The organism is Streptomyces sp. NPDC056169 (genome assembly GCF_042268445.1).
In the GTDB taxonomy this organism is placed as follows: Bacteria; Actinomycetota; Actinomycetes; order Streptomycetales; family Streptomycetaceae; genus Streptomyces.
In genome coordinates this window covers 112,413-166,683 of sequence record NZ_JBHJUO010000014.1, presented here as the reverse complement: position 1 = coordinate 166,683, position 54,271 = coordinate 112,413, and the positions used below count along the sequence as shown (strand labels likewise).

At 73.7% G+C, this 54,271-nt stretch carries 55 protein-coding genes and 1 riboswitch (2 of these 56 only partly in view); of the genes, 30 read left to right on the top strand and 25 right to left on the bottom strand.

From position 1 onward, the window contains the following. Both ACFC0G_RS24190 and ACFC0G_RS24185 read right to left on the bottom strand, forming a co-directional pair. On the bottom strand, positions 1-126 hold the 5' portion of the coding sequence (locus tag ACFC0G_RS24190; protein WP_376406556.1) for a peroxiredoxin. Its footprint begins 324 nt before the window's first position; 126 of the gene's 450 nt are visible here — the first part of the coding sequence; it begins with the start codon at positions 124-126; the stop codon falls past the left edge of the window. Positions 127-231: 105 nt separating this feature from the next. After that, complete coding sequence (locus ACFC0G_RS24185; protein WP_376406554.1) at positions 232-816, bottom strand: PadR family transcriptional regulator; 585 nt, start codon at positions 814-816, stop codon at positions 232-234. A gap of 150 nt (positions 817-966) precedes the next feature. Here ACFC0G_RS24185 and ACFC0G_RS24180 point away from each other — a divergent pair, with 150 nt between their 5' ends. The 3 genes from ACFC0G_RS24180 (at position 967) to ACFC0G_RS24170 (ending at position 3,412) form a co-directional block, all read left to right on the top strand. Further along, positions 967-1,452, top strand: coding sequence for an SRPBCC family protein (locus ACFC0G_RS24180; protein WP_376406552.1), 486 nt, complete (start codon positions 967-969; stop codon positions 1,450-1,452). Positions 1,453-1,611: 159 nt separating this feature from the next. Beyond that, positions 1,612-2,964, top strand: a complete 1,353-nt coding sequence (locus tag ACFC0G_RS24175) for an Ig-like domain-containing protein (protein WP_376406550.1) — start codon at positions 1,612-1,614, stop codon at positions 2,962-2,964. Positions 2,965-3,103: 139 nt separating this feature from the next. Continuing rightward, positions 3,104-3,412: a CU044_2847 family protein gene (locus tag ACFC0G_RS24170; RefSeq protein ID WP_376406548.1), complete on the top strand. Its 309-nt coding sequence runs from the start codon at positions 3,104-3,106 to the stop codon at positions 3,410-3,412. A gap of 38 nt (positions 3,413-3,450) precedes the next feature. Here the strand turns inward: ACFC0G_RS24170 and ACFC0G_RS24165 are convergent, their stop codons facing one another. Beyond that, positions 3,451-4,863 carry a threonine/serine exporter ThrE family protein gene (locus ACFC0G_RS24165; RefSeq protein ID WP_376406546.1) on the bottom strand — a complete coding sequence of 471 codons (1,413 nt, stop codon included), beginning with the start codon at positions 4,861-4,863 and terminating at the stop codon, positions 3,451-3,453. A gap of 150 nt (positions 4,864-5,013) precedes the next feature. Between ACFC0G_RS24165 and ACFC0G_RS24160 the strand changes: the two genes are divergently transcribed. Continuing rightward, positions 5,014-5,568, top strand: coding sequence for a tetratricopeptide repeat protein (locus ACFC0G_RS24160; protein ID WP_376406544.1), 555 nt, complete (start codon positions 5,014-5,016; stop codon positions 5,566-5,568). Between the two features lie 32 nt (positions 5,569-5,600). Here ACFC0G_RS24160 and ACFC0G_RS24155 read toward each other — a convergent pair whose 3' ends face one another. Continuing rightward, positions 5,601-5,921 (bottom strand): cupin, encoded by a 321-nt coding sequence (locus tag ACFC0G_RS24155; RefSeq protein ID WP_376406542.1) that lies wholly within the window; start codon positions 5,919-5,921, stop codon positions 5,601-5,603. Further along, positions 5,918-7,297 (bottom strand): MFS transporter, encoded by a 1,380-nt coding sequence (locus ACFC0G_RS24150; protein WP_376406540.1) that lies wholly within the window; start codon positions 7,295-7,297, stop codon positions 5,918-5,920. Before ACFC0G_RS24150 ends, ACFC0G_RS24155 begins: the two co-directional genes overlap by 4 nt. A gap of 118 nt (positions 7,298-7,415) precedes the next feature. On the opposite strand from ACFC0G_RS24150, the gene ACFC0G_RS24145 reads away from it, so the two are divergent. Continuing rightward, on the top strand, positions 7,416-8,303 hold the full coding sequence (locus tag ACFC0G_RS24145) for a LysR family transcriptional regulator (protein ID WP_376406538.1): 888 nt from the start codon (positions 7,416-7,418) through the stop codon (positions 8,301-8,303). Here the strand turns inward: ACFC0G_RS24145 and ACFC0G_RS24140 are convergent. The 3 genes from ACFC0G_RS24140 to ACFC0G_RS24130 form a co-directional block, all read right to left on the bottom strand. Further along, positions 8,292-9,620: a M20 family metallopeptidase gene (locus tag ACFC0G_RS24140; protein WP_376406536.1), complete on the bottom strand. Its 1,329-nt coding sequence runs from the start codon at positions 9,618-9,620 to the stop codon at positions 8,292-8,294. The genes ACFC0G_RS24145 and ACFC0G_RS24140 overlap by 12 nt on opposite strands. Positions 9,621-9,694: 74 nt before the next feature. Continuing rightward, on the bottom strand, positions 9,695-10,219 hold the full coding sequence (locus ACFC0G_RS24135; RefSeq protein WP_376406534.1) for a hemerythrin domain-containing protein: 525 nt from the start codon (positions 10,217-10,219) through the stop codon (positions 9,695-9,697). 87 nt (positions 10,220-10,306) lie between these two features. Then, a complete protein-coding gene (locus ACFC0G_RS24130; RefSeq protein WP_376406532.1) occupies positions 10,307-10,891 on the bottom strand; it encodes a TMEM165/GDT1 family protein in 585 nt (194 codons plus the stop codon). Positions 10,892-11,183: 292 nt separating this feature from the next. Between ACFC0G_RS24130 and ACFC0G_RS24125 the strand changes: the two genes are divergently transcribed. From ACFC0G_RS24125 to ACFC0G_RS24110, 4 genes are all read left to right on the top strand, one after another. Further along, positions 11,184-11,852, top strand: a complete 669-nt coding sequence (locus ACFC0G_RS24125; RefSeq protein ID WP_376406530.1) for a TetR/AcrR family transcriptional regulator — start codon at positions 11,184-11,186, stop codon at positions 11,850-11,852. Then, positions 11,849-13,309: an MFS transporter gene (locus ACFC0G_RS24120; RefSeq protein WP_376406528.1), complete on the top strand. Its 1,461-nt coding sequence runs from the start codon at positions 11,849-11,851 to the stop codon at positions 13,307-13,309. The genes ACFC0G_RS24125 and ACFC0G_RS24120 overlap by 4 nt, the downstream gene beginning before the upstream one ends. Before the next feature lie 25 nt (positions 13,310-13,334). Continuing rightward, positions 13,335-14,495: a PP2C family protein-serine/threonine phosphatase gene (locus ACFC0G_RS24115; protein WP_376406526.1), complete on the top strand. Its 1,161-nt coding sequence runs from the start codon at positions 13,335-13,337 to the stop codon at positions 14,493-14,495. Positions 14,496-14,686: 191 nt separating this feature from the next. Continuing rightward, positions 14,687-16,621, top strand: a complete 1,935-nt coding sequence (locus ACFC0G_RS24110) for an alpha/beta fold hydrolase (protein WP_376406524.1) — start codon at positions 14,687-14,689, stop codon at positions 16,619-16,621. A gap of 64 nt (positions 16,622-16,685) precedes the next feature. Here ACFC0G_RS24110 and ACFC0G_RS24105 read toward each other — a convergent pair whose 3' ends face one another. From ACFC0G_RS24105 to ACFC0G_RS24095, 3 genes are all read right to left on the bottom strand, one after another. Next, entirely contained in the window at positions 16,686-18,050 is a 1,365-nt protein-coding gene (locus ACFC0G_RS24105) for an NtaA/DmoA family FMN-dependent monooxygenase (RefSeq protein ID WP_376406522.1), read from the bottom strand. Then, positions 18,047-19,195 (bottom strand): LLM class flavin-dependent oxidoreductase, encoded by a 1,149-nt coding sequence (locus tag ACFC0G_RS24100; protein ID WP_376406520.1) that lies wholly within the window; start codon positions 19,193-19,195, stop codon positions 18,047-18,049. Before ACFC0G_RS24100 ends, ACFC0G_RS24105 begins: the two co-directional genes overlap by 4 nt. A gap of 156 nt (positions 19,196-19,351) precedes the next feature. Then, positions 19,352-19,471 carry a putative leader peptide gene (locus ACFC0G_RS24095; RefSeq protein ID WP_376406518.1) on the bottom strand — a complete coding sequence of 40 codons (120 nt, stop codon included), beginning with the start codon at positions 19,469-19,471 and terminating at the stop codon, positions 19,352-19,354. Positions 19,472-19,685: 214 nt separating this feature from the next. Between ACFC0G_RS24095 and ACFC0G_RS24090 the strand changes: the two genes are divergently transcribed. Next, positions 19,686-20,960 (top strand): alpha/beta hydrolase family protein, encoded by a 1,275-nt coding sequence (locus ACFC0G_RS24090; protein ID WP_376406516.1) that lies wholly within the window; start codon positions 19,686-19,688, stop codon positions 20,958-20,960. 89 nt (positions 20,961-21,049) lie between these two features. Here the strand turns inward: ACFC0G_RS24090 and ACFC0G_RS24085 are convergent, their stop codons facing one another. The 4 genes from ACFC0G_RS24085 to ACFC0G_RS24070 all read right to left on the bottom strand — a co-directional run bounded on the left by ACFC0G_RS24085 (position 21,050) and on the right by ACFC0G_RS24070 (position 24,271). Beyond that, positions 21,050-21,634 (bottom strand): nucleosidase, encoded by a 585-nt coding sequence (locus ACFC0G_RS24085; protein WP_376406514.1) that lies wholly within the window; start codon positions 21,632-21,634, stop codon positions 21,050-21,052. Positions 21,635-21,724: 90 nt separating this feature from the next. After that, positions 21,725-21,934 (bottom strand): DNA-binding protein, encoded by a 210-nt coding sequence (locus ACFC0G_RS24080; protein ID WP_376406512.1) that lies wholly within the window; start codon positions 21,932-21,934, stop codon positions 21,725-21,727. A 61-nt stretch (positions 21,935-21,995) separates the two neighbouring features. After that, positions 21,996-23,405 (bottom strand): VWA domain-containing protein, encoded by a 1,410-nt coding sequence (locus ACFC0G_RS24075; RefSeq protein WP_376406510.1) that lies wholly within the window; start codon positions 23,403-23,405, stop codon positions 21,996-21,998. Then, positions 23,402-24,271 carry an AAA family ATPase gene (locus ACFC0G_RS24070; RefSeq protein ID WP_376406508.1) on the bottom strand — a complete coding sequence of 290 codons (870 nt, stop codon included), beginning with the start codon at positions 24,269-24,271 and terminating at the stop codon, positions 23,402-23,404. Before ACFC0G_RS24070 ends, ACFC0G_RS24075 begins: the two co-directional genes overlap by 4 nt. A gap of 179 nt (positions 24,272-24,450) precedes the next feature. On the opposite strand from ACFC0G_RS24070, the gene ACFC0G_RS24065 reads away from it, so the two are divergent. Beyond that, positions 24,451-25,650, top strand: coding sequence for a PP2C family protein-serine/threonine phosphatase (locus tag ACFC0G_RS24065; RefSeq protein WP_376406506.1), 1,200 nt, complete (start codon positions 24,451-24,453; stop codon positions 25,648-25,650). Between the two features lie 135 nt (positions 25,651-25,785). Next, positions 25,786-26,151, top strand: a complete 366-nt coding sequence (locus ACFC0G_RS24060; RefSeq protein WP_376406504.1) for a luciferase family protein — start codon at positions 25,786-25,788, stop codon at positions 26,149-26,151. A 78-nt stretch (positions 26,152-26,229) separates the two neighbouring features. Here ACFC0G_RS24060 and ACFC0G_RS24055 read toward each other — a convergent pair whose 3' ends face one another. Beyond that, a complete protein-coding gene (locus ACFC0G_RS24055) occupies positions 26,230-26,724 on the bottom strand; it encodes a PaaI family thioesterase (protein ID WP_376406502.1) in 495 nt (164 codons plus the stop codon). A gap of 114 nt (positions 26,725-26,838) precedes the next feature. Here ACFC0G_RS24055 and ACFC0G_RS24050 point away from each other — a divergent pair, with 114 nt between their 5' ends. Both ACFC0G_RS24050 and ACFC0G_RS24045 read left to right on the top strand, forming a co-directional pair. Continuing rightward, positions 26,839-27,312 (top strand): winged helix-turn-helix transcriptional regulator, encoded by a 474-nt coding sequence (locus ACFC0G_RS24050; protein WP_376406500.1) that lies wholly within the window; start codon positions 26,839-26,841, stop codon positions 27,310-27,312. 95 nt (positions 27,313-27,407) lie between these two features. Next, positions 27,408-28,277 carry a YhjD/YihY/BrkB family envelope integrity protein gene (locus ACFC0G_RS24045; protein ID WP_376406498.1) on the top strand — a complete coding sequence of 290 codons (870 nt, stop codon included), beginning with the start codon at positions 27,408-27,410 and terminating at the stop codon, positions 28,275-28,277. Between the two features lie 15 nt (positions 28,278-28,292). Here the strand turns inward: ACFC0G_RS24045 and ACFC0G_RS24040 are convergent, their stop codons facing one another. Together ACFC0G_RS24040 and ACFC0G_RS24035 are read right to left on the bottom strand one after the other, a co-directional pair. Beyond that, entirely contained in the window at positions 28,293-29,132 is an 840-nt protein-coding gene (locus tag ACFC0G_RS24040) for an ABC transporter permease (RefSeq protein ID WP_376406496.1), read from the bottom strand. Beyond that, positions 29,129-30,037: an ATP-binding cassette domain-containing protein gene (locus tag ACFC0G_RS24035; RefSeq protein WP_376406494.1), complete on the bottom strand. Its 909-nt coding sequence runs from the start codon at positions 30,035-30,037 to the stop codon at positions 29,129-29,131. The genes ACFC0G_RS24040 and ACFC0G_RS24035 overlap by 4 nt, the downstream gene beginning before the upstream one ends. Before the next feature lie 134 nt (positions 30,038-30,171). Between ACFC0G_RS24035 and ACFC0G_RS24030 the strand changes: the two genes are divergently transcribed. The 3 genes from ACFC0G_RS24030 (at position 30,172) to ACFC0G_RS24020 (ending at position 33,014) form a co-directional block, all read left to right on the top strand. Beyond that, positions 30,172-31,608 (top strand): sensor histidine kinase, encoded by a 1,437-nt coding sequence (locus ACFC0G_RS24030; RefSeq protein ID WP_376406492.1) that lies wholly within the window; start codon positions 30,172-30,174, stop codon positions 31,606-31,608. Next, positions 31,605-32,363 (top strand): response regulator, encoded by a 759-nt coding sequence (locus ACFC0G_RS24025; protein ID WP_376406490.1) that lies wholly within the window; start codon positions 31,605-31,607, stop codon positions 32,361-32,363. Before ACFC0G_RS24030 ends, ACFC0G_RS24025 begins: the two co-directional genes overlap by 4 nt. A gap of 147 nt (positions 32,364-32,510) precedes the next feature. Beyond that, positions 32,511-33,014, top strand: a complete 504-nt coding sequence (locus ACFC0G_RS24020; protein ID WP_376406488.1) for an NUDIX domain-containing protein — start codon at positions 32,511-32,513, stop codon at positions 33,012-33,014. Positions 33,015-33,076: 62 nt separating this feature from the next. On the opposite strand, the gene ACFC0G_RS24015 is transcribed toward ACFC0G_RS24020, so the two are convergent. Beyond that, a complete protein-coding gene (locus ACFC0G_RS24015; protein WP_376406486.1) occupies positions 33,077-33,598 on the bottom strand; it encodes a hypothetical protein in 522 nt (173 codons plus the stop codon). 101 nt (positions 33,599-33,699) lie between these two features. On the opposite strand from ACFC0G_RS24015, the gene ACFC0G_RS24010 reads away from it, so the two are divergent. The 3 genes from ACFC0G_RS24010 (at position 33,700) to ACFC0G_RS24000 (ending at position 35,185) form a co-directional block, all read left to right on the top strand. Next, the gene (locus ACFC0G_RS24010; protein WP_376406484.1) at positions 33,700-34,308 is read left to right on the top strand and encodes a DUF6629 family protein; all 609 of its coding nucleotides are present in this window, start codon (positions 33,700-33,702) and stop codon (positions 34,306-34,308) included. A gap of 30 nt (positions 34,309-34,338) precedes the next feature. Next, entirely contained in the window at positions 34,339-34,560 is a 222-nt protein-coding gene (locus tag ACFC0G_RS24005) for a hypothetical protein (RefSeq protein WP_376406482.1), read from the top strand. Positions 34,561-34,687: 127 nt separating this feature from the next. Beyond that, the gene (locus tag ACFC0G_RS24000; RefSeq protein WP_376406480.1) at positions 34,688-35,185 is read left to right on the top strand and encodes a peptidylprolyl isomerase; all 498 of its coding nucleotides are present in this window, start codon (positions 34,688-34,690) and stop codon (positions 35,183-35,185) included. Positions 35,186-35,644: 459 nt separating this feature from the next. On the opposite strand, the gene ACFC0G_RS23995 is transcribed toward ACFC0G_RS24000, so the two are convergent. Then, on the bottom strand, positions 35,645-35,902 hold the full coding sequence (locus tag ACFC0G_RS23995; protein ID WP_376406478.1) for a type B 50S ribosomal protein L31: 258 nt from the start codon (positions 35,900-35,902) through the stop codon (positions 35,645-35,647). A gap of 239 nt (positions 35,903-36,141) precedes the next feature. Continuing rightward, positions 36,142-38,829, bottom strand: a complete 2,688-nt coding sequence (locus ACFC0G_RS23990; RefSeq protein WP_376406476.1) for a SpoIIE family protein phosphatase — start codon at positions 38,827-38,829, stop codon at positions 36,142-36,144. A 178-nt stretch (positions 38,830-39,007) separates the two neighbouring features. On the opposite strand from ACFC0G_RS23990, the gene ACFC0G_RS23985 reads away from it, so the two are divergent. The 4 genes from ACFC0G_RS23985 (at position 39,008) to ACFC0G_RS23970 (ending at position 42,997) form a co-directional block, all read left to right on the top strand. Next, positions 39,008-39,772, top strand: coding sequence for an alpha/beta fold hydrolase (locus ACFC0G_RS23985; RefSeq protein WP_376406474.1), 765 nt, complete (start codon positions 39,008-39,010; stop codon positions 39,770-39,772). Positions 39,773-40,009: 237 nt separating this feature from the next. Continuing rightward, positions 40,010-40,876 carry a universal stress protein gene (locus ACFC0G_RS23980; RefSeq protein WP_376406776.1) on the top strand — a complete coding sequence of 289 codons (867 nt, stop codon included), beginning with the start codon at positions 40,010-40,012 and terminating at the stop codon, positions 40,874-40,876. A gap of 132 nt (positions 40,877-41,008) precedes the next feature. Next, on the top strand, positions 41,009-41,608 hold the full coding sequence (locus ACFC0G_RS23975; RefSeq protein ID WP_376406472.1) for a hypothetical protein: 600 nt from the start codon (positions 41,009-41,011) through the stop codon (positions 41,606-41,608). A gap of 102 nt (positions 41,609-41,710) precedes the next feature. Further along, positions 41,711-42,997 carry an alpha/beta family hydrolase gene (locus ACFC0G_RS23970; RefSeq protein WP_376406470.1) on the top strand — a complete coding sequence of 429 codons (1,287 nt, stop codon included), beginning with the start codon at positions 41,711-41,713 and terminating at the stop codon, positions 42,995-42,997. On the opposite strand, the gene ACFC0G_RS23965 is transcribed toward ACFC0G_RS23970, so the two are convergent. Beyond that, positions 42,991-43,893, bottom strand: a complete 903-nt coding sequence (locus tag ACFC0G_RS23965; protein ID WP_376406468.1) for a transglycosylase SLT domain-containing protein — start codon at positions 43,891-43,893, stop codon at positions 42,991-42,993. The genes ACFC0G_RS23970 and ACFC0G_RS23965 overlap by 7 nt on opposite strands. A gap of 5 nt (positions 43,894-43,898) precedes the next feature. Further along, positions 43,899-44,082: riboswitch (cyclic di-AMP (ydaO/yuaA leader) on the bottom strand. 365 nt (positions 44,083-44,447) lie between these two features. Between ACFC0G_RS23965 and ACFC0G_RS23960 the strand changes: the two genes are divergently transcribed. Further along, positions 44,448-45,071, top strand: coding sequence for a hypothetical protein (locus ACFC0G_RS23960; protein WP_376406466.1), 624 nt, complete (start codon positions 44,448-44,450; stop codon positions 45,069-45,071). Between the two features lie 48 nt (positions 45,072-45,119). Here the strand turns inward: ACFC0G_RS23960 and ACFC0G_RS23955 are convergent, their stop codons facing one another. Next, complete coding sequence (locus ACFC0G_RS23955; RefSeq protein WP_376406464.1) at positions 45,120-47,144, bottom strand: phosphocholine-specific phospholipase C; 2,025 nt, start codon at positions 47,142-47,144, stop codon at positions 45,120-45,122. Between the two features lie 338 nt (positions 47,145-47,482). On the opposite strand from ACFC0G_RS23955, the gene ACFC0G_RS23950 reads away from it, so the two are divergent. Further along, positions 47,483-48,406: an SIS domain-containing protein gene (locus ACFC0G_RS23950; protein ID WP_376406462.1), complete on the top strand. Its 924-nt coding sequence runs from the start codon at positions 47,483-47,485 to the stop codon at positions 48,404-48,406. A gap of 31 nt (positions 48,407-48,437) precedes the next feature. On the opposite strand, the gene ACFC0G_RS23945 is transcribed toward ACFC0G_RS23950, so the two are convergent. Further along, the gene (locus ACFC0G_RS23945) at positions 48,438-49,619 is read right to left on the bottom strand and encodes an FAD-dependent monooxygenase (RefSeq protein ID WP_376406460.1); all 1,182 of its coding nucleotides are present in this window, start codon (positions 49,617-49,619) and stop codon (positions 48,438-48,440) included. A 74-nt stretch (positions 49,620-49,693) separates the two neighbouring features. Here ACFC0G_RS23945 and ACFC0G_RS23940 point away from each other — a divergent pair, with 74 nt between their 5' ends. Then, positions 49,694-50,251: a TetR/AcrR family transcriptional regulator gene (locus ACFC0G_RS23940; protein ID WP_376406458.1), complete on the top strand. Its 558-nt coding sequence runs from the start codon at positions 49,694-49,696 to the stop codon at positions 50,249-50,251. A 48-nt stretch (positions 50,252-50,299) separates the two neighbouring features. Further along, entirely contained in the window at positions 50,300-50,833 is a 534-nt protein-coding gene (locus ACFC0G_RS23935) for a GNAT family N-acetyltransferase (protein ID WP_376406456.1), read from the top strand. Positions 50,834-50,846: 13 nt separating this feature from the next. On the opposite strand, the gene ACFC0G_RS23930 is transcribed toward ACFC0G_RS23935, so the two are convergent. After that, on the bottom strand, positions 50,847-52,169 hold the full coding sequence (locus ACFC0G_RS23930; RefSeq protein ID WP_376406454.1) for a serine hydrolase domain-containing protein: 1,323 nt from the start codon (positions 52,167-52,169) through the stop codon (positions 50,847-50,849). 230 nt (positions 52,170-52,399) lie between these two features. On the opposite strand from ACFC0G_RS23930, the gene ACFC0G_RS23925 reads away from it, so the two are divergent. Then, a complete protein-coding gene (locus tag ACFC0G_RS23925) occupies positions 52,400-53,356 on the top strand; it encodes a GlxA family transcriptional regulator (protein WP_376406452.1) in 957 nt (318 codons plus the stop codon). Between the two features lie 180 nt (positions 53,357-53,536). Continuing rightward, positions 53,537-54,271 carry the 5' portion of a type I glyceraldehyde-3-phosphate dehydrogenase gene (gene gap / locus ACFC0G_RS23920; RefSeq protein ID WP_376406450.1) on the top strand. It continues 261 nt past the right edge of the window, so only the first 735 of its 996 coding nucleotides appear in the window; its start codon is at positions 53,537-53,539; the stop codon falls past the right edge of the window.

Genomic DNA, 54,271 nt, shown 5'->3' with positions numbered 1-54,271 from the left:
GGGGGTGAGCGCCGCCGGGTAGAAGAAGAGGACGACGGGTCCCTCGGTCAGCAGCTCCGAGAGGGAGCGCGGAGTGCCCGTCTCATCCGGAAGGGTGAAGTCCTCGACAAGGTCACCGACGTTCATTGAGGCCCGTCCCCGATCCGTCCGTACGGGCCACCGGCGCCTCCGGTGGCCGGCCGGTGACGTTACCGCAGAGTAGATGATCCCGTAACCCCCGAAGGGGACGGCTCAGCGGGTGGGCTGCGGCACGGCACCGCGCGCAGCGGCGCGCCGGTCGAGCAGCACGAGGGCCCGCTCGCCCCAGCGCAGGTTCTCCTCCTCGAAGAACCGGCCGCGCATCAGCGTGAGATAGGGGCCGACCCGCTCCGCCTCGCGCAGGTACGTCTCCTCGTCCCGCCCGTCGAGCATCCGCTCCCGCATGCGGTCGTAGCGGGCCAGCTTGGTCCGGGCCATCTCCATCCGCTGCGCCACGAAACCCCTGACGGCCGCCGTGTCGCCCTCGTCGCAGGCCTGCACCTGGACCATCAGCTCGTCGCGGATGGCGCTCGGCCGCGGCGGAGCCGACGTGTAGGCGTACAGATCCCGCCGGCCCGGCTCCGTCAGGCTGAACATCCGCTTGTTGGGACGCCGTTCCTGTTCCACCACGCGGGCCGTGATCAGACCGGCCTCGGCGAGCCGCTCCAGCTCGCGGTAGAGCTGCTGCGGGGTGGCGGCCCAGAAGTTGGCGACGGAGACGTCGAAGATCTTGGCCAGGTCGTATCCGGAGGCCTCGCCCTCCAGGAGAGCGGCGAGGACGGCGTGCTTGAGGGACATCCGGCCACGCTAGCAGCACGTTGAATAGTTCTCTCCGCACCTATTCAACGACCGCACCAGCACCACGGGCGCTTCGCTGGCACGTCGCTCCCGCGCCTGCCTAGGGTGGAGGGAGCAGGCCGTGGGGGAGCAGACCCGAGGGGCAGCGCGATGGGCAGCGACACGTTCGTCTACACCACCTACATCCGGACCACTCCCGACGAGCTCTGGAAGGCACTCACCGACCCGGAGCTCACCCGCCGCTACTGGGGCGTGGCCTTCGAGTCGGAGTGGACCCCCGGTGCCACGATGGTGTGGGACGAGGGCGGCCGCAGGACGGCCGACCCCGAGCAGGTCGTCCTCGACGCCGAGCCCGGCCGCCTTCTCTCGTACACCTGGCACACCTTCACCCCGGCGTGGGCGGAGGCCGTCGGCCTCGACCGGGAGGTGTACGCGCGCCTGGCCCGGGAGCGCCGGTCCCGCGCGACCTTCGCCATCGAGCCCTCGGGCGACACCGTCAAACTCACCGTCACCCACGGCGAACTGGAGACCGACGGCCTCATGAAGGGCCTCATCGGGGAGGGGTGGCCCGCGCTGGTCTCCAGCCTCAAGTCGCTGCTGGAGACCGGCGAGGAGCTGCCCGAACCGCCTCGCTGACCTGCCGTCGAGCCACCGCTGACCCATTCGAGTCGTCTCCGTCCCCCCTCCGCCGCCACACGCGGTGTCTTGATCATCCGTTCCTCCTCTCATCCGATTTGATGCTGCGGTCGGCGACACCCCGCCGACGCTGCCGTCCGGAAGGAGAGGGTGTCCGACGTGTCGTCACGCAGATACGTACGGGGGTGGGGGGCGATGTCCCTGGCGGTCGGAGCCGTCCTCGTCGGCACAGCGGCCCAGTCGCCCGCAGACCGGGACACGCCCCCGGCCGGGGCGCCGGACCCCACCACCGTGATCTCGGTGGACGGCTGTGCCACCGACGGCGGCCTGTGCTCCGTTCCCCGCCGCACGCTCGTCCTGAGCGGCGCCCACACCCTCACGGGACACCCCGTCACGCTCGGCGCGCAGGCCACGGGCCCCGTCTCCCTGCTGCTGCGCAGCCCCGGCCGGCTCGCCGACGTGACCGTGACCGACCGGCGCGGCCGCCGGGTCGCCGGCACACCGAGCGCGGACGGCACGAGCTGGACGAGCGCCGGTGCCCTGCCCGCCGGAGGCCGCTACACCGCCCGCCTCGTCGTCGAACGCCCCGCCTCGGGAGCCGACGCACCCCACCGCCACCTCACCCGGCTGGAGTTCCGCACCGCCGCCGCACCGGCCGGAGAGCGGCTGACCGTCACCTTCGGTCCGGAGGACGGCGGTACGTACGGCGTCGGCCAGCCGATCACCGCCGAACTCAGCCACCCGGTGCCCGCCGAGGACCCCGCGGCCCGCCGTGTCGTCGAGCGCGCCCTCCAGGTCCGCACCACCCCGAGGGTCGAAGGCTCCTGGCACTGGGTCGACTCCGCCACCCTCCACTACCGGCCCCGCGACTACTGGCCCGCCCGCACAGGCATCCGCGTCCACAGCGCCCTGAACGGGCTCCACGTCGGCAGCGGCCTCTTCGGCGGCCCGTCACGGCCGCTCACCCTCACCACCGGCGACCGCATCGAAGCCGTCACCGACGTCTCCGCCCTGGAGATGACCGTGTTCCGCGACGGCCGGGCGGTCCGCACCTTCCCGGTCACCACCGGGAAGGCCGGCTACCGCACCCGGAGCGGCATCAAGGTCGTCCTCGGCAAGGAGCCCCTCGTCCGCATGCGGGGCGATTCGATCGGCATCGCACGCGGCAGCCAGGACTCCTACGACCTCAAGGTCCGCTGGGCCACACGGGTGACCTGGAGCGGCGAGTACCTGCACGCCGCGCCCTGGTCCGTCGACGCACAGGGCAGTGACAACGTCAGCCACGGCTGCACCGGGATGAGCACCGAGGACGCCGCCTGGCTGTTCCGCACGGTCCGCGAGGGCGACCTCGTCCGGGTGGTCAACGGCTACGGCGAGCCGATGACCCCCTTCGGCAACGGCTTCGGGGACTGGAACCTCAGCTGGGCGGAGTGGCGGCGCGGCAGCGCGCTCGCCGGTCCGGTCGCCGCCGGCCCCGCGACCACGGAGACCTCCTTGCGCCCCGCGCTCTGAGCCGTACGCGCGCGAGGGCGGGGCGTGCGTGCGCGAGGGCGTGGCGTGCGCGTGGCGGGCGCCCCCGGTCCCGTACCGCCCGGTGATACTGACGTCCTGTCAGCCCGTCCGCCCCCCCCGCTGTACCCAGGGAGATTCGATGCAGGACGTCACCAAGGTCGAGGTCGGGGACGCGACCCTCTTCGTGGAAGCGCGGCGGCTCGGCCCCGACACCGAGCTCGAAGGGTTCGGCGACCGGTTGCCGGACCTCTCCGCGGTCACCGGCGCACTCGCCTCCTTCGCCGGGCAGATCGGCGAGGCGCTCGACCGGGCGGCCCCCGACCGGGCGACCGTCGAGTTCGGCTGCCAGCTCGGCCTGGACGCGGGCAGACTCACCGCCCTTGTCGTCCAGGGCAGCGCCAACGCCAGCCTGCGCGTGACCCTCGAATGGACGAAGTCGCCCCGCTGACACGGGTGGCCGACGGACCCTGCCGGCGCCCGGATCCGTTACTCGCGCAGGGTGTCCGCGGTACCCCGAGCCCCCGGCTCCGCCGCTCCGTCCGGAGGCGGCGGAGTCGTAGGAGCCGGTGCGCCGAGCAGCAGCTGGGGGCGCCGCTGGATGCCGGCGCCGACGAGGACGCCCATGGCGATCGAGGCCACGGTGATCACCATGCTCACCATGCTGTCCAGGCCGCCGCCGGTGTCGCCCGCCACGATGATCTCCGAGATGCTGGTGAGGCCGACCGCGCCCGGGACGAGCAGCCAGAAGCAGGGCAGGAACACCACCTGGTCCGGGGTGTGCGAGCGGCGCGCGATCCACTTGGCCATCGGCGGCAGCAGCATGCCCGCCGCGAAGGCGCCGAAGGTCGCGCCCGCGAACTCCGAGGCCACCGACTGGACCAGCCGCTCGGTGAGCAGCGCGCCCAGGAGCCAGCCCGTGACCCGCGGAGGGGCGGAGAAGTACAGCAGGAAGCCGAAGCCGAGGAGGAGCACCCCGACCCAGGGTGCCCAGGGCCCGAGGGTGGGGGACGCGGGCCCGCCCGACGGACGGGGGCTCACCAGCTCGGTGCCGACGAGGATGCCGATGGCCAGGAGGAGGAGCACGTTCGCCGCCCCGGCCAGCCGGGCGATGCCCGACAGGGCGGCCCCGGTGGCCAGTTCGATGGCGCCGAGCGTGAGCGCGGAGCCCGGCAGGAAGGCGATCAGCGGGGGGATGTACAGGACCGTGGGTGCCTCGTGCAGGAGCGGTCCCGCCCACTGTTGCGAGGAGGCCGTGACCAGGATCGCCGCCACCACCGGAAGGGCGGTACGAGCGGCCGGGAGCCGGTCGCCGAACAGGCGCAGCAGCCCGACGCCCGCACCGAGCACCGCGTACCCGATGACGGCGGGGACCGTCGCGTGCCGCATCGCACCGAGGCCGACGGTGAGCAGGATGTAGCCGAGGATGGTGGCGGCCGGGCTGAAGCGCTCGGGCCGCGCCCTGAGCTCCCGCAGCGATCCGCGCGCGTCCTCGAACGGCACCTGCTCCGTACGCATCCGCTCGACCAGCGACTGGAGCGCCTCCACCTGGTCGAGCCGTAGGTCAGGGCCCTCGACGGGGGCGAAGTCGAGCTCCCCGCCCCGGCCGTCGGGGCCGCCGCCGACCCGGACGAACAGCCCCGTGGGGACCACGAAGCTCCGCGCCCGCATGCCGTAGCGCGCGGCCACGTCGTGCAGCGACTGCTCGACCTCGGCCGTCCGCTGCCCGGCGCGCAGCAGTTCCGAGCCGAGCTCGCACAGGAGCGCGGCCAGATCCCGCAGCCACTCCCGGCCGGCGGCCTCCGCCTCCGGCACGGTCACGGTCTTCCCCCGCCGCCGGGGCCGCAGCGCGGCAGCCCGCCGGGCGAGACCACGGAGATCAAGACGGGACAAAAGACGCATTCGCGCACGTTAGCAGCGCACTCGCACCCTCACATCCGCCCGCCGCATGCTCCGTGCTCGGCCGACAAAGCCTCTACCTGTACTCGACCGTGAGACCCGCAGTGATTCCCACCATGATCCCCGGCCGTCCGAGCTGCGAGGATGGCCGTCATGGAGCACCACGAGGAGAAGAACGGCCCGCTGGCCGAGGCGGTCGCCCTGCGCGAAGCGGGCCGCAAGGAGGAGGCGCGCGAGCTGCTCGTCGCGCTCGCCGCCCGCCGTCCGGACGACGCCGAGGTCGCCTACCAGACGGCCTGGGCGCACGACGTCCTCGGCCTGGAGGCGGAGGCCGTGCCGTACTACGAGCGCGCCCTCGCCAAAACCGAAACCGGCACCGGCAACGAAACCGGCACCGGCTCGACCACCAGCAGCCCAGGTCTCACCCCCGACGACCGGCGCGGGGCCCTCCTCGGTCTCGGCAGCACCTACCGGATCCTCGGCCGGTACGAGGACGCCGTCACGCTGCTGACCGGCGCCGTGGAGGAGTTCCCCGAGGACGGGTCCCTGCGCACCTTCCTGGCCATGGCCCTCTACAACACGGGGCAGCACCACGAGTCGGTCCGGACCCTGCTGCGCCTCCTCGCCGCCACCAGCGAGGACCCGTCCGTACGCGAGTACCGGAAGGCCATCGAGTACTACGCCGAGGACCTCGACGCGACGGAGTGACCGGCCCGGAATCCGGGCGGGCTGGACGTCTGTCAGTCGTTCACCGCGGTCAGGACCACCACCGTGTCCTCCACGGCGGTCAGCCCGTGCCGCTCCTTGGGGATCATCCGCAGCGCCCCCGCCGGGAGCTCCTCCGCCCACCCGGCCGCCGTCAGCGTCACCCGGCCCCGCAGCACCTGGAGGCTGCCGGCCGGTGGCGCGTTGTGCTCGTCCAGGGACGTGCCCGACGTCAGGGCGATGACGGTCTGCCGGAGCACCCCGTCGTGCATGACCAGGTGGGCGCTGCGCCCGTGCGGCGCGGTGCGGGCCGCGGCCAGGTGCTCGTCGGCGAGCGCGGTGAGGTCCAGGATCATGTCTCTCCCTGCGGGGTTCTCTCCTGCGAGGTGCGCGGACGCATACTCCCAGCGTCCCGTGTGGCGTCCGGGCCGCAACTCGGCACCGCCGGTCGCGCCGGGCCGGCCACCACGAGACCGGCGACCACGACGAACGCCCCCGCCGCGAGGAGGGCGGCGGACCAGCCGTACGTCGTGTAGAGCCAGGACCCCGCGAGGGAACCGAAGGCGCCGCCGCCGAACGTCGCCAGCATGAAGACGGTGTTCACCCGGGCCGCCACGGCCCGGCCGATCGAGAAGATCCGGGCCTGATTGGCCACCTGGCACGAGCTGACCCCCACGACCAGCAGATTCGCCCCGGCCGCGAGCGCCACAGGGGAGTACGGGGCGAGCCCCGCCACCCCGAGCCCGAGCCCCGCGGCGACCAGACCCCCGGTGTTCACCGCTCGCGGCCCGTACCGGTCGGCGAGGGGTCCGGCCGCCGCCGAGGCCAGCGCCGCCGGCAGGGTCAGCACCCCGAAGAGCCCGGCTGCGCCCGGCCCGTACCCGAGGGGCGGGGCCGCCAGATGGAACGCGAGCACGGCCCAGAAGACACTGAACGCGGCGAAGACGCACGCGCCGAGCAGCGCCGAGATCCGCAGGTCCCGGTGGTCGGCGAGGAGCCGGGGCAGCCCGGCCAGGAGCCGGAGGTACGAGGAGCGGCGCTCCGGGGGTGCGCCCGTCCGCTCGGGCAGCCGCCGGGGGAGGACCCACAGCAGCGCCGCCGTCGCGGCCGCGGCCACCACATAGGCGGCGCGCCAGCTCCCGCTCGCGTCGGTCACGGCGCCCGAGACCGTACGGGACAGCGTCGAGCCGAGCGTGAGGCCGAGGCCGACGAGTCCCACGACCCGGCCCCGCCGTCCCGGACCCGCGAGGACGGCCGCCACCGGGGTGAGGATCTGCGGCAGCACCGTCGTGGTGGAGAGGGCCAGGGTGGCGAGCGTCAGCGTGAGCACGTCAGGCGCCGCCGCGGCGACGAGCAGTGCGGCCGTGGTCAGCGCGAGCAGCGCCGAGGTGAGTCGGCGCAGCCGGGCGGTGTCGGCGAGCGGCACGAGCAGCAGGATGCCGAGCGCGTACCCGATCTGGGCCGCCGAGGCGATCAGGCCCGCCGTCCGCTCCGAGACCTCCAGGCCGTGGGCGACGGCGGCGAGCAGCGGCTGAGGGAAGTAGATGTTGGCGACGGTGACGGCCCCGGCCACGGCGAAGAGCGGGACGTTCAGGGTCGGGGCGGGGGACTGGGCGGGGTACTGGGTGGGCGCCGGGTCGGGCGCGGCGGGCACGGGCGCGGCTGACCGGGGGACGGCTGACACGGGGACGGCAGGCACGGGGACGGCGGGCGGGTTCGGTTCCGGTTTCACGGACTCTCTTCCGTACGGCGGGGGCGACGCCTCCAGGCTCCTCGTCGCCGCCCCCGCCGAACAAGATGCGATCATCGAATCGGCGTTGAGCCACACTCAACGATCAGGAGGGGGAGCGATGCTCGAACGGTACGAACTGGAGGCGTTCCTCACGCTGGCCGAGGAGCTCCACTTCGGGCGCACCGCCGAGCGCCTCGGCGTCTCCACCGGCCGGATCAGCCAGACCGTCAAGAAGCTGGAGCGACGCGTCGGCACCCCGCTCTTCGCCCGCACCAGCCGCAGCGTCCAGCTCACCCCCGTCGGCCTGCGCCTGTACGAGGACCTGCTGCCCGCGTACCGGCAGCTGCGGGCCGCCCTCGAACGCGCCACCGAGGCCGGGCGGGGCGTCCGGGGCAGACTGCGGGCCGGTTTCGCCACACCCTGGGGCGGCGAACTGCTGACGGCCGCCGCCGACACGCTGCTCGCCCGGTACCCCGGCTGCGAGATCACGGTCCACGAGGTCCCGCTCGACGCCGGACCCGGCCCCCTCAGGGACGGAACGCTCGACGTCCAGTTCGTCGCCTTCCCCGTCCGCGAGCCGGATCTCACCACCGGCCCCGTCGTCGTCGCCGAGGACCGGGTCCTGCTCCTGCCCGTGGCGCACCCGCTGGCAGGCAGGGCGTCCCTCGGCCTGGAGGACCTCGCGGGCCTCGCCCTGATCACCCCCGAGGGCGCGAACCCCCGCTACTGGCGCGATCACCACTACCCCCGCCGCACCCCGTCCGGCGCCCCCGTCGGCCGGGGGCCGGTCGCGGCGACCTGGCAGGAGGTCCTCTCCCATGTGAGCGCGGGCCGGGGCGTCGCCCCCGGCGCGGCGCTCGGAGCCCGCTACCACCCACGGCCCGGTATCGCCTACGTCCCGCTGCGCGACGCCCCGCCCGTCGAGTACGGCCTCGTCTGGCCCACGGCCGCCGACTCCGCCCTGCTCAGGGCCTTCGTCGAGGCGGTCGGCACGTCACGCACCTGACCCGTCCGACGCTCCCTGGGGCGCGTCGGCGGGCGGAGACGCCGGTCCCGCCAGCGCCCCCGTCAGATGGTCGTACGCGACGTGCGCGTGGAGCCGGACCCCGGTGACGAGCGTGTCGTCGTCCGCGTAGAAGCGTGGGTGGTGATTGGTGGCGATCCCGCGCCCGCCCGGCACCGCCACGGGCCGGCCCGACGGGTCCAGGGCGGCGTCCTGGACGCCGAGCGTGACGTACAGGCCGCCGAAGCGGCGTACGAACTCGGAGACGTCGTCGTACCCGAGCGTCCCCCCGGTCTCCACCACCCGCTCCTCGCCCACCACCCGGCGGAAGGTCGGCAGCGCCGACTCGACCCACGGCCGGGTGTTGTGCACGGGCGGTACGTACTGGAGGTACTCCACCGAGGCCGTCGCGCCGAACGCCGCCGCCGAGTGCTCCACGAGCGTCGTCAGGCGCCGCTGGACCTCCGCCATGTCCGACTCCACGGCGCACCGGGCCGTGCCCCACAGCGTCACCGTCTGCCCGATGACGTTGAACCGGCCGACGTCCTCCACGTGCCCGATGGAGACCGTGACCGGGGCGAACGCCGAGACCTGCCGGTACAGCTGGCCGATGCCCGTCAGGACCGCCCCCACCGCCGGCATCGGATCGACGCCCTCCCAGGGCGTGGAGCCGTGGGTCTGCTTCCCGGTGACGACGACGCGAACGAGGACGGAAGCGGCGTACTGATTGCCGATCCGGTACCCCACGTACCCCTTCGGGTAGGGCGTCACGTGCAGTCCGAAGGCCATCGTCGGCACCGGATCGGCGAAGGCGCCCGCCTCGACCATGGCCCGCGCCCCGCCCTCCTCGGTGACCGGCGGGCCTTCCTCGGCGGGCTGGAAGACGAAGAGCACGGTGCCCGGGAGCCGGTCGCGGACCCCGGCGAGCACGGCCGCCGCGCCGAGCACCATCGCCGTGTGGCAGTCGTGGCCGCAGGCGTGCGAGACGGGGAACGGGCCGCCCGGACGGCCGGTGTCCACGGCCTCGGAGGCGAACTCGGTCCCGCACAGGTCCCTGACCGGCAGCGCGTCCATGTCCGCCCGCAGGGCCACCACCCGCCCGCCCGGTGCCGCCGCCGTGCCGCGCAGGACGCCCACGACGCCGTGTCCGGCGATGCCGGTACGCACCTCGTCGAGGCCGAGCGCGCGCAGCTCGTCCGCCACCATGCGGGCGGTGTTCACCTCCCGGTTGGACAGCTCGGGATGCCGGTGGAGATGGTGCCGCCAGGCGACCACCCGGTCCGCCACCTGCGCTGCCCGCTCGTCCAGTTCGCCGTGCAACGGGGCCTCCCTCCCGTACCGGCTCTCGCCGTGGCCATGGGGACCGTGCCCCACCAGCCTCCCACCCGGGTGTGTCAGCGGCCCGTCAGGTCGGAGAGCGTGAAGTCGTCCGGCAGCGGAGTGCCGAGCTCGTTGAGGGCCGTGACGAGTTTCTTCTCCTCGTACGTGAAGTGGGACTCCACCAGGGCGATGAGCCCGTCCAGTTCGCCGCGAACCCGCCGTACCTCCGCCGAGTCCGGACCGGTTCCGGGCGCCGTGTCCGTCGGCAGTCCGTCCAGCAGGCCCTGGAGGCGCAGCAGGATCTCCTCGACCTGCTCGTGGTCGCGCGCGAGCTCGTCGAGCACCGGCCGCAGGGCGGGGTACGCGGTGGCGAGGACGGGGAAGACGCCCTGGTCCTCGGCGGTGTGGTGGCGCGTGAGCGCGGTGCAGAAGGCGAGGCAGTGCGCCCGCAGGTTCCGGGGGCGGTCGCCGTCTCCGGAGAGGAAGGAGTCCACGTCCTCGCGGAGGCGGGCGAGCTCCTCGCGGAGCCAGATGTGCACGTCGACGAGCTGGTTTCCGAACGCCGCGAGGCGGTCGCCCGGTTCGGAGGTGGTGGTCATCCCCGCATGATCGCACCGGGGCCGGACGCAGCACACCCCCCGTCCGGAACCGGACGGGGGGTGTTCGGGATGGCCCGGTGGCCGGCGTCAGCCGGTGAATACCTCGATCAGCGACCAGATCGCGAGGCCCGCCATGCACACGCCGCCGACGCGCTGGACGGTCTTGAGCGGTACGCGCTTGGCGATGAACCGGCCCGCGACCAGGGCGAGGGCGGAGACGCTCATCAGGGCGGCGAGCGAGCCGATCGCCGTCGACCAGGTGCCGTTGGTGGCGGCGAGGTTGGCGGTGGTGATCTGGGTGAGGTCGCCCCACTCGCTGATGAAGACGGCCATGAAGGCGGTCGAGAAGACAGGCCAGAAGCCGGTCACCGTCCGGCCGCCCGTGTCGTCGTCCTCGTCGTCGCCTCCGCTGCGGAGCAGCATGAAGGCGCCGAAGCCGAACAACAGGGCCGAGACCAGTTTGACGATCCAGCCGGGGAGCAGCCCGAGCAGGCTGCCGGCTCCCACGGCGATGGCGACGTGCGCCAGGAAGGCGGTCGAGGTGCCGATCCAGACGTACAGCGGACGCATCCGCGTGCCCATGGCGAGCGACGCGAACATCGTCTTGTCGGGAAGCTCGGCGAGGAAGATCAGCCCGAAGGCGGTGAGGATCGCCAAGGGGTCGAGGTGCATAACGGGGCTCTCTGCTCGGTCCGGGCCCGTGGGCTCCGCACCTCGATGGCGACGGGAGGACCACTCGGCCCGGCATGACGAACCACGCCCACGGAAGCGCGGACGCGGTTGATGCCTGGCCGAAGGTCTCGCCCGTCCACGTCGTACGTGGACCCGGTCACCGGGAACCCGGGGGTTCCAGTGTGTCGACGACCGGTTCGCAGGGCTACTCCCCTTCGCTGTCCCTCAGTGTAACCGAACAGGGCGTGGGGATGAGTAGACACCGTCTACTCGATCTTGGTAGACAGTGTCTATGCAGCATGACGAGAACGAAGGACCGGGCGAGAACGAAGGACCCGGTGAGAGCGAAGGATCGGGCGAGAGTGAAGGATTCGGCGAGCACGACGACGGGCTGCGCGGACGGCTCGTCCGGGCCGGCGTCGAGCTGGTGAACGCCGAAGGCGCGCAGGCTCTGTCCCTGCGCGAGATCGCCCGCAGGGCCGGTGTCTCCCACGGAGCCCCCCGCCGCTACTTCCCCACGCACCTGGACCTCCTGTCGGCCATCGCCCGTCACGGCTTCGCCGAACTGGCCGACCGCCTCGCCGAGGAGGACCGGGAGGAGGCGGGGCCACGCGAACGGATCGCGATCCTCGCCCGCGTCTACCTCGCGTACGCGGGGACCCGGCGCGGCATGTACGAGCTGATGTTCCGCCACGACCTGCTCGAAAGCGGCCGGCTGGGGCTGCGGGAGACGAGCCTGCCGCTCTTCGCCCACCTCACCGGGCTCGTCGAGCGCGCCACGGACTCCGGGCCGGGTGCCGACGCCGTCCTCCGCGCGGGCGCCCTCTGGGCCAACCTCCACGGCATCGCCCAGCTCTGGCACTGGGGCAGCCTCCGGCTCGCCACCGGCGGCACCGACCCCGCCCCGCTCCTCGCCGCCGCCCTCGACGCCCACCTCGGACCCGTGGAGCCCACCCCGTGACCGTCGGTCCCGATACCTCGACCTCGACCTCGACAGGTCCGCGCCGCGCCCGTCGCGCGCCGACCGCCGTCACCCTCGCCTGCAGCGTCGTCGGCGCGGCCGTCGTCGCCCTCGACGGCACCGTCCTCACCGTCGCCCAGCCCGCCCTCCAGCGCGACCTGCACGCCGGTGTCGGGCAGGTGCAGTGGACCAGTACCGCCTACCTCGTCGCCGTCGCGAGCCTCCTCGTCTTCGCCGGCCGCCTCGGCGACCGCTTCGGCCACCGCCGGGTCTTCGCCGTCGGCGCCCTGGGCTTCGCCGCCGCTTCCGCCGGCATCGCCCTCGCCCCCGGCATCGGCGCCGTGATCGCGCTGCGCGTGCTCCAAGGGGTGTGCGGGGCGCTCCTCCAACCCGCCACCCTCGGCATGCTGCGCACCGCCTTCCCGCCCGAGCGCCTCGCGACGCCGATCGCCGTGCGCACCGCCGCCATCGGGCTCGCCGCGGCGGCCGGCCCCGTCGTGGGCGGCGCGCTCGTCTCCGCGTACGGCTGGCGCGCGGTCTTCCTCCTCGGTGTGCCGCCGACCCTCGCGATCGGCCTGCTCGCCCTCGCCGCACCGGAACCGCGCGCCGCGCGCCCGGAGCGGCACCCCTCCACCGGAATCGCCGCGCTCGACCCGCTCGGTGCCGTCCTGCTCGCCGCCGCCCTCGGCCTCCTCGTCCACGGACTCGTCGACGCGCCCCGACCCGGCGGAACCGGGACCACCGTGATCGTGATCGCCGCCGCCCTCGCCGCCGGAGCCGCGCTCGTCCGGCACGAACGCAGCGCCCCGCACCCCCTTCTGCCACCCGAGCTGATGCGGAGCGTGCCCGTCCGAGCCGGGCTCGCCGTCCTCCTCGCCGCCTCGGCCGCCCTCTTCGGGACGCTCTTCGTGGCGACGTACTTCCTCCAGGACGTCCAGGGCCTCGACCCCCTCGACTGCGCCCTGCGCGTCCTGCCGCTCGCCGTCCTCATGGTGCTCGGCGCGCCCCTCTGCCCGCCGCTCCAGCGCCGCTACGGGCCCCGGCGCACGGCGACCGCCGGCGCGGTCCTCCTCACCTTCGGCGTCCTGCTGCTCTCCCGGCTCGACGCGACGGCCTCCGCGGGGTCCGTCTGCACCGGATCCGCCCTCCTCGGCGCGGGCTTCGTCGTCCTCATGGTCACCGCGACCTCCGTCGTCGTGCACCGCGCCCCCGAGGCCCACGCAGGCGTCGCCGGCGGCCTCCAGCAGACCGTCATGAACATCGGACCCGCGCTCGGCGTCGCCCTCGCGACCCTGCTCCTCGCCCTCGTCCCGGACGGCGGCTTCGTCCCGGTCCGGGGCCTCGTCCTGCCCGCCCTCGCCGTGATCGCGGCCCTCGCGATCCCCGCCGCCCTCGCCCTGCCCGAGGCGGCGCACCCCCGGGGGACACGCCCGGGGCCGACGCCACCCGGGCCCTGACGGCGGTTCTGCGTACGATCATGAAATGCCTGATGCCGGCCACCGGCGCCCGCCCGGCAGGGCGGAGCGCACCCAGTTCAACATCGGTCGCGCCCTGCCCTTCCTGATCCTCGTCATGACGGCGGCCGCCGATCTCTTCACCCCCGACGAGGAGCGCTTCGAGCGGCTCCTCGTCGCCGCGCCCGCGCTCGCCGCCGTCACCTGGAGCGTGCGCGGGACCATCGGCATCGGCCTGCTCGCCATGGGCGTACGCGCGCTGCTCCACCTCGGCCGGTCCGAGACCCTCGTCCCCGAACTCCTCGCCAGCGAGGTGGTCATCGCCCTCGTCACCGCCGCCTCGGCCTGGGTCAGCCTGGTCCGCACCCGCTACGAAAGGGACCTGCGCGAGGTCACCGCCGTCGCCGAGGTCGTGCAGCGCGTCGTCCTGCGTCCGCTGCCCGACCGCCTGGGCCGCTTCGACCTGCACCTGCTGTACGTCGCGGCCGCCGCCAAGGCCCGGATCGGCGGCGACTTCTACGAGGCCGTCCGGGTCCCCGGAGCCGTACGGATCATGCTCGGCGACGTCCAGGGCAAGGGCCTCGGCGCCGTCGAGACCGCCTCCGTCCTGCTCGGCGCCTTCCGGGCCGCCGTCAACCGGGCCCCGGACCTGGCCGCCCTCGCCGACACCCTCGACGAGGGCCTGACGCGCTACAACGGCTGGGACCCCGAGTCCGACGCCGCCGAACGCTTCGCCACCGTCGTGCTCGTGGAGTTCCCCGACGACCGGGACATCGCCCGGCTCCTCAGCTGCGGCCATCCCGCCCCGCTGATCCAGCGCGGGGCCGAGGTCACGCCGGTCGTCTTCGCCGACCCCTCCCTGCCCGTCAACCTCGCGGGCCTCGCCGAGAACCACCACCGGATCGAGGAGGTGCCCTTCGGCCCGGGGGACCGGATGCTGCTCTTCACCGACGGCGTCAGCGAGACCCGCGACCGGGCCGGCACCTTCTATCCGCTGGAGACGCGGCTGCGCGGCTGGGCCCGGGATCCGGCCGACGAGCTGCCCGAAATCCTCCACCGCGACCTCGCCGCGTACGGCGTCGACGGCCTCGACGACGATGTCGCCGCACTGCTCGTCGTCCGCGCACCCGAGCCGGCCCGCCCGCCCGAGTCCGTCAGCCCGCCCGAGCCGGCTCGCCCCTCCTCCTGACCGCTCGCCCCTCCTCCTGACCGTCCTCGGCGCCCCCAAACATCGAGTTCGGGGCGGCTTGTGTCGTTCACGCACGGTTGCGTGACACGTGCGCCGTTCGTGCGCTCTGGCCGCTCCGGCCCGCATACGTGAGGCTTGCGACCGTCCGCATCGCGGACGGTCTGCAGTCCACTCGAGAGGAACGGGTGCACGTGCCCCAGGACAACCCCTTCACCGCCGGCTCGTTCGAAGACTTCCCCGGTTTCCCGGACGGCACGGTGGGCCTCACCGCCGCCGACACCGCCCGGATCGCGGGAAGCGGAAGCGGCCTCTGGGCGGCCGACGGAACGGTGAACCCGGACGCTGTCCGGCTCGGCCAGACCCTCGCCACCGCGCTCCTCGGCGGCGGCGGCCCCGGCACGGCGAGCGCCGAGTCGCTGCTCCCGGCCGAACTCGCGGCGCACGTCGAGGAGATCCGCGGCGTGGCCTGGCCCGCGTACCACCGCATCGAGGCGACGGACGGCGTCAAGCTCTCCGCCTTCAGCCTCTACCAGCTCGGCCCCGGCCCGCATCCGCTCGTCGTCGTCCCGGCGGGCTGGACCCCGTTCGGCTGGCCGCTGTTCCTCTGGGCGTACCTCAGCCTCGCCCGCCGCGGTTACCACGTCATCGCCTACACGCCCCGCGGCCTCGGCATCCCCGGACTGCCCTCCACCTCCGAGGGCTTCGTCGAAGTGGCCGGAGCCGACGACTGGGCCGACGGCTCCGCCGTCATCGACTTCGCCGTCCAGCACTTCGGCCCGAGCGGCATCGGATTCCTCGGCGAGTCCTACGGCTCCGGCATCAGCCAGCTCGTCGCCGCCCACGACGACCGGGTCTCCGCCGTCGTCGCCCTCAGCACCTGGGGCAACCTCGCCACCAGCCTCTACGACAACAAGACCCGGCACCTCGCCGCCGTGAAGGCGCTGATCTCGCTCACCGGCGGACCGGTGGAGGAGAAGTTCAGCGAGGCGAACCAGCAGATCCTCGCCGACTTCCAGGCCGACCGGAACCTGGACGAGGTCGTCAGGTGGGGGCGGAGGCGCTCCCCCGAGTCGTACCTGCCCCTCACCAACGGGAACGAGACGCCCACCTTCTTCTCCAACACCTGGCACGAGAGCCTCTTCCCGGTCAACCAGGTCCTGACGACCTTCGAGGGCCTGCGGGTGCCCAAGCGGCTCAACCTGTGGATCGGCGACCACGCCGCCCCCGAGGGTCCCGGGCTCCTCGGTACGGAGCCCCGCAAGGCCAACGTCCCCATGGAGGAGGCGTACGCCTGGCTCGACCACCACCTCAAGGGCGAGAGCAACGGCGTCGAGGACTGGGAACAGGTCTCCAGCCAGGTGATGTTCACGTACGTCACGGAACCGGTCACGGACCCCGGCACCGGCGAGCCGACCGGGGAGAACCGGATCGTCGAACCGGCGGTCCGCGAGACCCGCGCCGACTGGAGCGAGGTCACCACGCGCGTCGAGGTGCTCGGCCTCACCGGCGACGGGGCCGGCGGCGCCGACGGCCTGCTCGTCCCGCGCGCCGACGAGGGGAACGCCCCGCCGGAGGAGACCGGCTGGCGGCGCGCGTTCGTCGCGGGCGTGGACACCGAGGCCACCGCCATGGACCTGCCGCTCATGAAGACAGGCCAGGCGGAGTGGGCCGGCAACCCCAAGATCTACGACACCCGCAAGATCGACCGGCGGCACGCCGTGGCCTGGACGACCGAGCCGCTCCTCGCGCCCGAGGGACACGAGGGACCCGAGGGGGAGGGGCGCGCGGCCCGCCGCGTCCGGGGGATCCCGCGCCTGCGCCTCACGGTCCGCTCCACCGCCACCTCGGCGGGCCTCGTCGCCCATCTCCTGGACGTCGCCGAGGACGAGACGGCCCGGATCATCACCCACGAACCGCTCAACGTGTACGGCCTGACGCCCGACCAGGACACCACCGTGACCTGGCAGCTCCAGGCCGCCGCGTACGACATCCAGGCCGGCCACCGGCTGATGCTGGTCGTCGACAGCATGGACCCGCTGTACGGCGGCGCCTCCATCACCTGGACGCAGACCGCCTTCGGCTCACCGGAGGACGAGCCCTCGTTCCTGGAACTGCCCTTCGGCTGAGCCCGGGAGGGAGTACGGAGGGGGTGGGGGCGCGGACGGACATCGCACCCCCACCCCCACCACGTCACTTCAACGGCGCGAGGTCCAGATGCTCGCGGAGCGTCGTCCCCGTGTACGCGGCCCGGTACACCCCGCGCTCCTGGAGCGCGGGCACCAGCAGGTCCACGATGTCGTCGAGCCCTTCCGGGATCAGGTACGGCGAGACGTTGAAGCCGTCGACGGCGCCGTGCCGCACGAAATGCGCGAACTTCTCCGCGAGCGCCGCCGGAGTGCCCACGTGCCCGCGCTGCGGGCCCAGCTCGATGACGGCCTCCCGCAGCGACCAGCCGTTGGCCTCCGCCTTCTCGCGCCACTCGGCGACCGTCGCCAAGGTGTCCCTGAACCTGCTCGACCCGAACGTCCCCGTGTACTCGGCGATGACCGGTTCCTCGGCCGGCAGGGGGCCGTCGGCGTCCCGATCGGACAGATCGATGTTCCACAGCCGGCCCGCGATGCCGAGGGCCACGGCGGGGGTGACCTGTTCGAGGCGGACCCAGCGGGCCTTCTCCTCCGCCTCCTTCTCCGTCGCCCCGATGATGATCTCCGTACCCGGCAGGATCCGCAGGGCGTCCTCGGGACGCCCCGCCGCGCGCAGCCGTCGCCGGACGTCCTCGGCGAAGGCCAGGGCGTCGTCGAACTCCAGACCGTGCGCGGAGAAGATCACGTCGGCGTTCCGCGCCCCGAAGTCCCGGCCCTCACCGGAGTCCCCGGCCTGGAAGATCGCCGGGTGGCCCTGAGCGCTGCGCGGCAGGGTCGGCGCGAGATCGACGTCGAAGTGCGCCCCGCGCGACCGTACGCGGCCGACGGCCCCCGGCACCGACCAGGAACGCGCGTCGGCGGACTCGGCCGTCGCGCCCTCCGTCCAGCCGTCCCACACGGCGCGCGCCACGGAGAGGAACTCCTGGGCGCGCGTGTAGCGGTCGGCGTGGTCGAGGAAGCCGCCGCGCCGGAAGTTCTCCCCGGTCCAGGCGTTGTGCGTGGTCACCATGTTCCAGCCGGCCCGGCCGCCGGAGAGCAGGTCGAGGCCCGCGAGGCGCCGGGCCAGGTCGGTCGGCTCGTTGTAGGTGGTGTTGGAGGTGGAGACCAGACCGATGCGGTCGGTGGCGGCGGCGATCGCCGACAGCTGGGTGATCGAGTCGGGGCGGCCCGCGACGTCCAGCTCGTGGATCCCTCCTCCCGACTCGCGCAGCCTCAGCCCGTCGCCGAGGAAGAAGGCGTCGAAGAGCCCGCGTTCGGCGGTCCGCGCCACGCGGAGGAACGAGGCCGGATCGATCTGCGAACCGCTGGCCGGGTCCGACCAGATCGTCCAGTGGTTGACCCCCTGGAAGAACACGCCGAAGTGCAGCTGGGCGTCCGGGCGGGGGACGTCGGTGGGGTCGGTGCGGGTCATCGGGTCTCCTCCCGGACGAGAGCGGCGGCGGTGTCGGTGGCGGAGTCGGTGTCCGTGCCGCTCGCGAAGCGGCTGAGGGGCCGGGAGAGGCCCAGCGAGGTACGGAGGGTGGTGCCGGGCAGCGGGCGCGTCGCGAGCCGCCGGACGAACAGCTCCGGCAGGACGAGACGGGAGAGCACGGCCAGGTCCTCGTCGAGGACCAGCGGCAGCAGCCGGACCCCGTCGACCTGCGCGGCGAGTTCCGCGAGGAGGCTCACCAGACCGTCGGCGGACCCCGTGTACCGGAGCCGGTCGGGGCGCTCCTCCCAGGGGGAGTACCGCTCCAGATCGGCGATCCGGTCCCGGGCCGACTCGCGCGGGGTGTCGAGGGCCACCTCGATCTCGGCGAAGGCCAGCGGCGCGCCGGCGGCCCTGGCCGCCTCGCCCGCCGCGCCGGTCTCGGCCGCGGTCGCCGCGCCGACCAGCGCCACATCGGTGAGACCGGCCGGGACGAGACCCTGGCGGGCGAGGACCACGGGACGGCCCTGCGGGGGGCGCGGCACGATGGACGGGCCCTTCACGGAGTACGTCTCGCCGGTGAAGTCGATGGCGTGGAGCCGCTCACGGTCCAGATAGCGGCTCGTGGCCACCGACCGGATCACCGCGTCGTCCTCCCACGAGTCCCACAGGTCCCGGACGACACGGAGCCCGTCGTGGGCTTCGCGTGCGAGGGCCGCGGAGCCCTCGACGAGGGGCCGCCCCCAGGCCCGTGCGGCCGCCGGGTCCTCCTCGACGCTCACCACCCAGCCGGCGCGGCCGGCCGAGGCGTGGTCGAGGGAGGAGAGCTGCGAGGAGACGTGGAACGGTTCGGCGTAGGTGGTGGCCAGTACCGGGGCCACTCCGAGGACGCTCGTCGACGCGGCGATGAACGCGGCCCGCTCGACCGCGCCGATCCGGCCCACCGGGTCGGCGCCGGACGACGGCGGCAGGATCGAGTCGTCCAGGGTGACGAGCGTGAATCCGGCGTTCTCGGCGGCGGCCGCGCTCCGGGCGAGCCGGCGCGGGCTCAGCAGGTCGCCGGGAGCGTGCGCGGCGCGGCGCCAGGCGGCCGGATGGGCACCGTCGCCGTCGAGTTCGACGGCCAGGCGCAGGGCAGGGCGGGGCATGGGAGAAGTCCTTCCGGAAGACAGGAGCGCGCGGCGGGACACGGGAGCGCGAAGGCGCGCCGGCGTACGGCAGTGCGGTGGGATGTCACGGAACGCGCGCACCCGCGAGAGACGGGTCAGGGGCTGCTCGTCCGGCGGATCAGGGCCGGGGAGTCCCTAGGCGTCGGCGGAAGGACAGATGGCCGAGGACGTACGGCAGAAGTCGACGTGCCGGCGGCAGACCAGTGGCGCCACCGGTCGGACGAGGTCGCGCGGTGCCGCGTTCGATGCGTGCACGTGCGCCTCCCCTCGTCTTCGGTCCCGCTCCGTCCCGCGATCCAGGAAGGAACGTCTCACCATAGGCAGGCGGGCTTCCGCGCTGTCAAGGCCGTCCCGGCAGGTGGGAGCGTCAGCAGGCCGTGGGAGGAGGGGAGTTGTCGGCCGTGGGGAGGAGCGAACATGCACCCGGAGAACGACGCGCCGCCCCGGCCGTCGCCTCTAGCGTGCCCGCATGACCCGATTCACCCGCGCGGCCGCGGCCGCCGTCCTCGCCTGTTCCCTCGCCTTACCCGGAGCCCTCGCCACCGCCGGCCCGTCCGTCGCGGTGGCTCCGGCCACCGTCGCGGCTCCGGTCACCGCCGTCGCCCCGGTCACCGGTGTGGCTCCGGCGACCGCCCTGGCCCCGTTCGTCGCTGCGCAGTCGGGCGGGGTGCCCGTCGTACCGGGCACCGCACGGCCCGCGCTGCCCGCGCCCACGGGGCCGTACGCCATCGGCCGTACGGTCCTGCCGCTCGTCGACCGGTCCCGCACCGATCCGTGGGTCCCCACCGCCGCCGGGCGCGAACTGATGGTCACCCTCCACTACCCGGCCGCGCGGCCCGGCGACGGGCGCCCCGCCCCGTACGCCACCCGCGAGGAGGCGCGCCTCCTGATCGAGGCGCTCGGCGTCGGCTCCGCCGTCACGGGCGACGCGCTCGCCCGGATGCGGACGCACGGCGGGACCGACGCCCGCCCCGCCCCGGGCCGGTACCCGCTCGTGCTGCTCTCGCCCGGATTCGGCGGCTCCCGCTGGACGCTCTCCCACCTCGCCGAGGACCTCGCCTCGCGCGGCTACGTCGTCGCCTCCGTGGACCACGCCTACGAGTCGTACGGCATCTCCGTCCCCGGCGGCCGGACCCTGACCTGCGTCGCCTGCACCGCGCTCGACGAGGGCGGCGTCCACCCGAGCGTGGTGACCTCCACGCGCGCCGCCGACATGCGCTTCGTCCTCGACCGGCTCACCGGCCCCCGCCCCGCCTGGCGCCACGCCCGTGTCATCGACGCGCGCCGCGTCGGCATGGCGGGCCACTCGATCGGCGGGGCGAGCGCGGCCACCGCCATGGTGGCCGACCCGCGCATCGACGCCGGGGTCAACATGGACGGTTCCTTCTGGGAGGACCTGCCGGCCGAGGGCCTGCGCGGCCGTCCGTTCCTGATGCTCGGCACCCACGACGGCATGCACCTCCCCGGCGGGCAGGACGCCAGCTGGGACCGGATGTGGCCCACGCTCGACGGCTGGAAGCGGTGGGTCACCGTGGCCGGCGCCGAGCACGTCACCTTCTCCGACTTCCCGGTCATCCAGAGCCGGTTCGGCCTGCCCGGGCCGGTGCTGCCCGCCGACCGGGCCGTCGCCGTGACACGGACGTACGTGGCGGCCTTCTTCGACCGGCATCTGCGCGGACTCGCGCGGCCCGTCCTCGACGGACCCACCCCGAACAACCCGGAGGTCCACTTCCAGCACCGCTGACGCACATTCCTGGAGCCCGCCCGGGCCGCTGTGACGGCTCGGGCGGGCTCCAGGGCATCCGGGGGGATCCAGGGTTCGGGCCGTTCGCCTCAGGCGCGGTACGGCGTGTTCGCCGCCGCCCAGTCGGCCAGCGCCCGGGCGCACTCGGCGACCGACTCGCGCCAGGTGCGGGCCGCTCCGTCCCCCGCCTCGTCGCTGACGTGCTTCACCATCCGCAGCGGTACGCCGGCGACCTGGGCGACCGTGGCCAGCGCGTACCCCTCCATGTCGACGAGCGCCGCCCGCTCCGCGAGCCGGGCGCGGGAGGCCTCGTCCGCGATGAACGCGTCCCCGGTGGCCAGGACCACGTCACCGCCGTCGGGCAGGGTCAGCGGCTCTCCGTACGTCTCACCGGTCAGCGTGGCGAGGAGCGCACCGTCGAAGTCGTGCTGGAGCACGGTGCCGACGACATGCGTCCCCATGAAGCCCGGGCGCAGCGCCCCGGCGGTCCCCAGATTCACGATCCCGGACGGCCGCGGCCCCCGGCCGAGCACGGTCGCGAGGGCGGTCGCCGCGTTCACCTTGCCCATGCCGGTGAGCAGCACCGGCAGATCGGTGTCGAGGAACTGCGCCTCCTCCTTCACGGCGACGACGTACAGAGGGCGGCCGGCGACGATCTCTCCCAAGAGTTCCATGAAGGTCACGCTAATCGGCGGCCCGGCCGCCGGACAACCGACACCCGTACGACCCCCCTAAGCAGCGCGTCCACCCCTGGGACCGGCCGTCTACCCCAGGGACCGGCCCTGCTCCGCCAGCGCCTCGCCCAGCACGCGCAGCGCCTTCGGCCCCACGCCGTGCAGGGCGGCCAGCTCGGCGGCGGGTACGTCGGCGAGCTGGGCGAGCCGGGTGTAGCCGGCGGCGACGAGGGCGCGCGTCGCGGGCGCGCCGATGCCGCGGGGGAGGTCCGTCCCGGGACCGTCTGATGCGGTGGACATGGGTCGATCGTGTCACGCCCGGTGCCGCACGGCCCGGTGTCATCGGAGTGGGGCCGGTGTGTCAGACCGGCAGCAGGCGGCCGATCAGCGCGCCGAGCTGGCGCGCGTTGCGGCACGGGCGCATGTCCACGATCTCGGCGTAGGCCGGGGCCTCGGAGTCGCCCGTGCCCCACAGTGAGGGCTGCTCGGGGTTGAGCCAGTGGACCCGCCGCGCCCGGTCCGCGACCCGCTTCAGCGCCGCGAGGTTGGGGTCGGCGCGGTTGGTCCGCGCGTCACCGAGGACGAAGAGCACCGTGCGCGGGCCGACGGCTTCCGCGTACCGGTCGGCGAACTCGCCGAGCGCCGTCCCGTAGTCGCTCTGCCCGTGCCAGCCGGTCAGCTCCGCCTCCGCGAGGATGCGGTCGCCGAGCCCCGCCGGGTCCGCGGCGCCCCGCGCGATCAGCCCCGTCACCTCGTCGACCCGATTGACGAAGGCGAAGACCCGTACGCGGCTGAACTGGTCGTGCAGGGCCTGCACCAGCAGCATCGTGAACTGTGCGAAACCGGCCACCGACCCCGACACGTCGCAGAGCAGCACCAGCTCGGGCCGTCCGGGACGGCGCCGCCGCAGCACCGGACGCACCGGGACGCCTCCGGTCGCCAGCGAGCGGCGCAGTGTCCGCCGCAGATCGATCTCCCCACGCGCCGCCCGGCGCCGCCGGGCCGCCAGCCGGGTGGCCAGCTTCCGCGCCAGCGGCCGTACCGTACGGCGCAGCTCGTCCAGCTGAGCCCGCCCGGCGAGCAGGAAGTCCACCCCGTCCGCCGTCCCCGCGACCGCCCGCCGCGCGACCCGGTTCCGGCCCTGCCGCTCGGCGACCCGCCGCCGTGCCTCGGTCCTGACCCGCTCGCGAAAGGCCTCGATCCGCCGCCGGATCTCGTCGTCGAGCAGCCGGTCGGCGAACTCGGGCTCCGCGCTCCGCCGCGCCGCCCGGACCCGCGCGAGGAGGGTCTCGGGGCGCAGCCGGGACAGCGTCTGGTACGAGGACCAGCCGTCCGTCTCCGGGCCGGAGCCGAAGCCGCCGAATCCGCCCACCGCCTCGGCGGCGAGCAGCCCGAGGGCGGCCCCGTCGTCGGCGGCCAGCGCCGCCGCGAGCCGCTCCCGCAGCTCGGCGAGGTCGGCCGCGGTGCCGTCGAAGGCCGTCCGCACCCCGCCGCCGACCGGGAAGTACAGGTCGAAGACCCGGTCGAAGACGGGACGCTGCCGCTCCCCGTGGAGCAGCGTGGCCGCCAGTGCCTCCCGCACCCGCTCGCGGTCCGTGAACCCGACCGCCTCCAGGGCGTGCCCCGCGTCCACGGTCTCGCCCGTCCCGATCCCGAACCCGTGGTCGCGCAGTGCCGCCACCAGACCGGTGAGCCGTTCCGCCGTCCCGGCGGCTTCCGAAGCCGCCCCCGTCGCCTCCGGAACCGCACCGGCCGGTTCCGACGGGCTCACACCGCGTCCAGGTCGAGCTTGGCCGCGGCCTTCACGATGTCCTCCTGGTGCTTGAGGAGGACCCCCAGACTGTCCCGTACGACGTGCTCGTCCAGCCGGTCCGCGCCGAGCGCCAGCAGGGTGCGCGCCCAGTCGATCGTCTCCGACACGGACGGCACCTTGCGCAGGTCCATGGCGCGCAGCGCCCCCACGACCCGGACGACGGACGCCGCGAGCGCGGCGTCGAGCCCGGGCACCTTGCGGGTGACGATCCGGAGCTCCAGCTCCTCCTCCGGGAACCCGATGTGCAGGAAGAGGCAGCGCCGCCGGAGTGCCTCGGACAGTTCGCGGCTCGCGTTCGACGTGAGGACGACGAAGGGCCGCCGTACCGCCGCGATCGTCCCGAGCTCGGGCACGGTCACCTGGAAGTCGCCGAGCACCTCCAGGAGCAGGCCCTCGACCTCGACGTCGGCCTTGTCGGTCTCGTCGACGAGGAGGACGGTCGGCTCCTCGGACCGGATGGCGGTGAGCAGCGGCCGGGCGAGGAGGAACTCCTCGGAGAAGATGTCCGTCCGCGTCTCGTCCCAGGACTCGCCGCGCCCCGCCGTGATCCGCAGCAGCTGCTTGGCGTGGTTCCACTCGTACAGCGCGCGGGCCTCGTCGACGCCCTCGTAGCACTGGAGCCGGACGAGCCGGGCGCCCGTCACCTCGGCGACGGCCTTGGCCAGCTCCGTCTTGCCGACGCCCGCGGGTCCTTCGACCAGGAGCGGCTTGCCGAGCCGGTCAGCGAGGAAGACGGTGGTGGCGACGGCCTGCGACGCCAGGTAGCCGGTCGTGGCGAGCCGCTCGGCGACATCGTCCACGGAGCTGAAGAATCCGGTCGTCATGCCTGTCCCCCCGGGGAGCGAAAACTCTTACTGGCCAGTAGCCTCAGGGGTACTTGATCAGATCCGGCAGCACCGCACAACCGTTCCGCGAGGTCCGTGCCCGCGCGCGGGCCGCGACCCGCTGGTGCAATGAGGGGACCGGGCACGCCGCCCGGAGACCGCGCGGCGGTGGAGGTGTCGTGGCGGAACGGGACGAGGCCCTCCTGGCCAGGGTCCGGGCGATGGAGCAGGCGATCGGCGAGATCGGCACGACGCTCGACGAGACGAACACCTGCCGCGAACTCGCCACCTTCCTGGTGCGCAGGCTGGGCGGCTCCGCCGTGGTCGACCTCGCCGGCGAGCGGGGCGTCCCGCCGCGCCGGGCGGCGACGGCGCGCCTGACCTCGGAGCCGGACCGGCCCGGGGCCGATCCCCGCGCCGAGAGCCCCACACACGCCGCCCGGGGTCCCGCACACGCTGCCCCGGGCCCGGCACACGCTGCCCCGGGCCCCGCGCACAGCCTCACCGTCGCGCTCGCCGTCGGCGAGGACGAGAAACCCCTCGGAACGGTCACCGCCATCCGTACCGACGGCCACGCCCTCACCGCCCACGAGGCCGCCACCGTCCACCACGCCGCCCGCCTGGCGGCCCGCCACATCCGCCACGCGCGCCGCCTCGCCGCCACCGAGGACACCGCCCTCCACCTCCAGCGCGCCCTCGTCGCCGAGCCGGGCAGGCCGCACCCCAACCTGGAGATCGCGGGCGGCTACCTCCCCGCCGGGGCCCGCACCCTCGTCGGCGGCGACTGGTTCGAGACGGTACGGCTCCACTTCGGCCGCACCCTCCTCGTCGTCGGTGACGTGATGGGCCACGGCCTCGACGCGGCCGTCGACATGAACGCCTACCGCACGGTGCTCCGCGAGGTCGCCGCCACGGACCTGCCGCCGCACCGGGTCCTGCGCCACCTCGACTCCGTGGTCGCCGAGGACGACGCCCGCCGCCCCGCCACCTGCCTCCTCGTCCGGGTCGACCCGGCGCGCGGTGCCGCGACCTTCGCGAGCGCGGGGCACCTGCCGCCCGCCGTGTTCGGCGCGGACGGTTCGGCCGAGCTGGTCGACCTCCCGGTGGGCCCGCCGCTCGGCACCGGCGTCGGCGGCTACGAGCCCACCACCCGTACGCTCACCCCCGCCGAGACGCTGCTGCTCTTCACCGACGGTCTCGTCGAGCGCCGCGGCGAGGACATCGACGTGTCGCTGGCCCGCCTCGCCTCGCTCAGGCTTCCCCCGGACCCGGGCCCCCACCAGGTCGTCGAGGAGGTGCTGCGGCGCCTCGACGCGCACCGGGCCGAGGACGACGTGGCCGTCCTCGCGGCCCGCGTCCGCGCCCGTCGGCCGGAGTGACCCCACGCCACCCCGGTCCCACGGGCCCCGTGACACACGGTCACTTCGGCCAGCCCGCAGCCTGTTTCACACCTGCGCGGGATTCTTTCGCCAGGATGCTTGTGCGCGGCTCCGTGGCCCGGCACGCTCCTCGGTATGAACACGGCCAGGCATGCCAGTGAACGTCTGATGAGCTGGCCCTCGCTGACCCCCGGCCGCACCCATTGCGGTGCCGAGCTCGGTCTGGGCACCGCGACACAGGAGATCGTGCACTTCCACGGGGAGCACGAGGCCGACGTCCACCTCACCCGGGCCATGGTCGCGAAGCTGCGCCCGGCTCTCCTCGGGTCGAGCGCGGTCCGTCTGTGCGCCGGCTCCGGGTGGGTGACGGTCCGTCTGGACATGGGCTCCGACATCGACCTGCTCGCCACGCTGGTGAGCGCGGCGCTCCAGGCCAACGGCGTTCCCGACGTCGCCCCGGACGGCTGCACCCGCACCCGCCCGGTCCCCGGCACCCGCTGAGCACCGCCCGGCGCGTCGAACCGGACCGGTACGTCCGGCGGGCGTCCACGCGGTGTCTGCGCGGCGTCTGCGCGGCGCCTACGCGGGCATCGGGAAGAGCATGCAGGTGCTGGTCGCGTGCGCGAGCAGCCGGTCCTCCGCGTCGTACAGGCCCGCCTCCGCCAGCGCGGTGCGGCGCCCCCGCGACAGGACGGTCCCGATCGCCCGCACCTTCCCGGTGTCCATCGTGATCGGCCGGAGGAAGCGGGTCGACAGGTCGAGCGAGGTGTACGCCGTGCCCTGGGGGAGCGTGGAGTGCACCGCGCAGCCGGCGGCGGAGTCGAGCAGGGTCGCGTACACCCCGCCGTGCACGCTCCCGATCGGGTTGTAGTGCTCCTCGCCCGGCTCGAAGGCGAACACCGCCCGGCCCTCCTCGACCTCTTCGAGGCCGAAGCCGAGCAGTGCGGCGATCGGGGGCCCGGGCAGCCGCCCGGCCACCATCTCGCGCAGGAAGTCGAGCCCCGCCATCGTCCCCGCGGCCCGGGCGCTCGCCCCCGCGTCCTGCCACTCGACCGTCCGTGACCGCACTGTCACAACTCCGCTCCGTGAGGGCCTGTCCGGCCCGCCCACCTGCTGACTCTGTACGGCGAAGCTAGCTCTCGCGTCAGCTGACTGTCAACGACGCAGTCAGGTGGCTAGAGTGTGACGATGAAGTGGCTGGAGACGGACACCGAGAACTGCTCGGTCCGCCGCACCCTGGACCTCGTCGGCGAGAAGTGGAGCCTGCTCATCCTGCGGGACGCCTTCAACGGGGTCCGACGCTACGACGAGTTCCGGCGCCACCTCGGCCTCTCCGAGGCCGTCCTCGCCGACCGCCTCCGCAAGCTCGTCACGGCCGGCGTCCTGCGCGCCGAGCCCTACCGCGAACCCGGTGCCCGCACCCGGTACGAGTACCGGCTCACCCCCAAGGGCGTCGACCTCTGGCCCGTACTCCTCGCCCTGAAGCAGTGGGGGGACGCCTACGCGGGAGATCCCGAGGGGCCCGTGCTCGACATCCGGCACACCGACTGCGGGTCGCCCGTCCGCGTGGTCGTCCAGTGCGAGGGCGAGGAGCACGCCACCCTCGCCGCCCGGGACGTCACCGTCCGCCCCGGCCCCGGAGCACGCCCCTTCACCCGCTGACTCGATCCACCCGGCCCGCCCCCACCAAGCGGGGCGTCACCCGTTAGGACTCACCTCGGTGGTGTCCCGGCCCCCGGACGGGTACCCCACGAACCATGCCCCCCACTCCCGGCCCGCCGGACGACGCTTCCCCCACCGAGCAGGGTCACTGGTTCCACCGGCTCCACACCCGCCTTCTCGCCTCATCGGTCGGCCTCGCCTGGAACCGCGGCCGCGCCATGGAACTCATGCACCGCGCCATGGGCTTCGCGGCGCTCAGCCTGCTCACCCTCGTCCCGCTCCTCATCGTCGTCGCGGCGGCCGACCTCGCCAGCGGAAAGGGATTCGCCCGCTGGCTGGTCCAGGGCCTCGGCGTCTCCGAGGTCTCCGAGGAGGAGGTCGAGCGGCTCTTCGGCCAGCCGGGGCAGGCCCTCCAGCGCACCACCGCCTTCGGCCTCGCCGCCCTCGCCGCGTTCGGCGTCACCTTCGGATCCGCCGTCCAGACCGGGTACGAGCGGGCCTGGGACCTCCCCACCGCCCGCTGGCACACCATGTGGCGGCACGTCGTCTGGCTCGCCGTCCTCGTCGCCGCCCTGCTCCTCTTCGTCGCCACCCCCGCCCCCGAGGAGTCACCGGCCTCGACGACCCTCGCCGTCGCCGTCGCCGACCTCGTCGGCACCTTCCTCTTCTTCTGGTGGTCGCAGCGCTTCCTCCTCTGCGGCCGCATCCGCTGGCGCGCCCTCGCCCCCGGCGCCGTCCTCACCGCGCTCGGACTGCTCGGGCTGCGGATCTTCTCCCAGCTCGTCTTCTCCCCGCTCATCGCCTCCAACGCGGTCACGTACGGCCAGTTCGGCACCGTCCTCGTCCTCCAGTCCTGGCTCGTCGGCGTCGGCTTCGTCGTGTACGGAGGCGCCCTCGCCGGGCGCCTCGTCCACGAGCACCTCGTCCGCCGCCGCCTCGGCCGCGACCTCACCGGCGGCGCGTGACCGGCCCGTGCGGCGCTACTGGTCCCTGCGGCGCACCGCGAGCACGGTCACCACGGCCGCGCCCAGCGCCCACAGCGCGTACACCAGCCATGCCGCACCGGTCGTCCACGGGTACAGGACCTCGCCGAACCCCGCCGGCACCAGCCGCCGCCACGCGTGCAGCGGCGTCGCGTGGGCCAGCACAGCCGTGAGGTGCCGCCGGTCGGAGAGCACCGACGGCAGCAGCAGGAGCAGCACCACCGAGCCGACGATCGAGATCGCGCTCTGCCGCAGCAGCGCGCCCAGCGCCATCCCGACCAGCGCGCAGACCGGCGCGAGCAGCGCGGACGCGACGACGATCCGCAGCGCCCCCGGGTGCGTGATCGGCAGACCGGCACCCCGTACGTCCAGGATCGCCTGCGTCGACCAGAACGAACCGGCCGCGACCACCGCCCCGAAGAGCGTCTGCACGGCCGCCACGACCAGTACCTTCGCCCCCATCACCGAGCTCCGCGCCGGCACCGCCGCGAACGTCGTCCGGATCAGCCCGCTGCCGTACTCGCCGACCACCGCCACCGCCCCCATGGCGGCGCTGCAGAGGATCAGCACCATCTGCGCGTTCCCCGTGAACGCGTCCCACAGCGCCATGCCCTGCTTCACGAAGGCGGCCTGGCTCTCCGCGTCGTACTGGAACCAGTACCGGTAGTGGTCCCAGGCGGTTCCGGCGTTGAAGGCGACCACGGCCAGCGCGCTCAGCAGCAGCGTCCAGCCCGTGGACCGCAGCGACCACAGCTTCAGCCACTCCGACGCCACCAGGTCACGGAAACGGGCACGCGGCTCCACCACGGAAGCCGTACGCACATCGAGGGCGGTCATCGGGCGTCTCCTGCCACGTATTCGACACTGTCGGCGGTCAGTTCCATGAACGCCTCCTCCAGAGAGGCGGTACGGGTGGTCAGCTGGTCGAGCAGCAGCCGGTTCTCCAGCGCGAGCGCGCCGATCCGCGCCGCGGGCAGCCCCGTCACCGTCAGCCGACCGTCCTCCTCCGTCACTTCCGCCCCCTCCGCGAGCAGCAGCGGCGTCAGCGCCGACGGATCCGGCGTACCGACCGTCACGCTCAGCCGCGCTCCACGGGCGGCGAACACCGACAGGCTCTCCGCCGCGATCAACTCACCCCGGCCGATCACGACCAGCTCGTCCGCCGTGTGCTCCATCTCCGTCATCAGATGGCTGGAGACGAAGACCGTGCGGCCCTCCGCGGCAAGGCGCCGGAACAGCCCCCGCACCCACTTCACGCCCTCCGGATCGAGCCCGTTGAGCGGCTCGTCGAACAACAGCACCGGCGGGTCGCCGAGCAGCGCGCCGGCGATCCCGAGCCGCTGCCGCATCCCGAGCGAGTACCCGCCGACCCGGCGCCGGGCCGCCCCCGCGAGCCCGACCTCGTCGAGCACCTCGTCGACCCGGGAGAGGGGGATGCGGTTGCTCCGCGCGAGGACCGCCAGGTGCGCCCGTGCGGTCCTCCCGTCGTGCACGTCACCGGCGTCGAGGAGCGCGCCGACGTGCCGGAGGCCGCGCGGCCGGTCCGCGAAGGGCCGCCCGTCGACCGTCACCGTGCCGCTCGTCGGTGTGTGCAGCCCCAGGACCATCCGCAGCGTCGTGCTCTTCCCCGACCCGTTGGGCCCGAGGAACCCGGTCACGACGCCCGGCCGGACGGTGAACGTGAGGGAGTCGACAGCGGTCTTGGAGCCGTAGCGTTTGGTGAGTTGCCTGACTTCGATCATGTGCACCACCGTGCCGCGCGGAGGCCTTCCGGGGCATCGGACCAGCAAGGACACTCGGCGGGCCGCACGGTCACCCCGGGGTGTACACCCCCGGTCCGATGTCCCGGCAGAGGACGGCCCTCTACGATCACCGCATGTCCGCCACCCCGTCAGCACCCTTCTTCAAGAGGCTCACGCCCGGTGGGTGGGCCGCCGTCGCCTGGGCCGCGGGCATCGTCTTCACCGCCCTCCTCCGGATCAGCGTGCCCGGCCAGGAGGGGCCGGACGTCCTGCCCGGCTTCGTGATCCTGCGGTGGGACGGCCTCCTCATGCTGGCCGTCGCCACGCTCCTCTCCCTGCGCGGCAGCGCCCTTCTCGCCCGTCGCCCGACCGCCGCCCTGCGCTACCTCCTCGTCGCCTCGGTCATCGCCTCCACCCCCCTCGGCGTCACCGCCATCCCCTTCGCCCAGTACCTCGCGGTCGACGTCGCCCTCTACGCCATCGCCGCGGCCCGCCCCCGCCGCGAGGCCTGGCGGGCACTCCTGCTCGCCCTCGGCCTGATCGTCGTGTACCTGGCGGTGCGGCTGCTCTCCGGCTGGAGCGCCGGCACCACGAGCGGTCTGGCCGTGGGCCTCACCGCCCTCGTGGCCTGGCTCCTCGGCCGCTCCGAGGCGCAGGCCCGGGAGTACGCCGAGCAGAGCCGCGCCCAGGTCGCCGAGCAGGCCGTCACCGCCGAACGGCTCCGCATCGCCCGCGAGATGCACGACACGGTCGCGCACAGCATCGGCATCGTGGCCCTCCAGGCGGGTGCGGCCCGGCGTGTCATCGACACGCAGCCCGAGGGCGCCCGGCAGGCCCTCGCGGAGATCGAGACGGCGAGCCGCGAGACCCTGGCGGGACTGCGCCGCATGCTCGGCGCCCTGCGCACCGCGGACCAGGCCGACGCGACCTTCGCCGACCGTACGGAGGAGGCGTTCCGTACGGAGACGGCGGTGGAGACGGCGACGGCAACGGGGACGGCGGTGGAGACGGCGACGGTTACGGGGACGGGGGCGGGGACGAGGACGGCGGCGCACGGCGAAACCGCGCCCGGGACCGGCGTCGGGACCGGCACCGGGACCGAGGGCGGCCGTGCCGCCGAGCCGCCCGGACCGGCCCGGCCGCGCGCCCTCCCCGAGATGCCCGGCCTCGCCGCGCTCGACCGGCTCGCCGAGGTCACGGGGGCCGCCGGGGTCCGCATCGCGGTCCGGCGGGTCGGCGCCCCGCGCCCCCTGCCCCCGGAGATCGACCTCTCCGCGTTCCGTCTCGTCCAGGAGTCCGTCACCAACGTCGTGCGCCACTCCGGCGCCGACACCTGCACGGTGACCGTCGACCACCGGGACCCCGAGGCCGTCGCCGTCACCGTCGAGGACCGCGGCCCGACCCCCGGCAGGGAGCGCGAACGCCCCGGCGGAGGCTCCGGCTACGGCCTCGCGGGCATGCGCGAGCGCGTCGCCCTGCTGCACGGAGAGTTCACCGCCGGCCCCCGCCCCGGTGGCGGCTACCGCGTCACCGCCCGCCTTCCCCTCCCCACAGGAGCCACCGCCCGATGAGCGAGTCCACCGTCGAGCAGAACCCCGGCACGCGGTCCGTCGCCGAGCAGCCCGTCGTCAAGCAGTCCGCCGCCGAGCAGCCCGCCGACGTCGTCGGCCCCGTCCGTGTCGTCCTCGCCGACGACCAGCCCCTCGTCCGCACCGCGCTCCGGATGGTCATGACGGACACCGCCGACCTCGTCGTGGTCGGCGAGGCGGCGAACGGCGCGGAGGCCGTCCGCCTCGTCGAGGAGACCGGCGCCGACGTCGTCGTGATGGACCTGCGCATGCCCGGTACCGACGGCATCGAGGCGACCCGCCTCGTCACCTCGGGCCCCACCGGCGCCCGGGTCGTCGTCCTCACCACCTTCGACGACGACGACCACGTCTACGGGGCGCTGCACGCCGGGGCCTCCGGCTTCCTCGTCAAGGACATGGCCCTGGACGACATCCTCGCCGCCGTCAGGATCGTCGCCGCCGGCGACGCCCTCATCGCGCCCGGCGTCACCCGCCGGCTCATCAAGGAGTTCACCGGCCGCCCGCACCGGCCTGCCGCCGCACCCCGTCGCGGCACCGAGGGCATCACCGACCGCGAACGCGAGGTGCTCACCCTCGTCGGCAGCGGCCTCTCCAACACCGAGATCGCCGCCGCGCTCCACATCAGCATCGCCACCGCGAAGACGTACGTCACGCGCCTCCTCTCCAAACTCGACGCCCGCGACCGCGTGCAGCTGGTGATCATCGCGTACGAGGCGGGCCTCGTCTCCGTGGCCTGAGCCGGCCCGCCCGACCAGGATCGCCCGACCAGGATCGCCTGCCCCGGTGATCACACGATCCGGTGATCTCCCCGCCACGGGCGGGGCGGCGGCTCCCGGGCCGATTGGATGGAGGAATCCCATCGGCCCGTCGAAAGAGAGCCGCCCATGGCGAACATCTGGCTGCCGCCCGTCGAGTACGTCGCGACCCTGCCGAGAGCGACCGCGTACGCCTGCCTGTACTTCACCGACACGGGCGGCCGCCCGTTCCAGCTCCGCGCCTCCTACCGCGCCGAGCTCTGGCAGTGGCCCGGCGGGAACATGGACCCGGGGGAGACCCCTTGGCAGACGGCCGTGCGCGAGTGCCACGAGGAGACCGGCCTCGACTTCACCGGGAAGCCGCGGCTCCTCGGCACCCATTTCACGACCGACCGGGGCGAGGAGTGGCCGGCCAACCACATCGGCTTCATCTTCGACGGCGGCACGCTGACGGACGAGCAGATCGCCGCGGTCGTCCTGGACCCCGACGAGCACAGCGAGTACAGCGTGCGCTCCCTTGAGGAGTGGGAGCGCGAGATGACGCCGTGCGAGTTCGCCCGCCTCGCCGAGATCGACCGGGCCCGCAGGACCGGATCGACGGTGTACGTGGAGACCGGCACCGCCGCGGACTGACCAGGGGGTGGGGCCGTCCGCCCGGGCGGCCCCACCCGTGCCGGTCCGTCCGTCGTGACGCCTCAGGCCCGGCAGCCGACCGGGTGGGCGACGTCGATCACGAGGCGCTCCGGGGAGTGCAGCGTGAAGGTCTTGTAGGCGGGCTTGGTGTCGAAGGCGGCCCCGACCGTGACCACCCCCTCGAAGTCGCCCGTGAGCGCGAGCCCCTTGAGCGCGGGCAGATGGATCCTCAGGAGCCGCGGCCCCTGGTAGACGTTCCGCCCGCTGTCGTCGTGGGCAGCGGCGGGGGAGAGCGTGATCTGCAGGAAGTACGTACCGGCGAGGGGGACCCGCTGCCCCGAGCCGTCGTAGTGCAGCGCGCTCGCCTGCCGCACGGTGACCGGGGGCACGCCGCCCCGTATGTCGATGACGATCCGGTCGAAGCCGGTGTGTCCGCCCCAACGGGCGTTGACGACCTGGGCCGTGGTCGGTGGTGTCGAGGTGCGGGACGGGGCGCCGGAAGCGCCTGCCGGGATCGTGGCGCCGATCCCGGCGGTCAGAAGGATCCCTGCGGCGACGGCCGCGAGAGTGTGACGGTGATGCATGACGTCCCCCAATTTCTCCTGCTCCGGGGACAAGTGGTGTCACTGGCAGAGACATCCACCACAACCATACGGTTCCGCCATATATGCGGTAAAAGTGCGTTATGTGCTGGAGCGCGACGGCCGACCTCTGGGCGGGCCTCGGGATCACGGCCGTCGGCCTGGCCTCGGTCGCCTCCGTACGCCGTGCCGGGGACGCGCCCCTCGCCGCCCTGCCCCTGCTCCTCGGCGCCCACCAGGTCGTGGAGGCCGCCGTCTGGCGCTCCGGCGGGGGAGCGGGCCCCGCGACCCTCGCCTGGGCCGTTATCGCGCTGCCCCTCCTGCCCGTCTGGGTCCCGGTCGGCGTCCTGACCGCGGCGCGCCCCGTCGACCGCCGGCGCCTGTCCGTGCCGCTCGCCGCGGGCCTCGCGACCACCGCCGTCCTCGCGTACCGCCTCGCGACCCGCCCGGTCACCGCCGAGATCCGCGGCCACACCCTCGGCTACGTCGTCGACCTGCCGTACGCGGCCCTGCTCATCACCGGCTATCTCCTCGCCACGGTCGGCGCGCTGCTCCTCGCCCGCGACCGGATCCTGCGCCTGCTGGGGCTCCTGACGGGGGCCGGAGCGGTCGTCTGCGCGCTGCTGTGGAGCGCGGAGTTCGTCTCCACCTGGTGCGCGCTCGCGGCCGTCGCGTCCGTGGTGCTCCTCGTCTGGGTCCGAAGTCGGGCGTAACCCCTCGGCGCCTCAGTAGTTGACCAGGGCATGAAGAAGCGCAGCATGCTCGCCATCGCCTCCCTCGCCGCAGGCGTCGTCACGGCCCTCATCACCCCGCCGCCGCACGCCAGCGCCGCGGAGAACCCCCTCGGCGGTGCCACCGGCCTCCTCCAGGAGGACCAGGGAGCCGAGACCGTCACCCAGACAGTGGAGACCGTCCAGGGAGCCGGGTCCGCCCTCCAGACGCCGAAGGCCGGCGGACTGCTCTGACCCAGGGGCCTGTCCGCGCCGTCCGGCGCCCCGCGCCCCCACGGGTGGCGCGGGGCACCGGCGCGCCGCGACACGGGAGGGGGTGGCCCGTGCGCGCGCCGTGCGCGAGTAATGACAGGATGTCCCCATGAGCGACAACGTTTACTTCGACATCACCATCAACGACGAGCCGGCCGGCCGGATCGTCTTCAAGCTGTTCGACGACGTCGTCCCGAAGACGGCGAAGAACTTCCGCGAGCTCTGCACCGGCGAGCACGGCTTCGGCTACGCCGGCTCCCCGTTCCACCGCGTCATCCCGAGCTTCATGCTCCAGGGCGGTGACTTCACCCGGGGCAACGGCACCGGCGGCAAGAGCATTTACGGCGAGAAGTTCGCCGACGAGAACTTCCAGCTGAAGCACGACCGCCCGTACCTGCTCTCGATGGCGAACGCCGGCAAGAACACCAACGGCTCGCAGTTCTTCATCACCACGATCGTCACCGACTGGCTCGACGGCAAGCACGTCGTCTTCGGCGAGGTCGTCGAGGGCCAGGACCTGGTCAAGAAGATCGAGGGCCTCGGCTCCTCCTCCGGCGCCACCAAGGCCACCATCAAGGTCGCCGAGTCCGGCGTCGTCAAGGTCTGACCAGGCTCTTGACCCGAGGCCGGATCAGCAGCACTGGGATCAGAAGCACTGATCGGTAGCCTCCGCGGAGCATGAGCCGAGGGCCCGTGGCCCTCGCTCGCCCGCACGGCGGGGCAGGGGAGCACCGTCCACAGGACGCACGGCTCCCCGCCCCGGCCGACGCGGCAGCCGGCCCCGAGCACGGGGCCGCTTCGCCTCAGGCGAAGGCGAACGCGTTCCGCTCAGGAACCGCACCAGGTGCGACCGCGCCTCCGCCGCGCTCTGCGCCACGAACTCCACCGGTTCGCCCACGGCCCCGGCGAGAGCCCGCGCCTGCTCGCGCGGCGACACCGCGACAGGACCCGTCAGGACGTACGTACGCCGCGCGTGCGCCGGATCGCGCAGCGCCGCAGCGGCGACCTCCGCGATGTCCGCCGGGTCCACCACCGGCAGCGCCACATCGGATTCCTCAGCGGCCGATCAGCTCGCCCGGCCCTCCTCGCCGAAGCGGCGCTCGAACTGCGCGATCCGGCCCTCGGAGTCCACGGTCCGCGCCTTTCCGGTGAAGAAGGGGTGGCTCTCGGAGGAGATCTCCACGTCGATCACCGGGTACGTGTTGCCGTCGTCCCACGCGATGGTCCGCTCGCTGGTCGCGGTGGACCGGGTCAGAAAGGCGTACCCGGCCGACCGGTCCCGGAAGACCACGGGTCCGTACTCGGGCTGCTTGTCCTGCTGCACGTGTCCTCCTCGGGCTTGCGCCCTGACTCGTCCGCCCGACGTGAGCGTCTCGGCTCGTCCGGCCTGATCCGGCACGGGCACCCTCAGCCTCCCCGGGCATGGGCCGACCGACCAGCGCCACGGGCCCGACCGGGTGACGGCCGGGGACGTGCTGCTCCTCGGCCAGGGCGTCCCGCTCCTCGGCCGGGACGTCCTGCTCCTCGGCCAAGACGTCCCGCTCCTCGGCCGGGACGTCCTGCTCATCGGGTCTCCGGCCAGCGGGCCGCGAGCAGCAGAGCGATGTCGTCCGGCCTGGCCGTGGCCTGCCGGGCCTCCCGGATCAGCCGGTCCGCCGCCTCCGGGAGCGCCATCGAACCCGTCGCCGCGAGCGCCTGCCGCAGGCTCTCGATCCCCTCGTCGATGTCCGTGCCGGGCCGCTCGACCAGCCCGTCCGTGAACAGCGCGAGGACGGCGCCGGGCGCGAGCCGCAGCCGCGTCACGGGGTACGAGGCACGGTCGTCGACCCCCAGCACCACCCCGCCCGCCAGCTCCACCAGCTGCGACGTCCCGTCCGGGTGCAGCAGCAGCGGCTGCGGATGCCCGGCCCGTACCGCCCGCACCTCTCCCGTCCCGGGGTCGAGCAGCACGTAGCAGCAGCTCGCGAACTGGCCGGGATCCAGGTCGATCAGGAGCCGGTTCGTGCCCCGCATGACGTCCTGCGGCCGATGGCCGCCCAGCGCGAAAGCCCGTACGGCGCTGCGCAGCTGACCCATCGTGGCCGCGGCCGCCACCCCGTGCCCCTGGACGTCGCCGATCACGAGCGCCAGCCGGTCATGCGCCGTCTCGATCACGTCGTACCAGTCGCCGCCCACGTCCATGCCCTCGGTGCCCGGCAGGTAGCGGCCGACGGTGTCCACCCCGGCCCGCACGGGCAGCCGGTGCGGCAGCAGCGCGTCCTGGAGCCCCCGCGCGACCGCAGACTCCGTGTCGTAACGCTGCGCCCGTGACAGGGCCTGTGCGATCAGGCCCGCCAGGGCGGTGAGCACGGTCCGCTCCTCCGGGCTGAACGTGCGGGGGCGGTCGAAGCCGAGGATGCAGGAGCCCACCGGCCGCCCCGAGGCGATCAGCGGCAGGAAGGCGCGGGCCCCCGTGTGGGTGTCGAGCGGGAGACTCGGGTACGCCAGCCTCAGCTGGTCCATCGACTCGAAGAAGAGCGGTCGGCCCGTCGTCAGGGTCTCCACCCCCGGCACGTGGGAGTCCAGCGTGACCCCGTCGAAGGGTTCGAGGAAGCCCGGCGGAAAGCCCGTCTCCCAGGCCAGATACAGGCGGCGGTCGCTCAGCAGATAGATCGCCAGCTGCCGCCCGCCGAAGGCCGGCAGCAACTCCTCCGTCACCACGGCCGACACCTGGCGGGCCGTCACGGCCTCCGAGAGGGCGATCGCCAGCGCCACCGGCCGGTACAGGGCCGCTGCCCGGTCACCGCCGCCCCCGAGACCGTCGTCGTCCGCCCGGTCGGGACGGCGCGCCCCCGTAGGGCCGGTCGGCGCCCCGACGACCGGCGGCGCGTGCGGTGCTCCTTCCGGTGCTCCTTCCGGTGTTCCTTCCGGTGTTCCTTCCGGGGTTCGTTCCTGTGCTCCGGCCGGTGCTTCGACCTGCCCTCCGGCCTGTGCTCCGGCCTGGGCGAGGCCCGTGGGCTCCTCCTCCGGGATGAGCACCATGGTCACGCCGTCCCGTCCCGGATGCAGGGAGACGGTGAGCCACCGTCCCCGCTCCGGACGGGCCAGGAAGCGCACCGTCTCGTCGGAGAGCAGCGCGGCCCGGAGCTGGTCCTCGTGGAAGGGGAGCCCGAACCAGGGCAGCGCCTCCCACAAGGGCCGCCCCGCGAGTGCGCCGCGCGGTCGGCCGAGGAGCCGCTCCGTCCGTTCGTTGAGGTACGTGATCCGGCCCAGCCGGTCGATCGCCAGGATCGCCCGCGGCAGCCGGTCCGTGGCGTCCGAGCCGACGAGACCCGTCCCGAGGTCGACGAGCGTGCCCGCGAGCCGGCCGCCGGTACGCGGGTCACCGGGCCGTTCCGGCGTGTTCTGCCGGGCCCTGGCCGACACCTCCAAGAGGTGCAGTCCGCCGTCCGGACCCCTCAGCCGGATCCTGCGCACCGTCGGCCGTCCGTCCTCTCCCGTCGCCTGCAACGCCGCCGCCCACAGCGCGTACGCGTCCTCCGGATCCAGCCGGGAGGTGAGCACCTCGATCGAGCAGGGCGAGACCGCCCCCGTCCCGAGGATCTCCCGCAGCCCGCCGTCCATCGTGACCGTGCCCGAGTCCAGGTCCCAGTCGAAGGAACCGAAGCGCACGGGAGGCGCGGAACCCGACGACAGCTGCACGCACACCGGGTCACCGGTCCACTCGACCGCGGTCCCGTGCGCCGCCAGGCCGGCCAGCGTCTCGCCGAGCCGGCGGGCGTCGCCGGCCATCCGGCCCCGGTCGCGCGCGCTCACGGCCTCGCCCGGCCTCGGCGCCCGCAGCGCCACGAGCACCCCGAACCGCTCGCGGCCCGCGATCACGGGCGTGTACAGCGAGGCGAAGGGGAACGGCAGGCTCGCCACCAGCTGCGGGAACCGCCGCATCGCGTCCTCGACGTCGGCCAGATGGACGGCCTGCCCCGAGCGGTGGACCTCCGCCACCGGGAACGGCCGGTTCACATGCATCCGCCACCACGGGCGGAACAACGGTCCCGGGAGGCCCACCAGCACCGCGAGCCGTAGCAGGCCCGGGGTCTCCGACCGCAGATACACCCCGCCCGCGTACCCGCCGACCGCCTCGACCGCCCGCAGCGCCGCCTCCGCGAGCGCCCGCGTCAGCGCGCCGGAAGAGGTCCCGTCGGCCCCGGTCCCGGAAGGGCGCCCGGAACCGTCCGCCGCCGGGCCGGGGCCGGACGTGCCGTGCGAGGTCACACAGCCAGGATGCGCCCGCGGCGAAAGACCCCGCATCCCGGACCCCGTGCGTGACACCCTCGAGCCTCGTGTGCGCCGCCCGGCCTTGTTGACCGCACGCGTCCGCACCGTCACACTCGGTCGTCGACCATCGCCGCCGCAGACGCGCGGCGCCACCACCTCGCTGCCAGGGGGCACGATGACGGGCCGGGTTCTTCCGTACGACGTTCAAGGCGAAGGGCCCGCACGGGCCCTCGTGCTGCACAACTGGTTCGGCGACCGGACCAGCTTCGCCCCGCTGCGCAACCATCTCGACCCCTCCGTCGGCACGTACGCCTTCGTCGACTGCCGGGGCTACGGCGAGGCCCGTGACATCGAAGGCGCCTACACGATGGAGGAGGTCGCCGCCGACGCCCTCGCCGTCGCCGACGACCTCGGCTGGGACTCGTTCTCCGTCATCGGGCACTCGATGGGCGGCAAGGCCGCACAGCTGATGCTGCTCGACGCGCCCGGCCGCGTCCGCTCCCTCATCGGCGTCTCACCCGTCTCCGCCGCGGGATTCCCGCTCGACGGGGAGACCTGGGAGCTCTTCGCCGGGGCCGCCGACTCCCCGGCGAACCGGCGCGCGATCATCGACAACACCACCGGCGGCCGGTACGACGACGCCTGGCTGAAGGCCCTCGTCGACCGCTCCGTCAGCCGCTCATCGGCGACGGCCTTCCGCGCCTATCTGGACTCCTGGTCCGGTCCCGACTTCCACGAGCGCGTCCGCGACAACCCCACTCCCGTCCTCCTCGTCGTCGGCGCCCACGACCCGGCGCTCGGCTCGGAGACGATGGAGGCGACCTGGCTGCGCTGGTACCCGAACGCGCGCCTCGAAGTCCTCAAGGACGCCGGCCACTACGCCCCCGAGGAGACCCCGCAGGCCCTCGCCGAGGCCGTCGAGGCCTTCCTCGCCGCCTGACGGGACCTTCCGCGGTGTCACCGGGGACTTCCGTCCCGGGTGACACCCCGGCCGCCGGGCACCTGACCGGTGAAAGGGTGCGCTCGCGCGCCGGCCGGAGGACGGGAAGGCGGAGGACACGTGGTGGGACGGGCCGAGAAGGAGCAGGGCACGGGCGGACGGGACGCCGAGGACGGACGCGCGGCCGAGGGCGGTCGGGGTGCCGAGGGCGTTCGTGGTGCCCAGGACCGGGGTTCCGTGCTGGTCGGGACGGACGGCTCCGACTCGGCGCTGCGCGCCGTGGAGACCGCCGCCCACGAGGCACGCGCGCGGGGCACGCGACTGACCGTCGTCCACGCCTTCATCTGGCCGCTGCTCAAGGTCTCCCTCGGCCCGTCGCCGTACGGGCCGCCCGACGGCGGTCTGCGGCAGCAGGCCCAGGAGATCGTGGACAGCGCCGTCGCGCACGCGCGCGGGTGCGCACCCGGCATCGAGGTCACCGGGGAGATCGTCACGGGCGAACCGCTCACGATCCTGGCCGCCCGGTCCGCCTCCGCCGACCTGGTGGTCGTCGGCAGCCGCGGCACCGGGGCCTTCACCGGCCTGGTCCTCGGCTCGGTCGCCGTCCACCTCGCGGCCCACGCCGACTGCCCCGTGCTCGTCGTCCGGGGCCGTGAGAAGCCGAGCGGGCCCGTGCTGCTCGCCGTCGACGGTTCCCGTGACGCGGACGCGGCCGTCGACTTCGCCTTCGCCGAGGCGGCGGCCCGCGGCGCGGAGCTACGAGCGGTGCACGTGTGGAAACCGTCCTCGGGACCGGCCGATCCGACCCCGCTCTTCCACGGGACGGAGGAGATCCGCGCCGAGGAGGAACGCGTCCTCGCCCAGGCGCTCGCGGGGGCGACGGCCAGGTGGCCGGAGGTGTCCGTCGAGCGGCGCCTCGTCCGCGGCAGGACCCGTCCCGTCCTGCTGGAGCAGAGCGCCGACGCCCAGCTCCTGGTGACGGGAGCACGGGGCCGGGGCGGCTTCGCGGGACTGCTCCTGGGCTCCGTCAGCCAGGCGCTGCTGCACCACGCCGAGTGCCCCGTCGCCGTCGTCCGGGCCGGCTCCGAGGAGCCGCGCGGCTGAACCGCTCCGAAGGTCTTCGCGACCGACGACTTTCGAGGACAGCGGCGTGCCCCTTCCGCATCGGATCATCGTGCTCACATCCCCACGGGACGGTCACCGACGGACCGTCCAGGACCGGCAGGAGCACCACCGATGGGCCTCGCACAGTCGCAGCACCGCTTCCTGGTACGGCAGAAGGTCACCCTGATGGCCAACCGCTACCTGGTGCACACCATGGGCCCGGACGGCGAGGAGGCCGAACTGGTCGCCTTCGCCCACCAGAAGAGGATGGCCCTCAAGGAACACGTCACGTTCTACACCGACGAGTCCCGGCGGCAGGTCCTCTTCACCTTCCGGGCCCGGCAGGTCATCGACCTCGGGGCGACCTACGACGTCCACGGCGCCTCCGGCACGCGGCTGGGCGGCTTCCGCAAGGACTTCGGCGCGTCCCTGCTGCGCAGCACCTGGCACCTGAACCGGGCCGGGGCGGAGACGCGGGAGTCGACCGGTCAGGAGCGGAACCGGACCGTGGGGCTCCTGCGGCGAGGCTGGGAGTTCCTCCCGTTCACGGACCTGCTCCCCTTCGTCGTGCCGTACCACTTCGACTTCGCCGAGGCCGGACGGCACGTCATGTCCGTCGAGAAGCGCTTCGGAGTGCGCGACCGGTACGTCGTGGACATAGCCGACCCGGAACTGGACCGGCGGCTCGCGATAGCCCAGGCCGTCGCCCTCGACGCCCTGCAGTCCCGCTGAGCTGTCCCGGCGAGGCGACCCGTCTACCCTGGAGGGACGGGCAGGGGACGGGACACGGCGTTCCGCCCCGCGCCCGGGCCGCGTGCGGAAGGGCGGCGGGCCATGGACTTCACTGATCGCACCGACGCGGGCCGGCAGCTCGCTGCCCGCCTCGGCCACCTCAAGGGCCAGGACGTCGTGGTCCTGGGGCTCCCGCGCGGCGGCGTACCGGTGGCCGCGCAGGTCGCCGACGCGCTCGACGCGACCCTCGACATCTGTCTCGTCCGCAAACTGGGGGTGCCGCAGCAGCCGGAGCTCGCGATGGGCGCCCTCGGGGAGGGCGGGGTGCGGGTCCTCAACGAGCACGTGCTGCGCGAGACCGGCGTGGGGGAGCGGGATCTCGCGGCCGTGGAGGAGCGCGAGCACGTCGAGCTCGAACAGCGCACCCAGCGTTACCGGGGAAGTCGCCCGCCCGTGCCCCTCGACGGCAGGACGGTCGTGGTCGTCGACGACGGGCTCGCGACGGGCGCCACGGCCCTGGCCGCCTGCCGGGTGGTCCGTGCCAAGGGTGCCGCGCGGATCGTCCTGGCGGTGCCGGTCGCACCGCGCGGCTGGACCGCACGCGTCGGCGGCGAGGCCGACGAGACCGTGTGCGTCCGCGAGCCCGACTTCTTCTACGCGATCGGTCAGTTCTACCGGGACTTCTCGCAGACGACCGACGCGGAGGTGCTCGCCTGCCTCGACCGCAGCCGGGCCGCGCGCGGACCTGTCGTGCGGGACTCGGACGTCCGGATCCCGGTGACCGGAGCCACCCTCGGGGGACGGCTCGCCGTCCCCGACGGCGCGACCGGCGTCGTCCTCTTCGCCCACGGGAGCGGCAGCAGCCGGCACAGCCCGCGCAACCGCGCGGTCGCGGCGGCCCTGAACCGGGCCGGGCTCGGGACGCTGCTGTTCGACCTGCTGACCGAGAGCGAGGCGACCGACCGGGCGCACGTCTTCGACACCCCGCTGCTCGCCGGCCGGCTGGCGAGCGTCACGGAGTGGCTGGCCGGGGAGCCCGGGGGCAGCGACCTGCCGATCGGATACTTCGGGGCGAGTACGGGCGCGGCCGCCGCGCTGTGGGCGGCGGCCGATCCCTCTTCCGGTGTCGCCGCCGTCGTCTCACGCGGCGGCAGGCCCGACCTGGCGGGCGAGCACCTGGCCCGGGTGCGCGCCCCGACCCTCCTCGTGGTGGGCGGCCGGGACGCGCTCGTCCTGGACCTCAACAGACGGGCCCAGGCCCTGCTGCGCTGCGAGAACCGGCTGACCGTCGTCCCCGGCGCCACGCATCTCTTCGAGGAGCCGGGCGCCCTGGAGGAGGTGGCGGAGCTCGCCACGGACTGGTTCGCCGAGCACTTCCGGCGTCAGTAGGCCCCGTTGACGTTGTCGATGGAGCCGTAGCGGTCGGCCGCGTAGTTGCAGGCGGCCGTGATGTTGGCGACCGGGTCGAACAGGTCCGTGGACGTGCCCGGCACGTGATAGGCGTCGAAGGTCGGCTGGATCACCTGGAGCAGACCCTTCGAGGGGGTGCCGGCCACGGCGTTGGAGTCCCAGAGGTTGATCGCCTGGGGGTTGCCGGAGGACTCGCGCATCACGTTGCGGAGGATTCCGTCGTACGAGCCGGGGATGCCGTGCTGGGCCATGATGTCCAGCGAGGCGCGGATCCAGCCGTCGAGGTTGTCGGCGTACTGGGTGGCGGCTGCCGGGGCGGCCTGGACGGCAGGCGCGGCAGCGGGAACGGCCTGCGCGGCGGAGGCGCCAGAGGCGGCGGCCGGCGCCGCGGCACGGCGCTCGGAACGGCTCGCCCGATCCGTCGCGGTGGAGCTCTTCTTCTTCTGCACGGTGGCAGGCGCCGGGGCGGCCTTCGCGGAATCCCGACGAATCGTCAGTTCGAGACCGGGGTGAATGAGTGACGGATTGTCACCCACGGCGGACTTGTTGGTCCGGTAAATCGACTTCCAGCCGCCCTGAATTCCCTTCTTATGGGCGATCAAGGAAAGCGAGTCACCGCTGACGACGGTGTACGTACGCGCGGCGACGGGAGCGGACGGCACGGCGGCGGGCCGCGCGGTGGCGGGCTGCGCCGCGAAGGACTGCACCGCGTGGGACTGGGCGGCGATCCGGGGTGCGGCCGAGACGGTCTCGGCGCCGGCCGTGGCGGGCATGACCAGCGGCAGGGCCAGGGCGGCCCCGCCCGTTCCGGCGAGTGCGAGACCGCGGGAGACGGTGCGGCGGCGGGGGCGGCGGTGCTTACCGTGTGCAGGCATGACGGGATTCCTCTCCGGCGCCTGCGGGGTGAGCTGTCGGGTTCGGACGGGAGATGTCCGGCCGCGCACACGCGGCTTCACCCCGAGCCGTTCCGGATTCCGGACCGGCGAATTCGTGGGTCCCCCGCTCCTGCCGTCGGGTGAAAGGGAGGTGTTTCGGGCGGCGGCAGGATTAGGCGTTCCGCTCGAATGGGGGTGACCGTAGGCCAGTAATGCGACGGATAACAAGAGGAGCTGGTCGTTCGCTCCCGGAATTGGATCTCCGAATTCAAGGAATTCAAGATCGACCGGACTCGGACCCCGGTGAACTTCCGTGCGCGGTACGGCCTGCGGCCGAATGGGTGCCCGGCGGCGGCGAGGGAAAGTGAACCGCGTCACCCGGTGAGCAATGTCCGAATATGCGACGTAATTCCGTTGGTGAGTAAATAGGAGGAAATTAGCCTCTGTGGGCTGTTCGCCCGAGCCGGACTCTGATGGGGGGCTAGGTGTGGTCAAAAGTCGCAAACCCGACATTCTTCTTGAATGATGGAGGCCCCGACCCAGGAGCCCTCCGGATGCCGACCACCACCACCTCCCCGCTCAGCCCGGACACCCTCGACCGCGAGGCGGCCGCTCTCTTCGAGAGCGCCACCTGGCAGCGGATCGTCACCGACTGGACGGCCCCCGCACCGACGGTCGCCGAGCCGACGGCCCCCGCGCCGCCGGCCGACTGGCGGGCGCTGCTCTCCGTGCCCGTGGACCAACTCGTGGCCGATGCGCTCGGCGCGCTGCCGCCGCCCGCCCCCGCCGAGCGCACACTCCCGGGCCGGATCGGAGCCGTACTCCCGGACCGCCTCCATGCCTGGCGCCGGATCGGCCGCCCCGAGCTGCGACCCTCGGTCCACCTCGGCTACGCGCGGCTGGTGCTCACCGAGTGGGGCTGGCAGAACGCCCCGTACAAGCTGCGCGACGCGCGGGGGGCGCGCTGCGTCTGCGGCGCGCTCCTCGCCGCCCACCGCCTCGGCCACGGCGGCGCGGACACCATGAACGAGGCCGCCGCCTGGATCATGACCGAGCTCCGGTCCCGGGGGTGGCACGACCTGATCGGTCCGTGGAACCGGGCGCCCGGCCGGACGGCCGCCGAGGCGGTGGACCTCCTCGACGCGACGATCCGCCGGGCCGCGCACTCCGGCCGGTGACGGGCGGTGGTGCCCCGCCCGTGCCCGTCACCTGCCGGGTGCGGGGGTTCAGCCGGTGACGCTCGGGGCTCCCGTCTCGATGTGGCCGGTGTACCGGCGTGACCAGGTCCCGTCGATGTCGGCGAGGATCGTGAAGTCGTACCAGCCGCCGTTGTAGGCCACCGCGTTGAAGAAGTCCTCGCGGCTGGAGTTCGCCGGGACCGTGTACGTCCACGGTCCGTCCGTGCGGTACGCGTTCGAGCGGATCGTGAAGGTCACCGGCGCCGCAGAGGTGTTGGTCATCCTGAACCAGAGGGCCGTCCGGCCCGTCCCCGCCTCGGGCGCGAACCGGGCCGCGACCTCCACGGCCTTGCCCGCCTTGGACGCGTCGCCGATGAAGCGCCGCAGGAAGCGGTTGGGGCCCATCATCGAGATGTCGTACTTCCCGGACCCCGACCCGAGCCCGATGTTGAAGTAGTCGGAGGCCGTGCCGCCCGCGTCGACCGTGTACTGCCAGGCCGCCGTGTCGCGGTGCTGGTGCGGGTGGATCGAGAAGTGCGCCGCCTGCTTGGCCTCCGTCCCCTGGTTCGTCATCGAGAACCAGGCCAGGATCTTGCCGGCGGCCCCGAACTCGAACCGGTCCAGGTTGCCGTTCACCTGGTACGGCAGCGCGCGCGCCGGGCGGGTGCCGGACTCCTGCGCGGGCTGGGCGTTGTTCTGGGGCGCGGGGTTCGGCAGCGGGCCGCAGGTGGACTGCCCGATGACCTTCGCCGTCGACGGGAGGCCGGCGGGCACGCCGTACACGGGGTGGGCGAAGTCGAAGACGCTCGTCAGGTCGCCCGTCACGCGGCGCCGCCAGGCGCTGATGTTCGGACAGGTGGCGGGCGTGCCGAGAGCCGCCGTCCAGGTCTCCATGAAGCGGAGGACGGAGGTGTGGTCGAAGACCTCGGAGCTCACCCAACCGCCCCGGGTCCACGGAGACATGACGATCATCGGGACCCGGAAGCCCAGGCCGATCGGTACGCCGTCGAGGTACTCGCCCGGCGTCCCCGGCGGGGCGACCGGCGGCGGCACGTGGTCGAAGAAGCCGTCGTTCTCGTCGTAGTTGAGGAACAGCACCGTCGAGTCGAAGACCTCGGAGTCGGCGGCCAGCGCGCGGTACACGAGGTCGACGAAGTGCGCGCCGTCGCCGGGCGGCGCGTACGGGTGCTCGGAGAACGCCTCGTTGGCCACCACCCACGACACCTGCGGCAGCGTGCCGGCCACGACGTCGGCGCGGATGGCCGCGGCGATGTCGTCCGGCGTCGATCCGGTGACCTTCGGGACCGAGCCCATGCCCCGGTCGTACAGCGGGTCGCCGGGGCGTGCGTCGGTGAACTTCTTGAAGTACGCGAGGCCGTTGTCGCCGTAGTTGTCCTGGGCGTTCTGGTAGACCTTCCAGGTCATCCCGGCGCGCTGGAGCGCCTCGGCGTACGTCTCCCAGGTCAGCCCCGACTCGTCACCGCCGTCCTTGCTGGAGCCGTCGATCTTGCCGCTCCACAGGAACGTCCGGTTGGGGCCGGTGGCGCTGAGCGTCGAGCAGAAGTACGCGTCGCAGATCGTGTAGTGGTCGGCGAGTGAGTGATGGAAGGGGATGTCCTCGCGGTCGAGGTGGCCGAGCGTCCGGGTGTTGCCCACGCCCGTGACCCAGTTGTCCATGCGGCCCTTGTTCCAGGCCGCGTGCTGCGAGGTCCAGCTGTGGGGCAGGTCGCCGTTGCACTGCGCGAGGGTCTCGCCGTCGACACCGCCGGCGGGCGGGGTGTCGCTGAGCTTCCACGGGTACTGACGGCCGCCCCAGTTGGGCTGGTTGAACATGCCCCAGCCGCCGGGCAGATTGCCCGCGGCGCGGTCGCCGAAGCCCCGGACGCCGCGCAGCGTGCCGAAGTAGTGGTCGAAGCTGCGGTTCTCCTGCATGAGGATCACCACGTGCCGGACGTCGGTGAGCGTGCCGGTCGCGGCACGCGCGGCGGCCGACGCCCGGCCGGGCGGCAGCGCCGCCCCGGCGACGAGCCCAGCGCCGATCCCGACGAATCCCCTGCGGCTGATGGGAAGCATGCCCCGCCTCTCGTGTCACGGCGTGCCAGGGCGGCACGTCGGGAGACATGATGGGGGAGGGGAGCTTAAAGGTATACGTCTGTGCCGTAATTCCTGGGTGAACAGACCAGGGCCAGGGAAAACCGATGTGAAGATTGGTCCGATCTCATACCAATAGCGAATGTGCGTCGCGGAGGGTGGCGCCGCCGAGGTCGCGGTCGGCGAGGCTTCGGAGACACGTCCGGCAGCCGTCCGTGAACACCGGGCGCAGCGGGTAGCCTCCGCGTCCCAGGGCGTGGGCGCCCGCCCTCACGCGTTTTCCAGCGATGCTCGCGCATCCTCCTCGCAAGGAGTCCTGCATGACCACCTCTCGCACCGCCGTGGAGATCGCCTCGCAACCGGCCGTCTGGCGCCAGGCGGCGCGCGGTCTTCCCCGGCACACCGCCGCCCTGCCCTGCCGGGGCGAGCGCGTCGCCGTGATCGGCTGCGGCACCTCCTGGTTCATGGCCCTCGCCTACGCCGGGCTCCGCGAGTCCGGCGGCCACGGCGAGACCGACGCCTTCGCGGCCTCGGAGTTCCCCTACGGCCGCCGCTACGACCGCGTCGTGGCCATCACCCGCTCCGGCACCACCAGCGAGGTCCTGGCCGTCCTCGCCCGGCTGCGCGGCGAGGTGCCCACGGGCGCGCTCACCGCCGACCCCACGACCCCCGTGATGGACCTCGCCGACGAGGTCGCCGTCCTGGACTTCGCCGACGAGGAGTCGGTCGTCCAGACCCGCTTCGCGACCACGGCGCTCGCCCTGTTCCGCGCGCACCTGGAGGCCGAGGACGCCCTGCCGGCGGGCGTACGGCCCCTGGCGGAGGCCGCCGAGGACGCCGAGCGCGCCCTCGCCGTCCCGCTCGACGAAGCGGTGCGCACCGCCGGGCAGTTCACCTTCCTCGGCACCGGCTGGACCTACGGTCTGGCCCTGGAGGCCGGGCTGAAGATGCGTGAGGCGGCCGGGGCGTGGACGGAGGCGTACCCGGCGATGGAGTACCGGCACGGCCCGATCAGCATCACCGGCCCGGGGCGCGTCGCCTGGGGCTTCGGCGCCCTCCCGGTGGGCCTCGCGGACGAGGTGCGGAAGGTCGGCGGCACGGTCGTCGAGAGCGACCTCGACCCGCTCGCGGACCTGATCCGGGCCCAGCGCCTCGCGGTGGCGGTGGCCGAGGCCCAGGGGCTCGACCCCGACACCCCCCGGAACCTGACCCGTTCCGTGGTCCTGGCCGACCACCACGCCTGACCGCCCGGCCCTCCCTCAGGGCGGGCCCGGGTCAGGCCACCTCGTGTCCGGTGCCAGGCAGGCTCGGCGGCGTCCAGTCCGCGTGCCGCAGGATCGCGCCGACGGCCACCCGGGACGGTGCCAGCCGGAGGACGGTGTTGCGTACGGAGACGGCGAGAGGCCGGGTCAGCTGCCCGCCCATCCGGCCTGCCTGCCGGGCGGCGCGGGCGACGGCCTGGCTGCGCGGGCGCCGCTCGACGTCGTACCGGGTCAGGGCCGTGTCGGGGTCCGGCGCCGACGCGAGCGCGGCGGCCAGGGTGGCCGCGTCCTCCAACGCCTGGCAGGCGCCCTGACCGAGGTGGGGCGTCATGGCGTGTGCCGCGTCGCCGAGGAGGGCGACGCGGCCCGCGACGAAGGAGGGCAGGGGCGCGACGAGTTCGTGGATGTCGTGGTGCAGCACGGCGTCGGGGCGGGTCGCGTCGAGCAGCGCGGGGATCGGATCGTGCCAGTCCGCGAAGCGGTCCCGCATCGCCGCGAGCGCGTCGGGATACCGCACGCCCGGGGGCGAGCCCAGGACGGCATGCCACTCGGCGCGGCCGTCGGTGAACGCGATGTGGCCGAACTCGGCCCCGTGCCCCCAGGTCAGCTCGAAGTCGGAGGCGAGGCCGACGGGGACGTCCGTGACGGCCCGCAGCACGGTGGCACCGCTGTAGGCGGGACCGGGGTGGCCGGGGAACAGCCGGGCCCGGATCGCGCTGCGGACCCCGTCGGCGGCGACGACCAGGTCCGCGTCCCGTGTCCCGTCCCCGACGGCGACGCGTACACGACCCGGCGCCGCGCGGTCGACGGCCGTCACCTCGGCCCCGGTGACCAGGCACTCGGGCGGCAGTGCCGCCCGCAGCAGGCGGTGCAGCACGGAGCGGCGGATGCCGACGATCGGTGTGCCCAGCGTCCGCTCCAGGGCGGCTCCGTCCATCCGGGACAGCCACCCGCCGCCCGGGACCCGGGTGCCGCCCGTGTACTGGGGCCGCGCCGCCTCCCGCACCGCGTCGCCGACGCCCAGCACGTCGAGGGCGCGGATGCCGTTGGCGTGGAGGGAGATCCCCGCGCCGGCGTCGTCGAGGACGGGGGAGCGCTCGACGACGGTCACCTCCCAGCCGATCCGGCGCAGACCCAGCGCGGCGGCGAGCCCGCCGATCCCTCCGCCGACGACCACCGCGTTCCCGTCGACCATGCCGACCCCCTCCTCTTTCTACACCTGTAGAAGGAGGAGGCTACTCCTGTCCTCTACAGGTGTAGAAAGGGGGGATGCTCACCGATCGACGTACCGTCCTCGCCGACGCGGCCATCGACGTGCTCGCCGAGCACGGCATGCGGGGCCTGACCCACCGCGCCGTGGACCGGTCCGCGAACCTGCCTCCCGGCACCACCTCCGCCTACTACCGCACGCGTCAGTCGCTCCTCACCGCACTCGTGCGCCGCCTGGTCGCGCTCGACCAGGAGGAGCTGGAGGAGGCGGGCCGGCACACCCGGGCGTTCCGGAACCCCGCCGAACTCGCCGCCGGGATCGCCGCCTTCACCGCGCGCCGCCTCACCGGCCCCGGCCGCCACCGCTCCCTCGCCCGCTACGCCTGCGCGATCGAGAGCGTGCACCACCCCGAACTCCGCGAGATCCTCACCCCGCGCGAGAACACGGCCCGCGAAGCCGTACGCGCCTTCCTCGCCGCCCAAGGCCTCACTGACGCGGACGAACGCACCATCACCCTGCTGACCTGCGTCGACGGTCTGGTCTTCGACCGCCTGATCAACGGCGGACCGGTCACGGAGAAGGAGATCGCCACCCTCGTGACGGCGGCCCTGCACTGACGGGGGCGGGTGGCGTGGCGGCCCCGTGCCATGCGTCAGGATGGGGGCATGACCGAGATCCGTACCCCCCGCCTCCTCCTCCGACGCTGGACCGACGACGACCTCGTCCCCCTGGCCGAGATCAACGCCGACTCCGAGGTCATGCGCTGGATCGGCGACGGATCGGTGCGGGATCTGGAGGAGACCGCCGAGGACATCGAGCGGTACGAGGAGGAATGGGACGACGAGGGCTTCGGGCTCTTCGCCGTCGAGCTCCTCGCCTCCGGCGAGCTGATCGGCTTCGCGGGGCTCTCCGTGCCGCAGGGGCTGCCGGAGCTGATGTCGGACGTGGAGATCAGCTGGCGTCTGGGCAGGCCCTTCTGGGGCCAGGGGTACGCCTCCGAGGCCGCCCACGCGGTCCTGGAGTTCGCACTCCAGGACCGGGGGCTCGACCGGGTCGTCGCCGTCACCCACATCAGCAACTCGGCCGCCGAGAACATCATGGGCAAGCTCGGCATGACCGCCGAGCGCGAGACGAACCACCCGGCCTTCGACGTCCCGCTGCGCGTCTACGCCATCGACCTCACCGAGTACGAGGCCTGATCGGAGCCTCGGCTCAGTGGCGCTCGGGCAGGTCCCGTTCCGCCGGGAGCTGCGTCAGGCCGGCGTCCGCCGGCGAGGCGGCGGCGCGCGACGACGGGGCGGCCGCCGGCTTCTTGCCGCAGAACGCCGCCTCCAGCGTTCCGCCGAGCGCCGTGTTCGCGGAGCCGTGGTTCGAGGTGTTCGCCACCGCCGAGAGGCTGCGCCTGCCGTCACGCGTCGAGAACGCGTACGTGTAGAAGCCCTGCACGGTCCCGGTGTGGCCGAAGATCTGCGTGCCGCACGAGAGGTCGTACCGCCGCAGCCCGAGCCCGTAGAAACGGGTGTCGGTGGTGTCCGTCGGCGTCACCGTCGTCATCGCCTCCAGCATGGCCGGCGACAGGAGCCTGCCGCGCATGAGGGCGCTGGTGAAGGTGTTCAGATCGCCGGGGCTGGAGATGACGGCCCCGGCGGACTGCGCCCACGACACGGTCTGCTCCGTGGAGTCCACGAGCGCGCCACCCTCCTCGTCGGGGTGCAGGTACCCGCGGACGTGCAGCCCCTCGATGCGCGTGTCGGGGTGCACGTACGAGGTGTCGCGCAGCTTCAGCGGCTTGAAGATGCGGCGCTCGTACGCCTCGGCCACCGGCCGGCCCGTCGCCTTCTCGATCAGCATGCCGACCACCACGAAGTTGGCGTTCGAGTACTTGTACGCCACACCGGGCTCGGTGGTCCGGGGCAGGGCCAGGGAGAGGTCGACGAGCTCCTGGTAGCTGAACACCCGGTTCCGCACGGCCTCGAAGCCGGGCACGGTGTTGTTGAACATGTCGTCCGTGTAGTCGGCGAGACCGCTGCGGTGCGTGAGCAGGTGCCGGACCGTGATGCGGCCGTCGGGGAGCAGCCCGGGCAGGTAGTCGTCGACGGGCGCGTCGAGCGCCAGCTTCCCCTCCTGCACCAGCTGGAGGAGGACGACCGTCGAGAACGTCTTGCTGACGCTGCCGATCCGGAAGCGGGCCCGGGTGTCCATGGCCGCACCCGAGACGCGGTCCCGCACGCCGACGGTCCGCGTCCGGACCCCGTCGGGACCGGCGTACCGGGCCATGGCGCCCGGCGCCCCGTTGGCCATCGCCGAGTTCAGCGCGGCGGTCACACCCTCCATGTCGGGGGTGGGAGTCGGGGCGGTGGAGGTCGCGGCCTTGGCGGCGAGAGCCGCGAGAGCCGAGGGAGCCACGGGAGCCGCGGGGGCTGCGGGGGCTGCGGGCGCGGCGAAGGCGCTGGTGGCCGGGGCGACTCCCGCGGCGAGCGCGGCGATCAGGGTGGCGCTCACGGCCAGGCGGCGGCGGTGGGACGGCAGGGGCACAGTGGTTCCTCGGCTTCTTCCGGTGCGTCCGGATCGTTCGGCACGGCCCACGGCAGCGGTGGGCCGAGGGCCCGGGGACGCGCCACCGTGACCGGTGCGACCCCCGACGCCCAAGGATCATGAGTGCCAACGCGCGAGAGTGGTTCCTGACACGGGGGACGAGTTCTGGAGTGCGCTGTTCCTGGTACGCGGAACGCCGACGGCCCAAGGGGCCGCGTACCCTCGTTCACGTGCCCGTTTCCCGCCTCCACCGCGTAGCCGTCCTCGTCCTCGAAGGCGCGAAGCCGCTCGACGTCGGCATCCCGGCGCAGGTGTTCACGACCCGCGCGAGCATGCCGTACGAGGTACGGGTCTGCGGCGCGGCGCCCGGACCCGTCGCGGGCGGGGACGGACTGTCGTACCACGTCGCCCACGGCCTCGACGCCCTCGCCTGGGCCGACATCGTCTTCGTCCCCGGCTACCGGTTCCCCGACCGCGAGGACCCGCCGCAGGCCGTCGTCGACGCGCTGATCGCCGCCCACGACCGGGGCGCCCGGCTGGCCGCCATCTCGACCGGCGCGTTCGCGCTCGCCGCCACGGGTCTCCTCGACGGCAAGCGCGCCACCACGCACTGGCACTACGCGCGGGCGCTCGCGGCGAAACGGCCGCTCGTCCGGGTCGACGAGAACGTCCTGTTCGTCGACGAGGGCAGCGTCCTGACGTCGGCCGGCGCCGCCTCCGGCATCGACCTGTGCCTGCACATCCTGCGCGGCGACCTCGGCGTGGCCGCCTCGAACCACGCGGCCCGCCGCCTCGTCGCGGCCCCGTACCGCAGCGGCGGCCAGGCGCAGTACGTACCGCGCAGCGTGCCCGAAGCCCTCGGCGAACGGTTCGCCGCCACCCGCGAATGGGCGCTGCACCGGCTCGGCGAGCCCCTCACCCTGGAGATCCTCGCCCGGCACGCGGCGGTGTCGGCGCGGACGCTCTCCCGCCGGTTCGTCGAGGACACCGGGTACACGCCCATGCAGTGGGTGATGCGCGCCCGCATCGACATGGCCCGCGAGCTGCTCGAACGGTCCGGGCGGGGCGTCGAGCAGATAGCCGCCGACGTCGGCCTCGGCACCGGAGCGAATCTGCGGCTGCACTTCCAGCACATCCTCGGCACCACGCCCAGCGAGTACCGGCGGACGTTCGCCCAGGGCGAGTAACGCCCCCCCCCTTTTCCCTCGCGTGGCACGCCCCTTTCCCCCTGCCTGGCGCGCGCCGGGCACCCGTCTGGCATACGGCTGGCGCGATCCTTGCGGACCGTGGCGATCACGCCGCTGTCACGGGCGGATTTCGTACGCGAGTCTGAAGCGCAACGGAACGGAACGGAAGGGACACCGCTCATGACTCGCATCGCGATCAACGGATTCGGCCGCATCGGACGGAACGTGCTGCGCGCACTCCTGGAGCGCGACAGCGACCTCGAGGTCGTCGCCGTCAACGACCTCACCGAGCCGGCCGCCCTCGCGCGGCTGCTCGCCTACGACACCACCTCGGGCCGCCTCGGCCGTCCCGTGACCGTCGAGGGCAACACGCTCGTCGTCGACGGCCGCCGCATCCAGGTCCTGGCCGAGCGCGAGCCGGCGCAGCTGCCGTGGGCCGAGCTGGGCGTCGACATCGTGCTCGAGTCGACCGGCCGCTTCACCTCGGCCAAGGCCGCCCGCGCCCACCTCGACGCGGGTGCGAAGAAGGTCCTCGTCAGCGCCCCGGCGGACGGTGCCGACGTCACGCTCGCGTACGGCGTCAACACCGACGCGTACGACCCCGAGCTGCACACGATCGTCTCGAACGCCTCGTGCACGACCAACGCGCTCGCCCCGCTGGCCGCGGTCCTCGACGAGCTCGCCGGCATCGAGCACGGCTTCATGACGACGGTCCACGCCTACACGCAGGAGCAGAACCTCCTGGACGGCCCGCACCGCGACGCCCGCCGTGCCCGCGCCGCCGCCGTCAACATCGTGCCGACGACGACCGGTGCCGCCAAGGCCATCGGCCACGTGCTGCCGAACCTCGACGGCAAGCTGTCGGGCGACTCGATCCGCGTACCGGTCCCCGTCGGCTCGATCGTCGAGCTCAAC

Bases quoted from the DNA above. Each gene is read 5' to 3' on its own strand.
- ACFC0G_RS24185 (WP_376406554.1), bottom strand. From the start codon at position 816: ATGTCCCTCAAGCACGCCGTCCTCGCCGCTCTCCTGGAGGGCGAGGCC.
- ACFC0G_RS24180 (WP_376406552.1), top strand. From the start codon at position 967: ATGGGCAGCGACACGTTCGTCTACACCACCTACATCCGGACCACTCCC.
- ACFC0G_RS24170 (WP_376406548.1), top strand. From the start codon at position 3,104: ATGCAGGACGTCACCAAGGTCGAGGTCGGGGACGCGACCCTCTTCGTG.
- ACFC0G_RS24165 (WP_376406546.1), bottom strand. From the start codon at position 4,863: ATGCGTCTTTTGTCCCGTCTTGATCTCCGTGGTCTCGCCCGGCGGGCT.
- ACFC0G_RS24160 (WP_376406544.1), top strand. From the start codon at position 5,014: ATGGAGCACCACGAGGAGAAGAACGGCCCGCTGGCCGAGGCGGTCGCC.
- ACFC0G_RS24155 (WP_376406542.1), bottom strand. From the start codon at position 5,921: ATGATCCTGGACCTCACCGCGCTCGCCGACGAGCACCTGGCCGCGGCC.
- ACFC0G_RS24145 (WP_376406538.1), top strand. From the start codon at position 7,416: ATGCTCGAACGGTACGAACTGGAGGCGTTCCTCACGCTGGCCGAGGAG.
- ACFC0G_RS24135 (WP_376406534.1), bottom strand. From the start codon at position 10,219: ATGACCACCACCTCCGAACCGGGCGACCGCCTCGCGGCGTTCGGAAAC.
- ACFC0G_RS24130 (WP_376406532.1), bottom strand. From the start codon at position 10,891: ATGCACCTCGACCCCTTGGCGATCCTCACCGCCTTCGGGCTGATCTTC.
- ACFC0G_RS24125 (WP_376406530.1), top strand. From the start codon at position 11,184: ATGCAGCATGACGAGAACGAAGGACCGGGCGAGAACGAAGGACCCGGT.
- ACFC0G_RS24115 (WP_376406526.1), top strand. From the start codon at position 13,335: ATGCCTGATGCCGGCCACCGGCGCCCGCCCGGCAGGGCGGAGCGCACC.
- ACFC0G_RS24105 (WP_376406522.1), bottom strand. From the start codon at position 18,050: ATGACCCGCACCGACCCCACCGACGTCCCCCGCCCGGACGCCCAGCTG.
- ACFC0G_RS24100 (WP_376406520.1), bottom strand. From the start codon at position 19,195: ATGCCCCGCCCTGCCCTGCGCCTGGCCGTCGAACTCGACGGCGACGGT.
- ACFC0G_RS24090 (WP_376406516.1), top strand. From the start codon at position 19,686: ATGACCCGATTCACCCGCGCGGCCGCGGCCGCCGTCCTCGCCTGTTCC.
- ACFC0G_RS24085 (WP_376406514.1), bottom strand. From the start codon at position 21,634: ATGGAACTCTTGGGAGAGATCGTCGCCGGCCGCCCTCTGTACGTCGTC.
- ACFC0G_RS24080 (WP_376406512.1), bottom strand. From the start codon at position 21,934: ATGTCCACCGCATCAGACGGTCCCGGGACGGACCTCCCCCGCGGCATC.
- ACFC0G_RS24070 (WP_376406508.1), bottom strand. From the start codon at position 24,271: ATGACGACCGGATTCTTCAGCTCCGTGGACGATGTCGCCGAGCGGCTC.
- ACFC0G_RS24060 (WP_376406504.1), top strand. From the start codon at position 25,786: ATGAACACGGCCAGGCATGCCAGTGAACGTCTGATGAGCTGGCCCTCG.
- ACFC0G_RS24050 (WP_376406500.1), top strand. From the start codon at position 26,839: ATGAAGTGGCTGGAGACGGACACCGAGAACTGCTCGGTCCGCCGCACC.
- ACFC0G_RS24045 (WP_376406498.1), top strand. From the start codon at position 27,408: ATGCCCCCCACTCCCGGCCCGCCGGACGACGCTTCCCCCACCGAGCAG.
- ACFC0G_RS24040 (WP_376406496.1), bottom strand. From the start codon at position 29,132: ATGACCGCCCTCGATGTGCGTACGGCTTCCGTGGTGGAGCCGCGTGCC.
- ACFC0G_RS24035 (WP_376406494.1), bottom strand. From the start codon at position 30,037: ATGATCGAAGTCAGGCAACTCACCAAACGCTACGGCTCCAAGACCGCT.
- ACFC0G_RS24030 (WP_376406492.1), top strand. From the start codon at position 30,172: ATGTCCGCCACCCCGTCAGCACCCTTCTTCAAGAGGCTCACGCCCGGT.
- ACFC0G_RS24025 (WP_376406490.1), top strand. From the start codon at position 31,605: ATGAGCGAGTCCACCGTCGAGCAGAACCCCGGCACGCGGTCCGTCGCC.
- ACFC0G_RS24020 (WP_376406488.1), top strand. From the start codon at position 32,511: ATGGCGAACATCTGGCTGCCGCCCGTCGAGTACGTCGCGACCCTGCCG.
- ACFC0G_RS24015 (WP_376406486.1), bottom strand. From the start codon at position 33,598: ATGCATCACCGTCACACTCTCGCGGCCGTCGCCGCAGGGATCCTTCTG.
- ACFC0G_RS24010 (WP_376406484.1), top strand. From the start codon at position 33,700: ATGTGCTGGAGCGCGACGGCCGACCTCTGGGCGGGCCTCGGGATCACG.
- ACFC0G_RS24005 (WP_376406482.1), top strand. From the start codon at position 34,339: ATGAAGAAGCGCAGCATGCTCGCCATCGCCTCCCTCGCCGCAGGCGTC.
- ACFC0G_RS24000 (WP_376406480.1), top strand. From the start codon at position 34,688: ATGAGCGACAACGTTTACTTCGACATCACCATCAACGACGAGCCGGCC.
- ACFC0G_RS23985 (WP_376406474.1), top strand. From the start codon at position 39,008: ATGACGGGCCGGGTTCTTCCGTACGACGTTCAAGGCGAAGGGCCCGCA.
- ACFC0G_RS23975 (WP_376406472.1), top strand. From the start codon at position 41,009: ATGGGCCTCGCACAGTCGCAGCACCGCTTCCTGGTACGGCAGAAGGTC.
- ACFC0G_RS23970 (WP_376406470.1), top strand. From the start codon at position 41,711: ATGGACTTCACTGATCGCACCGACGCGGGCCGGCAGCTCGCTGCCCGC.
- ACFC0G_RS23965 (WP_376406468.1), bottom strand. From the start codon at position 43,893: ATGCCTGCACACGGTAAGCACCGCCGCCCCCGCCGCCGCACCGTCTCC.
- ACFC0G_RS23960 (WP_376406466.1), top strand. From the start codon at position 44,448: ATGCCGACCACCACCACCTCCCCGCTCAGCCCGGACACCCTCGACCGC.
- ACFC0G_RS23955 (WP_376406464.1), bottom strand. From the start codon at position 47,144: ATGCTTCCCATCAGCCGCAGGGGATTCGTCGGGATCGGCGCTGGGCTC.
- ACFC0G_RS23950 (WP_376406462.1), top strand. From the start codon at position 47,483: ATGACCACCTCTCGCACCGCCGTGGAGATCGCCTCGCAACCGGCCGTC.
- ACFC0G_RS23945 (WP_376406460.1), bottom strand. From the start codon at position 49,619: ATGGTCGACGGGAACGCGGTGGTCGTCGGCGGAGGGATCGGCGGGCTC.
- ACFC0G_RS23940 (WP_376406458.1), top strand. From the start codon at position 49,694: ATGCTCACCGATCGACGTACCGTCCTCGCCGACGCGGCCATCGACGTG.
- ACFC0G_RS23935 (WP_376406456.1), top strand. From the start codon at position 50,300: ATGACCGAGATCCGTACCCCCCGCCTCCTCCTCCGACGCTGGACCGAC.